Here is a 46035-nt window from a genome sequence, read left to right as displayed (position 1 = left end):
CTTTCCCAATGCCCAAGCGGCACTACGACGCACATCAGAATTATCATCTTTGAGACACCCCAGAAGCCCTTGCAGTACCGATTCTGAGGTGTTATCTAACTCTCCCAATGCCCAAGCGGCATTACTACGCACATCAGAATTATCATCTTTCAGACACCCCAGAAGCGCTTGCAGTAACGACTCTGAGGGATTACCTAACTTGCCCAACGCCTGAGCGTTACCAATCTTGACCACCGCCTGAGCGGCACTAAGACGCACATCAGAATTATCATATTTCATACACGCTACAAGCGCTTGCAGTAACGACTCTGAGGGATTACCTAACTTGCCCAACGCCTGAGCGTTACCAATCTTGACCACCGCCTGAGCGGCACTAAGACCCACATTAGAATTATCATATTTCATACACTCCACAAGCGCTTGCAGTACTGGCTCAGAGGTGTTACCTAAGTTGCCCAACGCCTGAGCGGCATAATAACGCACATCATAATCATCATCTTCCAGCAGACACTCCAGAAGCGCTTTCAGTACCGACTCTGAGGCATTATGTAACTTACCCAACGCCTGAACTGCACGACGACGCACATTAAAATTATCATCTTTCAGACACGTCACAAGCCCTTCCAGTACTGACTCTGAGGGATTACCTAACTTGCCCAACACTTCAGCCGCATAATAACGCACATCAGAATTATCATTTTTCAGACACGTCACAAGCCCTTCCAGTACTGACTCTGAAGGATTACCTAACTTGCCCAACACTTCAGCCGCATAATAACGCACATCAGAATTATCATTTTTTATACACGCCACAAGCTCTTGTAGTAACGACTCTGAGGGATTACGTAACTTGCTCAATGCCTCAGCGGCACTACGACGCACACGAGAATCATCATCTTTCAGGGCTATGAGAAGACCATCAACCGCAGATTTAGCTGTTGCTGCCATTTTACTTAATTCTTCAACGGCATGTAGCCTATCATCTTTATCTGGAAGCCAAAGGTTACTGATAAAGCGTCGAATCCGTCGCTTCTGTTGTTCTTGCTTTAACGCTTCCAAATCTAGCCCTGCGAGTTTGCCTAGTTCCTCTGCCACGAAACTGGGTACTTTGGCTTCTGTACCTTTTGCCAGACAGCAATCTCTCACTGCTAGCAGAAAACCTTTAATTTCTTCCCGTTTGTCTGAATTTGAGTCTACTTTCGCGAAAAACTCGCGCCAGCTTGCTTCTTTTTCATTGTAATTTTCTACCAAGTATAGTCCTGCTAAATATTCAGCCAAAGGATCTAGAGCAAACCTAATTGTGCCTGATTTTCCTGACTTAATTAAATGGAGTTTTTCCTCAAAATACTTAAGGGAGTTATCAGCTTCTTCCCTACTCAAGGCAGCAATCACAGATTTACGCTCTACATAACTTGGCTTATAGTCCCGCTCAAGACATTTCCAAGCAATGAGCTTGGCATCGAATTCAAGTGTATGATATTCCTCATTGGTGCGTCTTTTCTCGTCCTCATAGAGCTTTTTTAAGTGGTCAATTATCAAGTCAGGGATATTATCAAGGGAACGCTCCCTGTTTGATGGATTTTCCTTAGCATTAATCATTCGCTCTGCATACAGTTTCGCCAGCAAAACTATAATTGTTTTCTTCTCACCCACTATGCCTGCAAGTTGGGCACATTCTTCCAAAAACTCTTGTTGATCCTCCTGAAAAAGTTGCCACTTTTTGCGCTGTTTCAAATACTTATTGATAAAGCCTACTAACTTCTTCCCATCGTCGAACCGGAGAATCCTAATCTTGTTGTCAATTCCGTTAAATTTTTCTTCAATTCGTGAGGTAATTACCAAAGCATTCGCTGGAAACTCTGGAACTTCAGGATTAATCTTTTCACGAGTTTGTTGACTCATTTCCGAGAAATGATCGACAATCAAGAGAATGCGGCGTTGTCGTAAAAGTTGTTCTACTAGCAATTCATCAACAATCTTTTGTTCGCCGTCGCTCATCTCCTGGATTTGTCCTACAATGACTTCCATCAAAGGCTTCATGCCTTCCCCTGACTGCAATTTCAGTTCTTGCTCAATTAAAACTGGTAACATTAAGTGTTGAGTCAGGCGTTTGGACTTGTCCTTTATCATTGCCCATTTCGCAATCTGACAAGCAATCGTTGTTTTTCCTGAACCTCCCTCTCCCCAAATCAAAAGCCGCACGCGCTTTTCTTTTTCAAAAGTTTTCCTCAAGTCTTCCGTTGTCAGTTCTTCAATCTCCTGCTTATTTAACTCCACAGGCAGAGAAACGTAATCCTTGCGCTCATCAACGGTTTCATTTTCCTGGAATTTTTTATCGAAAGTATCAATGTGTTTCTCAACCCAAGCATCCAGCACTCTGGGACGGTATTTGAGCCAAATTACAAAACCAAGTGGTAGTTTGAATTCTGGAAACATTCCTAACTTAGGAACCTTCAATTCCGCAGGTAGCCGTAGTAGCCAAAGCGGAGAGAACCAAAGAACTCCCACGTACAAAACTCCAACACCTCCAAGAATTGCCAGCACTACAGTCAATGGCAGATCCGACTTTTTATCATCATCAGATTTTTCCCCTTTCTCCTGCTTTTCCTGCTGTGTCGGTGTAGTCTTTTTAACTTCAGCAGGTTGACTCGCTTGGGGTGTAGACTTGGCAGGTGTTTGAGCGTATATTACAGCGCTTTTCAAATGGATAGACCTCTCTCCAAACCTCTCTCCTATGAGGAGAGAGGCTTTGATTCCCCCTTCCCTGCCTGCGGCACGCTGCGCGAACATAGGGAAGGGGGTTAGGGGGTTAGGTCTGCGTGTGGTCTGTTTAGATGAAAACTGCTGTAAGATATTATCCTGCTTAGTGTTCGCCTGCGCCCAATTGTGACTTGTCAACAACAAGGGAAATGAAACTCCCAACAGGGCAACTTTCAAGAATGCTAAGAAAGGTTGATTAGCGTGCTTGGTCATAAACTAGACTCAGCGCAAGGCAAATAGCAACAATATTTTGTGCTAATTCTAACCTTTTTCCTGGGTGAGCAAGCGATCGCCTGAATCTTTGATTTTATCCCCAACAGGCGATCGCACCGAGGGCTTACTCCCAAAAAAAGTTAGAATAAACAAATTGCCCGACAAAGCTGATTATTTCTCATCAGGCATGTGACTGGATACTTTTATGACCTCAGCAGCGATGTCTGACGACAAGCCGCAAAGCGTCTACGCTATACCCACAAAGGAATCACCCCTTTTGTTTGAGGGAATGACCTGGAGAGAATTCAAAGCCATTGAGCAGTTATTAGACCGTCCAGGATATCGGCTGTCTTTCCTAGATGGTGTTTTGGAGATCCGAAAAATGCCTGGAGAACCCCACCAAACCGTTAAAGAAAGACTCAGCGCATTGTTGGAACTTTACCTGCTCATGGCAGGATTTGACTTTACTCCAACAGGCTCAATGACCTTGGAAAGTGAATCAGGTGCTGTCAAGCGAGAAGCAGATAAATCTTATAAACTGGCTCCTGGTCGAGTGCGTCCCGATTTGGCGATCGAGGTGGTGTTTACCAGTGGCGGAATTAACAAACTGGAGGCATACAAGCGGCTCTTGATTCCAGAAGTGTGGTTCTGGGAAGATGGTGTGCTAGAAGTGTATCATTTGCGTAACAAGAGCAATATACCCCACTATGAAAGGGTTTCCAGTAGTGAGGAGGTCAAAGGGATCGATCTTGATTTGTTGTTACGCTGCATTAATATGGTAAATCATGTTGATGCCATCAAGACTTTTCAGCAAGCGCTTCAAGAATAGCTTATCTAGTAGACATAGGAGTGAAAACTATCAAAGCTTTGCTGTGACTAGCTCATAAGATGCAAGCGGTTGTCATATGCCTGAGATAAACCAAAGTCAAAATTATTTGTTCTGGTATTGATAATTTAGGTTTACGACCACCTCCACCTGTAATAATTCTAATTTTCTTGGATTCTATCAAAGCTTGTTTTTCATCATGCGATCGCCCTGCATTTTGAATTAATTGTTGTAGATGTTCGTAATGTAGACCAATCAATCTCTGTGTTTCTTTCTTGTTCTCTTCAATGTGGTTCAGTATTTAACTCATATTTTCGTATCAAAAACTCATCATTCTATTCTTTTATCATATGATAATACTATTTTGGAGATGTATATTAATTGTTGAGTGCTTGTAGACTCTGTTTATACTTTTCTGGGTCTGTTCTAAGTTCCACATGCAGGAAATCAATTCCCTCTTTCTCCAGTAAGTCTAATATGGATAAATTTAAGTTCTTTTCCGCATCAAAATAGAGATTATCATCATTCACAAATGCGATAACTTCAATGACGCGCGAATTCTGTTCAATTTTTTTGAAGCGAACTGTACATAATGGAAAAAAGCCAGGAATCGACTTAGGCATTTCTTGAATAGCATCACAAATCATGGCAGTTTGCTTTGCGGAAATACCATCAATTTTGAGAATTATATTAATGCCCCACTTTAACTCTTCACCTGGATTTTGTGACCAATTCTCCACAATTCCAGAAATCATTTTAGAATTGGGCATTTTCATGATCGAACCCCACTTAGTTAGATGCAGGGTTGTGGTTCTGAACCCAATACTGAGTATTTGCACAAAACCGTCTACTCCTGATATTCCTACCCAGTCACCTTCTCTATAGAGATTATCAGAGTAGATAATCAATGTACAAAACCAGTCATAAACAATGTCCTTCAACAGCAAACCTAAAGTGATACCAGCACCACCTAATAGACCAACCAGTGCTGCTGCTGATTGTCCTAAAAAGATTTCACTTACCTTAATAGCGATTACGATAATTGCTGCCGATTGAAAAACTTTCGGCATCAACGGTCTCAGCAATTCATCAAGCTCAGTGTCAGTATGCAGCAACACGTTAGCAATTATCTGACCCAAGATGGAAGAGGCTCGATAAATAAAATATGCAACTATAAAAACAACTATTAAGTTGAGCGTCCTACCAATTGCTTCGCTCACTTGAGGTCCTATGTTCTGTGCCAGAATTTCCTTGGACAGCCACAGTCCAGCAATCAGAATCAACCAACTTAAAGAAGGTTTGAGAATCGAAATTAACTCATCGTCGAGGATACTCCTGGTTTTGCGAGTAAAGCGCTCAATAGTGTTAACAATAGCTGCAACAACAAATCGTCTCAACGTCTGTGTCAACGTCAGGACGATGATGACGGTAACTATTTTGCCAATGGGTATGCCGGAGTAATCGAGATTTTTCAGTGTGTTCCAAACTGCTTCCATAGGTTTAAGGGGTAATTGAAAGTTGATTTAACAAAGAATTTAATTCTTAGCTGAACAAACAATGACACTTTACTCTCTTTATTGAGTTTTAGCTCTTTTCAACTTTCTGTTTTTATTGTTTCTTCCGTTGGAAACTATCGCACATTTCAAGTCCCTGTATCAATACTTCTTAATTATTTTTTAATGACTGTTATAAGTAGATGTATAAATAAACGCTCCTCAATGTAGTAACGGCTACCCTACGGGAAAGCTCCGCTAACAGCCGTTAAAATCCTTGCTTTGATATCATGTGCGTTTAATTAACAGTAATAAAAACCTACCTACCGTCCCAAAGACGTTCTACTTCTTACGTCTCTAGATTTGCGCTCCCATGATATGAGCGGTAAACCGCTCAGTACGATCCAAGGGTAGGCACTACCTACCGTTCGCTCAAAGCATTATTTTTAGGTTTTTGGCAGTGCCCATCCTACACTTATTGAGAGTTGATTTAAACTTTAAGCTTGGCAAAGAATTAACCCAAACCATTGAGCAGAAATACTACCAACTGGTGTTGGGTTTCGTTGCCTTAATCCAACCTATAAAATACTCTGCTTCTGCAAAATCACTAGCTCGTGGTTGCAGCTTTTTAACACACTGATTCTTGCTTTTAAAACTTCTTGCCACATATTGATTGCACAATAGTTTTTGATCGGTTTGTAATACAAATCATCATCTTCGACTCTAAGAACAACAGCAAAAATACCACCTGGCTTAAGAACCCGAATCAGTTCCTCAAAAGTTTCTAAGGGAACCTGATTGCGAGTGAAAACCCCAGTTGACACTAAAGCATCAAATGTATTATCTGCAAAAGAAAGAGTATTGCCCAACTCTTCTAGATGCAAAGCGTTGTATATATCCAAGTCTTTTAATATGTCTAAAGACTGTTGGCTAATATCAAGTCCTTGGAGGTTTTTGAAACCGTAAGAACTGAGTTCTCGACCTAATAATCCTGTACCACAGCCAATATCTAAAATCAGATCGTCTTTCTTTAAATAAGATATTAGGGTGTAAGCAATATGGTTGAGTAAAATCGTCCAGCCGTTATCGTAATGTTCTTGATCATAAAATGATACCCAATTATCGTATTTACTCCTGACTTCTTGGATATTTTCAAAGTAATCTGTCAATCCATTTGCATAATCTTGATGATTTTCTTCTCTGAGAATTTTATACAGAACATCTTTCATAAGATAGCCTATTAAATTGAGATCGTCGAAATCAAAATTTGATGGCAACCTGATATCGCAAGCAGAAGAAATAATAGATTCTGTTTTTTCTAAAGTGGGTATTTCCGTAAATGAGTATTGCCAGTTTTTGTAATAACGAGAATTATCCGCTCTACCAAAAATTTGGATTGCAACCCCCCTCTCGCTAGTTTGTTGAACAAATTTATCAACTTGTTCTGAAGTTAATCCCAAAAGATTAAATTGCAAACTGTCAGGTGCATGTTTCACTTGTTCTAAAGGAGAGGGAATATAAATATTCCTGACAGAATTTAGAATTTCTACTAACCGATGATACTTTTGTCTACCTTGAGATATTTTGTTTTCTAAAAATTCTATCTGTGGTCTCAATACAGCAGCAGTTAAGTTACTCATTCGCAAACTGAAGTTGGGAACATGAGGCTTCATTTGTTCAAACAAATTGTCATCAACTGGACGAGCAAGATGTTTCTTGTACAATTTTTCGTAAGAACCTGCTGCCAGAATACAATAAGCTGCCAATTCTTCGTTATTGGTAGCAATTAAACCACCTTCACCAGAGTTGAGTAATTTATAGCTTTGGGTACTAAAGCAAGCAATTTGCCCATGATATCCTACTAGTTTTCCATCCCATTCAGCACCTAGACTATGAGCGCAATCTTCTATTAAATAAATTCCCGCTTGCTCGCAAATATTTCTTACAGTATCTAAATCTGATATATGTCCTCGCATATGGGACAGAACAAAAAACTTTGCGTCTAGATGATCTGCTATTTTACGTTTTAAATCTTCAATATCAATTACATATCCAGAGTTACATTCCACGTAAATGGGAATTCCACCAGTATGAACGATACTACTAGGAACTGCTGTGAAGGTAAAAGCATTAGTCAATACTTTATCTCCATACTTGACCCCACCTGCTTTCAGGGCTAAAAAGATAGCACTTCCACAGGAATTAACTCCAACAACATACTTGTGTTTCGTGTAGAGACTAAACTCATATTCCAGTTTAGCTACTTCAGTTGCCAGTTGCTCATCTTCATCATTTAACTCATCAGAGTTACTATAATTGCTCAAATCATCTGAAAAATTATAGCGATAAAGTCTTCCATGCTGCATTAATTTTATTGCTTGCCGAATACCTTTTTCAGGAATTTGGTCAGGGGTTTTAAAGCTTTTATGGAATTGAATCCCTGATTTTTGTTCGTCTTCTACTGGAATAGTATTAGGTTGCATTGTTGATGTTCTCTATTTTTAAAGTTCGTACTTATCCATTTGACGCAAAAAATATATTTATCGTGTCAAATAGATACTATTTTTGGGCACTAACTAGCAAGTTGCATTTAAGGCTTTGAGAGATGTGATAAGAAATCAGGGTTTGAGATAATCGGCAATAAATTCACCATACTTTTCCCTGATATCAACAGAAAGAAACTTGAATCCACTGGTTTTTAATCGACAGTTAGATGAGCCACAACCACATTCTGGAATGGCAATAGAAATATACTCTGTTGTCTCGTAGTCCCATGTAATCTCACATCCATAAGGAATATTAACCAATGCTATAAAATCATATGCTCCGAATTTATTATTTCTCACCCCTGTATTTGGATTACAAGAATGATTGATCAATCGTGCCGGCTCATCTAATTCTATATGGAGGTCAAAGTCTACCTGGAAAGAGTGACTAGTTCTGTCTGGTAGAAGCATGACTCTGCGTCCAGTCACGACTGTTTCACCCCTAAGAAGACTCCATCCCTTAGCAGTGGAAGATTAAGGAAACGCAAATACAGGGTGAAAGGTAATGCCGCTACTGTGAAGCGCGTTGCCAATATTGCCGAAGGAGAAAGACTACTGACGGCTCCCTTGAGCAGCGGATAGCTCGTACCCCAGATGAGGGTGACAACAAGCAACACTACTATACCCCAAGCATGGAGAATGTTTGGTGATTTTTGAGAGTCATTATTTAATTCTGCGGTCATTGAGCAACATAGCTTATTAGCGTCATTGATGGATTGTCAAAATATTCCAAAGTAATTCAATTAGGAGGGATAAAAGTCATACGATCGCCTGCTTCAAATTTATGTTTTCTATCACGGTATTTAGCAAAATTTTCATATGATTTTTGATGTGTTTGTTGTCAACGTAAAAATAGCGATCGCTAGATTTTTACATCACGATCGCAACTGAATATGTGCAATACAGAGTCTTACATAATTCAGTGCGTATGTATTTTGTAAGACTCGTGTTACCGTTAGCCTGTTTTTTCGGGAAAAAGTGTATTTCCTTTCTGCGTCACACAGTAAATATACAATTATTTAATAGAAAAGAATATTCCAAAATTCCAACTTTTGGATATCTAAATAAACGCCACTAGACGGTGTATGATTACCTTAATCCCTTGAATACTCGCTAAAGCTCACGATTACATGATTTTACTCATCTATAATCCCAATCTATGTCGCTCATCTCCAACCAAGACCCTCACATCCAGCCTCTGGTCATCACTCGCCAATTTGATGATATTGATACCTGTGCGAAAGCAATCAATCCATTAAATGTCACTGTCAACCAGTTAACCCCAGGCAGCTTTGTGGGGAATATTAATTTTGCAGACTTTAGGGGTCTGAAGTTTATCCACGTTACCTCTAATCAATGCGTGACATTTAAGGGACCAAAGCCTCCTCATGATGTGACATTTACAACTATCCTTCAAGCTAATGAGACACAGGTTCTGTCTCACGGTTGCCCGATAAAAAAACAGGATATATTTGGGTTTGATCCAACTAGGGAAGCCGATGTAGTGTCCGGGAAAGATTCTCACATAGTCCTTGCTAGGCTTAATTTGTCAGTTTTCCAGTCCTTAGCCGAACAAATGGGGTATGATCTAGGGCAGAAGTTTCTCAAGCAAAATTTAATCCGTTTGCATCCTTCTTCATTGCGCCATTTAAGAGCTTATTATCAGCAAATCACTGAAATATTTACCGGCAAAACATCATTATTAATACAGCCACAGATGCGATCGCTGATTGTGGAAGATTTTTTGCCATTGCTGATCAATACGCTGGGAAAGAGCGCACAAAAAAACCGACACACACCAAAAATCTTCCACCGTTACTCCTTTGTCAAAAAAGCCGAAGAGATTGCACAATCTTATAGCGATCGCCCTTTAACCCTAAAACAACTATGCGACAATTTAGGAACTAGCAGTAGTACTTTATCTTATGGCTTTCAAGATATTTTTGGTGTAAGTCCAATGTCTTATCTGAAAATTCAACGGCTCAATGGAGTGCGTCGCACTTTAAAAAATGCTGACCCTAACACCACAACGGTGATGCAGATAGCTGAACATTGGGGTTTTTGGAGCGGTGGGCATCTTTGCAGAGATTACAAAGAAATGTTCGGTGAGTTACCATCAGAAACGCTACGATGTCATAAGACATCTCCGAAAATGAGCTATGCGTAGTCCACAACCCTTGTAGAGACGTAGCATTGCTACGTCTTTTCTGGAGATGTCTATTTTGGTCAATTCGACACAAAAATCTCATCTGTTAATAATTTGCTCCACCGAAACAGAAACATCTGGGAATGCAAGCGGTTGAATTATTCCCGCAGTTAGTGTCAATTTTGTGGCGTAATCTCCCTCTAAGGGTTCTCTAAACACTACCAAATGTAACTTTTTGAGATTTACAACCCAATACTCAGGAATACCCGCTTCGGCGTAGATTTTGCTTTTTATCTCTAAATCTTTCTCCAAACTAGAGTTAGCATACTCAATCAGCCAAAAAATATTTTCTGGATAGGGGTGATGCTCTCGATAATCGCGCCCTAAACGTTGGACAATGGCAACATCTGGCTCTGGTTCGGAATCGTTGGGTAAGGTGATAGGCTTGGCTTGACGAATTTTAGCGCGTTCACCCAGTAATTTTGCCAGATACTCTCCAGCCTCATCACTACAATAAGCGTGTGGTTCTCCTTCTGGTGACATTTCGACAATTTCTCCCTTCAGCAGTTCAACTCGGCGATCGCGCAAAATCTCAGCAGCAATCATCCGGTGATATTCGTCAATCGTCCACTTAGCAGCGATAAAAGTCATGCGATCGCTAGCGACTCAATAATGATTATTTTCTCATATTAAAGCATTCAATAGCGCTTCCTAGTCTGCTGAGGTACAAATTTATCCTGACTTTTCACGGTATCTGGAAAACGTCTCTCTAAATCTCTCTCCTACAAGGAGAGAGACTTTGAATTTTCCCCCTTCCCGTTTCGGAAAGGGGGTTAGGTCAATCGTTAGCTTTTCCACATGACCTGAAAAGTCAGAAATTTATCTGCGTCCATCAGCGTTTATCTATCTTCATCTGCGGTTAATTCAATATTCTGTACCTCTCGAAGCCATCCTATTTCATCTTTCTCCGGACATGAGGATAAGTCGCATGGGATCTAAATGAACGTACCAAGGGAAAGGTTGGTCTTTGAGTGTCGTCCATTTCTCTTTGAATACTTCGGCTTGTAAATGATAATCTTGATTACCTGTACTAGACGAATGCAACTTCAAAAATAACGTCATTCGGTGGGGTGTTTCAATGGTTTTTACCAACCAACAAGGAAATATATTTTCACTTTTTAAATCGCTTTTAAAGGTGATATGATGGGCGCGAATGCCTATAAAAGATAATTCGTCTGGAATGGTTTCAACTACTCTTAGTGTACAACCCCAATCAATCGCTTCTACTTCGTGGGGTGTAAAAGTGCGAGCCATAGAAAAGTTCTTACAACCAGTTAATTGAGCAACCGTAACTGTAGCAGGATGTTCAAAAATTTCGTATTTTAAACCATAATGAACTTGTTGACCTTTATCCATCACCAACAAATTTGGACAAATTCGGTAAGCTTCTTCTAAATTGTGGGTGACAAATAAAGTGGTTCCCTGGTAATCTGCTAAGATAGCAATCATTTGCTGTTCTAGTTGACTCCGCAAGTGAGTATCCAGTGCTGAAAATGGTTCGTCTAAAAGTAAAGCTTCTGGTTGAGATGCTAAAGCTCTGGCTAATGCGACTCGTTGCTGTTGACCACCAGAAAGTTGTGAAGGATAGCGATCGCTATATCCTTGCAATTGTACCCCTATAAGTTGAGCCTCTACTTGCTGCTTCACAGATGTAGAAGATAACCCCTTCGGCAAACCAAAGGCGATGTTTTGTGCTACCGTCATGTGTGGGAAAAGCGCGTAGTTCTGCACTAAAAAACCAATATGGCGATCGCGTGCAGGTAAATTGATTTTACGTTCCGCATCAAATAACACCCGACCATTTAAAACAATTCGCCCCCAAGTCGGTGTTTCTACCCCTGCCAAACAGCGTAAAATCATACTCTTCCCAGCTCCAGAACCCCCCAACAATCCCAAAGGTTCCTTATCAGCACTGAATGATACTTTCAACTCAAAACCGGCAAGCTTTTTCTCAATATCTACAAAAAGTCCAGAATTCTTAATTAAAGCTTCTCCCCCTTGTCCCCCTTGTCCCCCTTGTCCCCCTTGTCTCCCTTGTCCCCTTGTCCCCCTGTCCCCTTGTCTCCTTGTCCCCTTTCCCCTCGCTTCTTGCCAAATATTCACTGCAACTATCCCAGATAGAGAAGTAGCCATAATTACCAGCGACCAAAGCCAAGCTTCATTATTATCACCGGCTTCCACAGCAAAATAAATTGCTAATGGCATAGTCTGCGTTTGTCCGGGAATATTGCCAGCTAACATCAAAGTAGCTCCAAATTCACCCAAAGCACGAGCAAAAGCCAGCGTTGTTCCCGCTAAAACTCCTGGAAGTGATAAAGGTAACATGATACGCCAAAACATCGTCCATTGGGAAGCACCAAGGGTTTTGGCTACTAAAAGGAGATTTTGGTCAATTTGTTCAAAAGCTCCTAGTGCAGTTCTATACATCAATGGGAAAGAGACAACTGTGGCTGCGATCGCTGCACCATACCAATTAAAAACGATGCTAAAGTTAAACTTATCCAGAAATTGCCCAGCAGGACCATATTTGCCAAAAAACATCAGCAAGAGAAAGCCAATGACTGTTGGGGGCAAAATCAGCGGAGAAACGAAAATTCCCTCAATCAGCGATTTGCCTTTACCTCGGTATCCCAACATCCAATAGGCAGCGGCAATACCAAGGAAAAAGGTAATAATTGTGGCAAGTAAAGAGGTTTTCAGCGATATCCACAAAGGGGTTAAATCGAGGGGCATAAATCAATTTAAAATTTACTCATTCAAAAACAGATAAAATTCGGAAATTTTGTCTGTTCTTAAAACTAACAACTATTTTACCTACTAATATGATGTCTTCCTAATTATGAATAAAAACATTTCAACCGTCGTAGAGACGTTCCGGCGGAACGTCTTTACAACATGTGTGATTTGTCGGATATAATATCATGTCTTCATAATTAACATTAATAAAAACATTTCAACCGTCGTAGAGACGTTCCGGTGGAACGTCTTTACTATAATTGGGTGAAGGAGCTTTAAGACAAAAGAAAGCCGTATTTAGTGAGTACACCCTTAGCTTGCTCACTCGTCAAAAACTGAACAAAATCCTTCGCAGCAGCAGCATTTTTACTACTTTTCAACACTGCCATCGGATAGATAATTGGCGAATGATATTTTTCATCAGCAGCAACAACAATTTTCACCTTGTCGGAGATTTTAGCATCAGTTCTATAAACCAAACCAGCATCAGCATTACCACTTTCTACTGCTGCTAGAACTTGACGTACATTGTTAGCATAGACGAACTTACTTTTTATCTTCTCAAAAATGCCCAATTTCTTCAAAACTTGCTCACCATATTGTCCTGCTGGAACACTTCTAGGTTCCCCGATCGCTATTTTTTTGATATTATCTCCAGTCAAGTTATAAAAACTGGTAACACCGGCAACATTATTTGGCACAACCAAAACCAAACGATTCTTTGCCAACACTGCACGAGTCCCCCCAAGCAACTGCCCTGCTTGTTCTAATGTATCCACCTGCTTTTTCCCCGCAGAGATAAAGATATCTGCCGGGGCACCTTGCTGAATTTGTTGTAATAAAGCACCAGAAGCCCCAAAATTATAGTTAATATTGACTCCTGGTTTACTTTGTTGATAGACAGTCTTAATTTCTTCCATTGTTTCTTTTAAGCTAGCAGCAGCAGAAACAAGTAAGTTGCTGTTAGACTGTGCTACCACAGTAGACTGACTCAGCACTGGTAAGCCAATTGTGAGCAGCAAGCTGATAACGGCTACACTAATTAAGGTAAAAAATTGTCTTCTGTTCATCGTCAACCCGATCATGAGATTTTTTCATAAAATTACCCCTTGGTAGTCATAATACCAACATAACTATGATTTACTGCAAAAATTGGTAAAATTTTGGAAAATATGTAACCCTTGATACGATTTAACCAACTTATTTGGTAGTAACTTATCAATTAAGTTGGTATAAAGGTGTGAGGGAAATGTTTAATTTACTTGCGTTATCTTTCGGGATAGCTCCAATACTGTTATTTGCGAGCGTTATCACTGCACAAACTGCATCCGCAAATCCAAAAGTAGAAAGCGATACTCAATCCATTCAGTTGCAGACAGAAAATAATCTGGTTTGGGAAACACCAATAGTACCCATTAAAGATATTTTATCCGAACAGAACCAGCAAATCAATCAAGATCCATCAACAATAGAGCAGGTGACTTCAGTCTCGCAACTATCAGACGTACAACCTACAGATTGGGCATTTGGTGCTTTGCAATCATTCGTTGAACGCTATGGTTGCATTGCCGGCTACCCAAACGGTACTTTTAGAGGCAATCGGGCAATGACTCGCTATGAGTTTGCTGCTGGTTTGAGTGCTTGTTTGGAGAGGGTTCAAGAACTGATTGCCACAAGTACAGCTGACATTGTGAAAAAGGAAGATTTAGAGACTCTGCAAAGACTGCAACAAGAGTATGCTGATGGGTTAACGGAACTGCGAGGACGAATAGATCCCTTGGAAGCACGTATAGCAGTTGTGGAAAGTCAGCAATTTTCTGCGACTACCAAGTTGACTGGAGATGCAATTTTTAGTGTTGCCGGTGTGTTTGGTGAAGACAGAGCGCTCAATTCTGACCAGTTGAATGAGATTAATAATCCTAGCATCACCGCAGCACAGAGGAATACAGCCAGAGCAAATGCTTATGGTTCATCAGGTTCCAGGTTGCGAGATAATGCAGTTTTTAGCGATCGCGTTCGTTTAATCTTTGATTCCAGTTTCTTCGGCAAAGATCGCTTGCGAATTATCCTCAAAGCAAATAACACCATTCCTTTTAACTCGGCAGTTACTGGGACAAACATGACTCGCTTGAGTTATGACACCACAGTCCGGCAGGAAAATACAATAGATATAGGGAAAATATTCTACAATTTTTCTGTGGGCGATCAGCTCAGTGTCACGGTTGATGCTATTGGTGGATCATTCTTCGATAACTTTAACACTGTTAACCCCCTGTTTACCGCAGCAACAACAGGCTCACTCTCACGCTTTGGTCGATTTTCACCCATCTACCGAGCAAGCAACACAGGTCTTGCTGTTGGTCTAGGTTCGGGGGTGAGTGGTATACTCAAATTGAACGACATATTTACCTTGTCTGCCGGTTATTTAGCACGCAATGGTAGTGACCCAGGTAATAATAGGGGTTTATTTGATGGTAGTTATGGAGCTTTAACCCAATTAGCTATTCAACCAAATAAAGATGCGACCATCGCTTTAACTTACGCACACTCTTACTTCAGCGGTGTTATCGATGGTGTTGTAAGTGGTGATGTAAACGTTTCTGGTTCTGAAGGTAGTGCTTTTGCCGCTGCTCCCTTTGGTAACAATATTGCCACCTCTGCCAATCATTACGGTTTACAAACTAGTTATCGCTTTAACCCTAAATTCGTCCTTTCTGGTTGGGTTGGATATACCCAAGCAACTGCGGAAATAGCTTCAGGTAATAACCGTGCAAGCAATAATGTTAACAGAGGTGACAAAGCCGATATTTGGAACTGGGCTGTAACTCTTGGTTTCCCTGATTTGGGTAAAAAAGGCAACTTGGCTGGGATTATTTTTGGTCAACCACCAAAAGTCACAAGTAATGACTATGGTCCGAATACGTTCGCACCTACAGCGACAAATCGAATAGTTGATCGTCGTAGAGATAGCGATACTTCCTATCATTTGGAAGCGCTGTATCGTTATCAAGTTAGTAGCAATCTCTCAATCACACCAGGGTTTCTGATCATATTCAATCCAGAACAAAACCGCAACAATGATACTATATATGAATGGGTTATCCGCTCTACATTCAGATTCTAGATAATTCTTTATGCTTGAAGATTTGCAAGATTCATTGTAGGTTAGGGCTATTTTCTCACTTATATCACAATACGCTTGGTGTTAAGGATTTTTATACCTCTAGAGACGCGAAATTTCGCGTCTCTACACTCGTATTTTTGGCTTAACTGAACTGTATTCACTTATATTATGTCCGGCAAATCACACATATAAGGTTTTCAGGTAACGCATCATAAGCATAGCGGTCGATGCAATTATGCGATCGCACAAACAATGTCATCACCTATCGACCATCCTATAAAATGTTGAGATTGCAGCAATTACCAAAGCGATATACTAGACAAGTCAATTAACAAAATTTAACAATGGTAGAACGTCCAATCAAAAAATCGGAACGTCAGCCTTCTCCAGATACTGACAATCAGCCAGAAAAGTCGGATTCTATGCCGACTGCCAAACCCACTCCCAAAAGCTCAAAACGGAGTGATGACCGCTCGGAGGGTAGAGGCAAAAAAGCAACCTTTGGGGATGAATCAAGGCAATCGGTTAATCCAGCCCTAGCGCGGGGTCCGAAACCTGTTAAACCTCAGCCCAAAGTCATTATAGAGCCAGAAAGCGAATCAGAACCAATTTCCGAAGAGTCTCAAGATTAATTTTTAGGATAGTTGACGTTATCAAGATTCTTGAGAGTCAGAATACTGCGATCGCTCAGTTCGAGTGCTTGAAATAGTGCGATCGCAGTCTGAATAATTGATGTAAGCGTTCTTGAACGAGTAAGAGTTTAACTTCAGCCAAATCATTCCGTAGATAGAAGTTCTCTCCTCATAAGTTTTCTGAGGAATTCGCTCTTTTATTAAATTAAATAAATTAATTAAACAATCCCTCCTTGGGAGGAGGTTTATATCACCTCTTTAGACAGAACCGTTTTCATCAATACCGAAGTTATTCTGACAATACATTGAAACACGGTTTCAAATAAGACCAAAAGTGTATACTCGGCGTTTTTCCACTGATAACACCTTAGATGCTCTTCGATTCTAGCTTTATCAAATCTTCACCTTCATAAAAATAACACATATGACTAACCCCAATGATAACAAAAGTTACCGCGAAGAACACCAAGAAAGTTACACCGATAATAGCGGAAACACCCATACCAACGTGACACGAACTTCCGAAACAGTTAATAACAAACTAGATCCTCAATCTTTCGAGAATGGTTATGTTAATGGTCAAACATCTGAGCGTATTTATCAGGAAGAGACATTGATCCCACGGGATAATGAAAACGCTAATCGTGGATTGTTAATCGGTATTTTGCTTACTGCCCTAGTTGGGTTGATCGGTGGTTCCTTGTGGTATTTCAATCAACGCGATCAAGCTGTGGATAACACTGTTGCACCAGTAGCGGTTCCTGTACCCGTTAGAGGTGCCGAACCCAGCCCAACTCCTACAGTCACTATTACCCCTCAAGTCCAAACTACAATTATTGAAAGAACTAAGGAAGTTCCAGTTCCAGTTGAAAAAATTAAGGAAGTTCCAGTTTTTATACCCGTACCTCAACAGAAAGCAGCACCTGCACCAACGGTGAAACCTAACATTAACATTATTGTTCCCCCTCAACAGCCTGAGGCTAAACAAACCACTACACCAACTATTCCTACCCCGTCATCAAGCTCAAATAGTAGCAGTAATAGTACCTCTATCTCTACTCCAACAACGACTTCTGAAGAGAAACAAAATAAAACAGATATAACACCGAGTAGCAGTTCTTCGCCTAGTGAGAGCAATAATCAAGATAGTTCCACTCGGTAATAGCTTACGTGACATACTCCCACACTGAATGAGTACATTACAGTGTGGGCTTCTCAGACAATCCGGCTATTGCGAGCGGAGGCTCTGAGCTTTAAGAACCGGATGACCCTCGGCTCTATTTTTTATATTTATCGCAGCGTTATGATCGCGGTCAAGACTACACCGACAATTAGGGCAGTCGTGCCATCTTTCATGCAGCTTTTTAGGAACTTTCACCCCACAACTAGAACAATCTTGACTTGTGCCAGATGCTTTAACTGGGATAACCAACAAACCAGCATTCACGGCTTTGTTTGTCAATATCGACAGAAAGCTTGACCATCCAGCGTCCGTTACAGACTTTGCCAATCGTGTTCGTGCAAGTCCTTTGACATTCAAATCCTCAACCGCAATAACATCATATTTATTCAACAGATTATTCGCGGTTTTGAAATGAAAGTCTTTTCGCTTGTCAGCAACTTTTTTATGTTGTTTACCCAACTGAACGGATTACCGTTTCAGTGTGGGGCTTCTGTCGGTTCAAGCTAAAAAGCGGTTTTAATATTAGTGAGGTACAAACGGGTGGGCATCTGCCCACCCCAGAAGAGTTTTAATACCAATGTGCTGTATAAACCTCACCCTTACAGCCTGAGTTTATTCCAACCCTACCCAAATACTACCTTCATCTACACGGGTAGGAAAAACAGCGAGTGCTTTTTCTTTGGATATCATCCCCAGCACGTTGCCAATACCGGGGGGAAAAGGACTCCATTCCTTAACATTACCGGTACGTAAGTCAAAGGCACTACGATGAAAAGGACAAATAATCGCCCCATCTTCTGTTAGTTTGCCCTTTCGCATCGGTAGCCGCAAGTGCGGACAGGAATTTTCTACGGCATATATTTGGTTGTCATGGTGAAGCAGTAGAATAGCGCGTTGTTCAACTTTGACAACTTTCCGCTCATTAGGGGGTAGTTCATCTTGAGTTAATACCTTAATCCAATTCATGGGCACCTCGCAGCTATAGCAGACTTGGGAATTTTATGCGTTTTTGGCGATCTGTAGGGCGATCGCGTACATAATTTCACACAAAAATGGGGAATGGGGCATTGGGCAATGGGCAATGGGGCATGGAAAGAATCCTATTAGAACGGGCATTACTTTCTTGAGTTTTTTTAATTCCCAATGCCCTATGCCCAATGCCCTATGCACCATGCCCTATGCCCAAATTGATGACGCTAGCTCGACAACAGATTAAACTGTGGATAATATGTAGCGATTGTTGCTATCAGCAACACTTACATACATTTCATAAACATTTCTAAATCTAATCTTATATCTAAAACCACTTATGTCAGTGTATCAACCTAGTTGCGGGGAAGCCGCTGATTTGATTATTGGGGTTTGCAATCAAGAAAACGGCGATTTGAACCCAAATTCTGATTCTGTGGGTGTCCTCGCTAAAAGAAAAGGCACTATATCTAATTTTCTGGCTCCCCTCACCCAGGATAATTTTAAACAGGTTGTTACCGAAGTAGAACAAAAACTGCTGATTGTAAATCAAACCCTTTCCATGTTGGATTCCCAAGGGTTTGAAAGGATTTTGCAAGAAATGTTACACACGATAACACTTAAAACCGGTGAATTACTAGGAGCAGACCGAACAACGATATTTTTATTAGATGAAGAAAAACAAGAACTTTGGTCAATTTTGGCAGAAGGAGAAGGCGATCGCTCTCTAGAAATTCGCATTCCAGCTAATAAAGGGATTGCAGGTGAAGTCGCTATGTATAAAAGAGTGATTAATATCCCCTATGATTTTTATCAAGATCCGCGATCGGTAATTGCTAAAGAACAAGAAAAAAAAATCGGCTACCGCACTTACACAATGTTAGCTTTGCCATTATTAAATGAACAAGGGCGTTTAGTTGCAGTAGTACAATTACTGAATAAATTACTATCTCCTAATAATCCAGATGCCTCTATTTCCGAGCGAATTGATCTTAGAGGCTTTACCAGCGCTGACGAACAATTATTTCAAGAATTTGCACCTTCAATTCGCCTAATATTAGAATCATCACGCTCTTTTTATATCGCAACCCAAAAACAAAGAGCAGCAGCAGCGTTGATGAAAGCGATTAAGTCTCTTTCTCAAAGCAATCTCGACTTAGAAGACACTCTAAAACGGGTAATGGACGAAGCGAAGGAACTAATGAACGCCGATCGCAGTACTCTATGGTTAATAGACCGCGATCGTCATCAATTGTGGACGAAAATTACTCAAGATGATAATTCTACCAAAGAGTTGCGAATCCCAATCGGTAAAGGCTTTGCTGGCAAGGTAGCAGAATCTGGGAAAACGATAAATATCATGTTTGATTTATATGACCATCCTGACTCTGATACGGCAAGAGACATGGACAAGCAAAATGGCTATCGCACATGTAGTTTACTGTGTATGCCAGTGTTTAACACCGATCAAGAATTAATTGGTGTTACTCAGCTAGTAAATAAAAAGAAATCAGGGGATTTTCCACCTTATAATCCAGCTTATTCGCCGAAAGCACCTGAATGCTTCCAAGCTAGTTTTGAACGCAACGATGAAGAGTTTATGGAAGCTTTTAATATTCAAGCAGGAGTCGCATTGCAAAATGCTCAGTTGTTTGCCACTGTTAAACAACAAGAACAAATGCAGCGCGACATTTTACGCAGTCTTTCTAATGGTGTAGTTTCTACTGATAAAACTGGATTAGTTATTGCTGTGAATGAAAGTGCAAAACGCTTGTTAGGGCTGGATGTAGATGACCGTTTAGAAGGTAAATTAATTACTGATGTCATCCGCATCAAAGAAGGCGATTTTAGTAAGTGGTGTAATGATGCTTTAAATGCAGCTAATCTCAAATGCAGTCAGCAATATTATCCCGATCGCATACTCATTACCGATCAAATAAAACCACACAGTATTAATTTATCAATAAATACAATCGCCGATGCTAACGATAATCAGCAAGTGCGTGGGGCATTAATTGTCATGGAAGATATCAGCGATGAAAAACGCCTCAAGAGTACAATGTACCGCTACATGACTCAGGAATTAGCAGAAGAATTGCTGAAGTTGGATGACGCTAAATTAGGAGGCGATCGCAAAGAAGTTTCGATTTTGTTTTCTGATATTCGCGGCTACACCACTTTAACTGAAAATCTGGAAGCCGAAGAGGTGGTAAGTATGCTCAATGAATATTTTGAATCGATGGTAGAGGCGATTTTCAAACATAAAGGCACTCTTGATAAATATATCGGTGATGCAATTATGGCAGTGTTTGGTTCCCCTTTACCCTTAGAAGAACATGCTTGGATGGCAGTGCAGACATCTTTAGAAATGCGCGATCGCTTAAAGGAATTTAATGCCCGTCGTTACGCAGCTAGTAAGCCGAGAATCAAGATTGGTATTGGCATCAATTCGGATATTGTAATTAGTGGTAATATTGGTTCTAGCAAGCGGATGGAATTTACAGCGATCGGTGACGGTGTTAACCTTGGTTCTCGATTAGAAAGTGTTAGCAAATATTATGGTTGCGATATTATTCTTAGTGATAACACTTATAAACCATGTCAAGATAAAGTCTGGGCTAGGGAACTAGATTACATTCGTGTTAAAGGTAGAAATGAGCCAGTTGCAATTTATGAATTAATCGGTTTGCGTTCTAATTCTCTCAAAAGCGAAAAATTACAAGTAATTGAGTATTATCATAAAGCACGAAAGTATTATTTAAATCGCGACTTTAAAAAGGCTGAAGCTGAGTTTTCTAAAGTTTTGCAAGTTGACAAACTTGACCAAGCTGCTATGCTGCATGTACGGCGTTGTCAGCACTGGTTACACCAACCTCCATCTGATGCAGATTGGGATGAAGGTGTCTGGACTTTTAAGGATAAGTAACTTGTACTCGCTTTTTTCGTAGCGAATCCTCTTAAAAAAACTCTGCGTTACTCTGCGCTTACCTCCGCGTTCCTTTGCGTTAAAAAACGCGCTCGTTCTTTGCGATCGCTGTACTAAGACAAGCACGAATGTCATCTTCGGTCAAATAGGGGAAATCCTCAAGAATTTCTTGGTGAGACATTCCTGCTGCGAGGTACTCCAACACGTCATAAACTGTGATTCTCATTCCTCGAATACAAGGTTTACCACCACGCTTACCTGGTTCGATGCTGATAATGTCTCGATAGCTCATAGCTGAAAATTCCACATAGGTTAAGCAGCAGTCATAATTATAGTTTACTGCTCAGGCATAAAAAGATAGCCAAACCATAGCTCACTACGAGTTAAAATCAAGGACGACGGAAAAATCCAGAGTCAAAACCGTGGCTGTAAAATTGTAACCTTCCATAGCCCAGAAATTGCCCGTGTGATTTCTCACCTGCCGGAAAAGCTGTGACTCCAAATAGATAAACACCGCTAACTATCGGATTTTGCACTGGTTTCAAACCAATTGTAATGGTTTTACCTGGAGAAACTGGGGGGTTAAATGTTAGCGAGATTGTCTTTTTATCTCTGCTAATATCTGTCAGTTGTAACTTCTGTCCCTCCTTAGAACGCGTACCTTCAAATGCGTAACTTTTTTTGAGTTCAAACTCGATGTCATCTATTCCTTCATGCTGGTTAATAGTTATTTTTTGTAAAGGTTCGCCAGCATTATCTGGCAAGTTGATTGTAAAATAATATGTCGCACCCGACACATAAACGTCATTATATGTAGTCCCTGTATATGTCAGGCTCGGCGGTTGAGCAAAATATACTGTACCATCTCGCAATTGGATTGCTTGAGTCAGGCGATCGCTATATCCGCCAATTCCCATTGTGCAAGCAATTGCGCTGCTAAATAAAACTACTATATGTATTACTTTATTCACGGTTCAAAATGGTTTATTAAGCTAATCGCGATCTAAGTTGTACTTAGCTCGTTGCATTTAACTTTCTTTTAAAGAAGTTAGTTTATATTAGACATCGACCGAATTTAAATATGCCTTATCTAGAACCCTTGTAGAGAGACGTGGCAGTGCTACGTCTCTACATTTTTTTACGCCTATCTCTATCGCTATATTACCATCAAATAGCAACAATTATTTTCATTTGTTAGATTTTGTAAACTTAGGTTAATTTTCTCAGAAAAGAAGCAAAAAAAGTCACAAATATATTGTTAAAGATAATTGAGATTGCTTGTCAAAGTAACTATTGAGGCGACAAACTAGAAATTAAATACAGGCAATTATTTTTATGAATTCTATTTCCAACGTTGAACTCAAGCGCCCGATTTGGCAAAATGCTGTCATCTTGACTTTAGGTTTCTGGCTCAGTGCTAGTCTAGTTTTGGATTGGGTAATTATGCCTAGTCTTTATTTTTCCGGCATGATGACTCAAGCAGGTTTTGCCACAGCAGGCTATGCTATTTTCTGGAATTTTAATCGCATTGAATTATTGTCTGCTGGCATCATATTGACTGGTATTTTGGCTATGACCAAAACTCATAGCTGGCGTCGTGGTACTCTAGTTTTAGCAGTATTGCTACTAGCTGTATCTTTGGTTGACACTTATTTCTTAACTCCACAAATGTCTGCAATTGGAGTTCAACTCAATTTGTTTGATACAGCTACTACAATTCCAGCAGGAATGGATTTGTTACACGGTGGTTACTGGGTGCTGGAAACCGTGAAGTTATTGGCTGCGGGGACGCTTTTAAGTCGCTGCTATAGAGAAGCTTAATTGGAAGTACGTGCATCTCTCAAATTTGCCTACCAGACTGATAATCACTGGTAGGCAATTGTTTTATTCAGAATCTGCGGATGCTTGATTATTAGGTAACAACAGACGTAGAGCCAGTATCCCAAATCCCACAGCAGCGATCGCTTTTAATATACGTGTTGGTAATAATTCTGCCACAGTTCCCCCCGCCAGCGCTCCTAACAAGCTAGTCAGCAGCAACGCACCGGCTGTTCCAAAGAACACTGCACGCTTCGATTGACAACGACCTGAAAGAGCGATCGCCGCTAACTGACTTTTATCACCTAATTCTGATAAAAAAACTGTAATAAAACTTAACCCTAAAAGATGCCAATCCATTAATTTTATCCTTTATTAATTGTTCGACTAACTACCTACAGACGCGATTAATCGCGTCTCTACTAACCAATAACCACATCCCAAAACAGCATTACCGAAATCAGCAACAACATCACCCCAGCAGCTTTTTCCACAGTTTTCGGAGAAAGTCGGCTACTTATCCAACTTCCCAAGAGTACACCTAATAAACTTGTGGTAATCAACGCAGCCGCAGATCCTATAAATACCACCCACGGTGAATGCGATTGAGCACTCATCAATAAAGTTGATAGCTGTGTTTTATCGCCAATTTCTGCCAGAAATATTGTGACAAACGTAGTGCCAAAAGTCACCAATGCTGACTCTGGCTTTTCAGCACAATCAGCATCCAGAGGCTTAACTGGCTCAGTAACAATATTTATAGAGTCGCATTCGATACTATTTATTATTTCTGTCTCGCTTTCAATTGGAGATATAGCAGAAAGGCTCAAAGGCTCATCAAGTTTCACAAGCAGTAGTCCTAAGTGATTTTCATATTCTTCTCATTTTCTCAGTTTATCATCATAAACCAACGGAAGAATCAAAACGCAGTATTTCCAGACTGCGATCGCCATAAACCCCCTCTATCTGTTGCCGACAGCAATCAATGGCAAAATCATTCAGTTCCTCTGGCTCAATACCATACATATCCTGAAACACCTCTGTTTCGACACGGCAGAAACGAGGACGATTTGCGTAAATGCGGCACTCTCTTGTGGTATGGTCAAAATTAACGCACCATCCACCCTCACCAACCATACTTAGATACAGTTCCAGTTCCTCTGGTAATAAATACTCTTCTAAGTCTGGACGCTCTGCTGGGTCTAGATGACAGCAGGCTCCACATTGCTTTATACATACCCAAGTTGCCATTTTTCCACCTTGATTAGAAAGAGCGGTAGAGACGTTCCGGTGGAACGTCTGTAGTTAGGTAGAGACGTTCCACCGGAACGTCTGTACGAAATGCGCGGACAATGCCCAATGCCCAGTTTATGTTTTTTCTTATAATTTTGTTAAGTAAATTAAATTTAGTGCGCGATCGCCGGATATGATCGTTTTCGGGTTTTGCATTTGATTTATTTAATTTTTTTAGATCAATAATTGAATTCAACCGGAGGCAATAATGTTTGACGCTTTATCGAATATCCATTGGGAAGTTATATTTCAGCTAGTTTCAGTTGGGCTAATTATGATAGCTGGACCAGTAGTTATATTTTTGCTAGCATTCCGCAACGGCAATCTTTAAAAGTTCTGAATGAGGTAGAGACGTTCCGATGGAACGTCTTTACAGTGGAACGTCTCTACCTAACTGATTTTAAAGCCTTTAGAGCAGCTTGGATAATACCGTCATACTGCGGTTGAGAAATATCAACTATTTTAGCATCTTGGCGATTGGTTCCTAAAAGAGCTTTAGATTCTCCTGGCTGAACAGCGAGAACTTTACCTTCAGAGTTTTTAATTCTTAGTTCTGGTAACTCACCATTTTGATAGATGCCACAGGTGTAGTGGCGTTGCTTATACTCAAAAGCGCTTTTTGATGGCGTAGATGTTGAGGTGAAAGACAGGTGAGACTGTTTTGCTAGTCTGACACCCATTAATTCTAACTCGATAGTGGTATTGCCATTAAAGTTATTTTCGCGCAACTTGTAAGCAATATCCACCTTTGAGGGTAAAGGGAAGTAGTCACCCCAACGCCAAGCGATCGCTTTAATTTTAAACTGTCGATTGTCGATAATTTGTGCCACTGTCAGTTTAATGTGACCTTTGCCAACAATTTTTTGCTCAATTACTTGAACATCAGGTGTCCAGAATACCGGATCGGGGTTGTCGATACCGCAGGGATGAAGGACATTAAGCTGTTGATAAAGCTGAGAATTGATTTCATCCAAGTTTGCTTTAGCATCAATTTTGATTAATGGTTTGATATGCTCAAGTTCTAAAGATTTATTAGCAAACTCACACAATAGCGATCGCAATGCTGGCAAATTCTCTGCTGGGAAAGAAAATCCTCCCGCTGCTTTGTGTCCCCCATATTTGCCAAGCAAGTCATGACAATATTCCAAAGCTGCAAACACATTAAACTCTGGAATTCCGCGTGCGGAACCACGAATATGTGTTTCATCCTCATAAGTGGCGATGAACACAGGCACACCGTAGCGTTCCACCAAGCGAGAGGCGACAATACCAATTACACCATGATGCCAATTTGATTTTACAACAACTAATACCCGGTCTTGCTGTAATGATGAGATAAATTCAGCTTCGACAATAGCGATCGCTTCCAATTCGATTTCTGAGCACATTTGCTGACGTTGCTTATTAATAGCTTCGCACTGCATCGCTCTTGCCAGCGCTATCCCCATATCATCAGTCGTCAGCAAATCTATCACAATTTGCGGATCGCCAATCCGACCAATCGCATTAATTCGCGGACCCAAGCGAAACCCGATATCCTCAGGTTTGAGAGATTTGGGATTTGAGGAATTACGAGTTGGGTAGAGACGTTCCGCCGGAACGTCTGTATTTGGGTAGAGACGTTCCGCCGGAACGTCTGTACGGGAGTTAGGATTTAGGAATGAGGAGTTATGAATTCTTTCGTCCCCCGCTCCCCCACTCCCCTTGTCCCCTTCTCCCACTCCTGCTACTTGAATTAACGCTTGCACTCCCGCTAACTTAGATTTAGGTAACTGTTGTAAACCGCGTTTCACCCAGCGTCGGTTGACTCCTACCAAAGGCGCTAAGTCTGCAATGGTTCCCAATGTAAAAAGTGCTAGCATCGGCTGAATTAAGCCTTTAGCTTGTCCTAGTTTTTGTGCTAGAGAAACCGCCAAAATATAGGCAACGCCAACACCAGCGACACTGCGATAAGGTGAGGATTCGGCTATGAGTTTCGGGTTGAGGATGGCATTAGCTGGCGGTAATTGTTGGGGGATGTCGTGGTGATCGGTGATAATTACTTTGAGATTGAGTTCTCTGGCAAAAGCGATCGCATCATACGCAGAGATACCATTATCTACTGTGAGAATTAGTTTAACACCTTCGTGGGAAAATTCTTCAACAATGCGTTTATTAATGCCGTAGCCTTCGTGCATTCGGCTGGGGATGGCGTAATCAACATCTGCGCCTAAAGTTCGCAGACTACGCAACAATAAAGCTGTGCTAGTCATGCCATCTGCATCGTAATCACCACAGATAGCGATTTTTTCTTTTGATGCGATCGCCGACTCTAACAACTCTAAACTTATCGCTAAATCTGGAAATTCTGACAGTGGTGATGGCAAATTTAAAGATTCTGGATCTAAAAAAGCTTGCACTTGTTCTTTTGTTTCCATACCGCGATTTATCAACAATTGGCTGATAATAGGCGATAGATTCATCAAATCAGCCAGTTGTTGGGCAAATTCTGGTTTTTCTAGGCAAATTTGCCACCGTTGAATCGGCAAACGAGTTAGTCGGCGATCGGGCAATTCAGATGTCAGTTGGTCTGCCATGCAAGCTATTAGCACTTCAGGTGTCATATCATGTCCGGAAAATTACTTATGATGTAAAGACGTTCCGGCGGAACGTCTCTACGACAGTTGCGACGTTTTTATTACTGTTAATTAAAGGGACATGATATCAGCTATTAGCCTAAAGTCTCAAGCTGAATGTGTAAAGTGGGGCAGGGAAGGGAGAATTTTTCCGATTTTCAATGCCCAATATCCTAAAATACGTTAAAGCGACCATCATCAAGGATGTCAGGTGATCGCTTTCTTCGTGAAAGTGCAATGTTTGCGATCGCGAAGCGACTCCAAAGGAGTATCGCACACGATAAACTTTAAGCCACCTTACAAACGGTCGGTTCTGGAAGTGCTTCTCCAGTCGCTTTATAAGCCATTATCAGTGACTCTAATGCCTCAGCACCATTTGCAACAGCTTCCTCATAAGTATCGCCATGCGTCCGAAAAGGCTGTCCGGGGAAATCGGGAAATCCGACTAAAAAGCAGTTGTCTTCATCAGACCATTGAATCAGCATTGGTAGAATACATATTTTATTGCTGATGTTGCAACCAAGCCACTAAATCAGCTTGCATTGAGAAATCTAGTAAGGCTTCGGCTAAATCCTCTAACAATGTTAAAATTATATATCCATAAAGGAGAAGATTATGAGCAATCAATCTGTTCCTAAAACAAATAGTCTCTATGCACAAGATTATCACTTGTGGTTAGAATACACTGTTGATTTATTAAAAAACAAAAATTTTTTAGAATTAGAGTTAGAAAATTTAATTGAAGAAATTGAAAGTATGGGAAGAAGTGATAAAAATGCTTTAAGGAGTAATCTTAGAGTGCTTTTAATGCACCTTCTCAAATACCAATTTCAACCCCAGAACCGATCTAATAGCTGGTTATATACAATCTATGAACATCGTCAAAGATTACAAGAAGCATTTGTAGATAGTCCTAGCTTAAAATACTATTACACGGAAGTTTTTGACAGTTGTTACCAACACGCTAGAAAAGAAGCATCTATTGAAACAGGTCTTCCTCTGTCTATTTTTCCCAAAGACTATCCTTTTTCTGTTGATGAAACCTTAGATTCTGATTTTTTTCCAAATTAATCATAATCGCACGGTGGAGTTTTTGCAGGCGATGCCTTCTCTTTCAGAGACGCTACTGCGAACGGCGGGCTTCTACTTGTGCTTTTTTGTCTCACGCACTCGTAGCAAAGACGCAAAGGAAGAAGAGAGCGATCGCGTTTTGGTGGGTGAGTGGCGATCGCATCTGAGAGGAAATTGATTAGGCGATGCCTTCCCTTCGGGACGCTTCTCTGCGAGAGGCTCCGCCAACGCGAACGGCGGGCTTCTACTTGTGCTTTTCAATAAAAAGCAAGCGATACTCCTACAGAGTCACTTCGCGATCGCATGGTGGAGATTTTCAGGCGATCGCATTCCCGATAAAGTCAGGTTAGCGCAATACCCAGCACATAAATAAAATTTATCGCTTGTATCAAGTATCTATGAAGATGAACTTAATCTTCTATATTCAATGTTAAAACCGAATTAATTGAAATTAATACAGAACTAAAAAAATAGGTAAATAATGGATTTTATTCAACAAGCGAAAAATTTAGGAGAAACAGTTAAAGAAAAGGTTCAAGAAACCACGGGGCAAATCAGAACTGCTATTGATGAAACTAATCAAGTAACTGCTCAATTTATAGTTTCAAGCAATGCTGCAATTGAAAGTAGCATTAAAGTCAGCCAGGAAGCGACTGAGTTGATAAACAAAACTGTACTTGGAATCAGCACGGTAGGAATTGCGATCGCAAACGACTTAAAAAATTTACCCACAACCGCAATAGAACTGGCACAAGAAATGCCAAAGATTGCAACGAGGTTGCGTTACCGAGCAGGTGTTCGACTAGGTGATGTACCGCGTACTGACTCTGATGTAATGAAGCTATTTGCAAAAATTCCGCTCACCTCAAAACTTGGTCGAGATCCACAAACTACAATCCGGCAATTTTTAGCAGATAAGCATGGGAGCCATATTATCCCACGGGCTGGTGGCGGTGTTAATGGGGCAGATAATATTGTATGGGAAATTGGAGTCGATAACATTCGGCGTGGCGCAAATACAATGACAGGTGGCGAACAAATTTATATTCGTATTTATAATGCTGTAGATTCAATTTTGGCTAACTCTGCGACAATTGCCCGTATGGGATTGACAACAACTGGGGTTGCGATATTGACGCAAGTCACCATTACTGCACTTTCATATTCCCTTGATCTCTATCGAGGAGACATTACTATCGAGGAGTACAAAAAATTGATTGTTGATACTGCAACTCAGGCTGGAATTACAACACCGATTGTCTTTTTAGTTTTAATTGCAGTTATGGGATTATTTCCGGAATTTATGGTAGTTTTATCCGCTCCGATTGTGGTTGCAGGATTTAATGCCCTATTTGGTATTAGCATTGCTGCACCAATTATTCAGTCAATTTTAAGGCATGTCAAAGCTGGTGGTTTTGGCTCTGAGGTCGCTGAAAGTTATAGCGAAATACAGCAGATTGCGCTCTAATAAGTAACTACGCAAGCCCTAATTACAGTCATTCCGGATAAGGCGATTACCGATATAAGTTAAGTTGATTGATTGTTAGTATAGCTTAACGTAGCCATAACCTACGGAGTCACTTGGTGAACTCACAATCGAGATTTTGCAGGCGATCGCTTTTTTAACGAACCGCACCAGAGGCAGAGGACACAGAGGAAGAAGAGAGCGATGCCTACGACGGCGGGCTTTCCTGCGGAACGCTACGCGAACGCCTACGCACGGTGGATATTTAGAGGTGCGATCGCTTAATTGATAGATAATACTGACCTCGAACAGGAGCCGATTCTTAAACCATTGGATACCATGTAAGCGTCGGGACTTTATCAAGAAACTAAAATAGCCATTCACGCTAAAATATAATATAAGTACCAATATTAAAACCAATTAATATCTACTTGTGTTATTAAATTATCTACTTGGAAGGTATTTATGAACAATAATCAACCTAGCACAGCACAATCAGCAACTACACCCCGCGCTGATTTATTATTAGAAATTGAACAAACCCCAGAAGAATATATCCCAGAATTACTGCAATTTGTACGTCTATTTCGTCAAACTATGACGATGATACAGACATCATTAAATCAGTGGCAAAATGCTATCAATGAAATTAATCATAGTGATACCGTTAAACAACAACAAAGGAAAACAAACATTAAAAAATTATTCGATTCATGGAATGAGTTAGATGAACAACAAGAAGAACAACAAACCTTAAAAATTATTGAATCGATGAAAGGCATTTCTATTTAAAATAGGATGAGTAAGGTTATTATCTTAGATTCTGCACCTGTGGGATTAATTACTAATCCAAAAGCAACGCTTCTAGCTAAAAGATAATCAAGTATTCAGTTTTCATGGCTACTTTAGGAGACAACAAATGACCATACAGCTACAATTGAAACCAGAAATAGAGGCTCGTCTCATTGCTGAAGCTACTGCACAAGGTTTATCGGTAGAAGCTTATCTTGCATCTTTGATTGAAAACAGTTTAACCAGCCGTGAAGAAATTTTTTGTAATCAAGTATCAACTCAGGAAGAATGGGAAGGTATATTAACAGATTTAATAAATAGTCCTGCTTTTTCTTTAGCACCAGCACTTTCAGACGCAGCGATTAGTCGAGAGAGTATTTACACCAGAGAAGATGAAATATTATGAACTATTTGGTAGATACTAATATTTTGCTGCGTTTGGTGCAGAAGAATAGCCCAATGCACTCTGATACTCAAAGAGCGATCTTGATGCTCAAGAGGCAAGGTGAATTATTATATATAATTCCACAGAATATCATCGAGTTTTGGGCTGTTGCGACAAGACCAATTAATAGTAATGGTTTAGGTTTATCCACGGTTCAAGCAGTACAAGAAACTGAGAAACTCAAGAAGATATTTATACTACAATCTGATACACCTACAATTTTTGCTGAGTGGGAATCTCTAATTGTTAAATACCAAGTCATGGGAAAACAGGTACATGATGCACGTTTAGTTGCGGCGATGATAACGCACCAGATTACACATCTACTTACATTTAACATTGATGACTTTAAACGTTTTTCTGCGATTATAGTTGTTGATCCGCGCAGTGTTACACCACAGTCTTAATTATATCGCCAGAGCGATCGCTTTTATTGTCTCACGCACTCGTAGCAGAGACGCAAAGGAAGAAAAGAAGAGAGCGATCGCACCGTACTTGTGATTGTGCTTATCGACTACGTACTGATGTGGTAATGTAGGTATGTTTGGTAAGCAAAAGGAAAAAGCATTGTTAAGCGAATATCATAGAAAAAAGTTACTGCATCACTTTTACTGTCTGGATGCCGATAATTCGGGCTTCATTGGGAAAGAAGATGCTGAGATTTTTGCTGAGAGGTTCGCCAACATCCGTAGCGCAGAGCTTGGTTCAGAGATTCACAAAGATTTGTTGTTTAAGTGGCTTAATGTTTGGGAGAATTTTTGGTCTAAAGCGGATTTGGATGGAGATGGTAAAGTAAGTCCGGAAGAATTTTGTCAGGGTATAGAAAAAGCGGTTTCAAATCCAGATTACAACGACCCTTTAATAGAGACTTTGTTTGACATTATTGATTTAGACAGTGATGGTCATATATCACAAGAAGAGCATCGTCTCTTCTTTAGTGTGTTTGACCTAGATGCTGAAAAATCAGCTTTTGTCTTCTCCAAGCTTGATATCGATAACGACGGCATCCTCTCTAAAAAAGAGTTTGTTTCTGCTAAGAGAGAATTTCTAACTGAAAAGGAAGCCGGTGCTGTAGGCAACTGCTTTTGGGGTTTTGTCGAGTAATGCACGCCATGATTTAGGGGGATTCCCTTTATTTTTGCGTGCATTGGGGTGGAATTGCGATCGCCCAATCTAGCAGCGATCGCATTTCAATAAAAAGCAAGCGATCGCTTTGAGGAGATTTTCAGGCGATCGCTTTTTTAACGAACCGCACCAGAGGATATTCGTCAATCTTTACTTTACGCAGCTTGGTTAACTCAAGAACGGGTTTATCCCTTCAAAACGGCTTAATTAAGTAAAATGAAATTTTTAGCTGATATGGGAATTTCTCTGGTGATCGCTTTTTTCGTGAAAGTGCAATGTTTGCGATCGCGAAGCGACTCCAAAGGAGTATCGCACACAATAAACACAATATTTGATTAGCATTAATAGTATAAGCGGGTCTATGAATAAACATGGAAACCAAAGAAATTCTCCAAGCACTCCCAAGTTTGAGTATAAGCGATCGCCTGAAAATAGCTGAATCAGCCCTGCAACTAGTTCTTAAAGAACAACACTCACTCACCAAAGATGAGCAAAAACGCCTATTAGCACTAGCCGCAATCACAGCCATTTCAGACTATAGACCTGGTGGTGAATTAAACATATTTTCTGATTTAGAGGGAGAAGACTTTTACGACTATCCAGATGAAGACCTCCACAACTCAGAAATTTATGTACAGAGGTGAAGTCTGGTTAGTTAACTTAGATCCAACAGTAGGGACAGAAATTAGCAAAAAACGTCCTTGCATCATAGTTAATGATGATGCTATTGGGATTTTGCCTTTGAAGGTTATTGTCCCACTCACAGATTGGAAAGAAAGATATGCAGTCAGACCTTGGATGGTGCGATTGGAACCAAGTACAGAAAACGGTTTAGCCAAAATTTCTGGTGTAGATACTTTTCAAATTCGCTCAGTGTCAGAAATAAGATTAATAAAAAAGCTAGGTCAACTTTCTGACTCAGAAATGCAACTTGTTTCTCAAGCATTAGCTGTAGTCTTAAATCTTTGTTAACAAATACCAAGAGCGATCGCATTTCAATAAAAAGCTAGCGATCGCTTTGAGGAGATTTTTCAGGCGATCGCCCTTCTGCTTGCCTTATCTAGAAGCCTTATATCTGTTAGTTTTGAGATTGCTTAAGTGTTCTGTCAGAGGCTATGTGGGCGATAATAGCACTAAGCTGGTAGTAGTTTAACTGAAAATGTGCGATCGCGCGGCTAGAGAAAATTATTATTGGTCTAACTATATGCTGCTAGTATTGCCTACGCCGGACATCATCCTCAATTTTGCGTAGTTTCATTTCCTCTTCTTTTGCCAACTCTTTACTACTTTGTATATCTAGTTTTAATTGTTCTTGAGGATTTGTTTTTAGGGTTCCAAACAGTGAAGGACAAATAGCGCTTTGTGACTGCTGCGAATTCATTTTTGTGGTTCCAAACAGTGAAGGACGAATAGCGTTTCGTGATTGTTGCTGTGGATTCAGTTGTAGGGTTCCAAACAGTGAAGGACGAATAGCGTTTCTAGTCATTTAAAAACCTCAAGTTTTCTATTTATCTTATATCAGAAATTTACTATTGGTGAAATCTCATATTAGAGGCTATAAAAAAACTATCCAGACAAAGTTAACCAAGATGGGTATATCCGATGAAAGACCCGTTATCAACTACTCATCCCGAACTAGTCGCACAGTGGCATCCAACTAAGAACGATGAACTCATGCCAGATGATGTGGTAGCAGGCTCTAATAAGAAAGTGTGGTGGAAATGTCTTAATGGTTACGATCACGAATGGCAAGCAGCAATTGTTAGCAGAGCTAGTTTAAGGACAGGATGCCCTTATTGTGCTAATCAAAAGGTATCAGTTACTAATTCTTTAGCGAGTCTTTACCCTAAAATTGCTAAGGAATGGCATCCTACCAAGAATGGAAACCTCATCCCAGAACAGGTAGTAACAGGCTCAAATAAAAAAGCTTGGTGGAAATGTCTTAATGGTTCTGACCACGAATGGCAAGCAGTAATTGCCACTAGGGTTAGATTGGGCGTTGGATGTCCCTTTTGTGCCGGACAGAAAACATCAGCCACAAACTCTCTAGCAAATCTTTACCCTGAAATTGCTGCACAGTGGCATCCAATAAAAAACGGGGCACTCTCTCCCGATCAAGTGGTAGCAGGTTCAGGAAAAAAAGCTTGGTGGAAATGTCCCAAAGGTTCAGATCATGAATGGGAAGGAAGAATTGCTCACAGAATTCATGGGGTTGGATGTCCTTTTTGTCGAGGTCTTAAATCGTCCATTACCAATTCTCTTGCCATTTGTTACCCGGAAATTGCTGCACAGTGGCATCCAACAAAAAATGGGTCGCTTACTCCCCATCAAGTAGTAGCAGGTTCTAACAAAAAAGCATGGTGGAAATGCCCCAATAGTTCCGATCACGAATGGAAAGCAGTGATTTTCAGCAGAGTTAGAGGAAATGGATGTCCCTCTTGTGCGGGTAAAAAATTATCCACTACCAATTCTCTTGCTATTTGTTACCCAGAAATTGCGGCACAGTGGCATCCAACAAAAAATGGGTCGTTTACTCCCCACCAAGTAGTAGCAGGCTCGAATAAAAAAGTTTGGTGGAAATGTCTCAAGAGTTCCGATCACGAATGGCAAACTTCTATTGCACATAGAACCGACGGAACAAAATGCCCTTTTTGTGATGGGCAGAAGCTCTCGAATACTAACTCTCTAGCTAGTCGCTACCCGGAAATAGCTAAGGAATGGCATCTAGAAAAGAACGGTTCACTTTTGCCAGATCAAGTGATAGCAGGCAGTGCAAAAAGAGTGTGGTGGCGTTGTAGCATTAACTCATCCCATGAGTGGTATGCTTTGATTTCAAATAGAACTCAGCATGGGAGAGGATGTCCTTTCTGCAACTCAGGATGGACAGTGCAAGCCATCCGTGGGTTCGTTTCCTCATTAATTAATCATTTTGAAACTTTTACACCAGCAGAATTATACCTACTCTTTCAGCAAAGTGGGCTACTTCAGACTCAAGGTAAGAGTAAGGGCTTTGTTAAAGCACTTACCACAGGACGCTTCCCAAAAGAAGAACTGGAAAAATTCGTAGATGGTGAACCATCAGTAGTTGATAACTTCCTACAAGATAAACAATTAACTCTCGAAACACTCGAAAGTAACAGTAATAACAATATTCCTGATAGAGACACAACCTCCAGCGACGAGATAGACGCTACTGTTGAAGCATCAGAAGAACAAGAAGACCTCAAGCTTCCCCTTGTCCAAACACGGGAAGTCCTAGCATCCTTAAATCATCACGTCATATCTTCCGCCGATGGGGAAGCTGTCGAATTTCTGATTGCTTCTGCAAAAGCCAAAATTTGGAAGCACACCTTTATCGATGAAATCGCAGCCATCGCGCAGGCAAAAGCATACACGGGTGACAGCTACGCCGAAAAAGTAAAATCAGAATTCCTTGACGAATATCATCGCGCTAAAAATCTCCCGATTCCTTCAGGCTACAACTTTCATGCACCACCCAACTTGATGCAGCGACTTGCAGCAGTTCAGTTACAAGATAAAAAACGAGTTGGTAATTGGTCAGGTACGGGTGCTGGTAAAACACTTTCCGCAATCCTCGCCAGTCGCGTAATTAACGCTTATCTGACCGTTATCTGTTGTCCTAACAGCGTTGTCGATGGTTGGGAAAAAGCGATTATCAATATTTTCCCTGATAGCAAAGTAGCCAAAAAGACTTTTACACCAGATTGGATAAAACCTAACTCCCCTGTTCTTTCCGCCAATAGAGACTTTGAAGGAAAGGTTAATCGCTACCTGATCCTAAATTACGAAATGTTCCAGCAGCCCGACTCGGCAAATAGAGTGCGATCGCTTTTACAAAATGAACAAATTGATTTTATTGTCATTGATGAAATCCACTACACCAAGCAGCGTCAAGTGGATGATATGTCACAGCGCAAGCAGCTAATACAGGCACTCATTACAACTGCAAACGAAGATAACCCAGATTTACACATTATCGGGATGTCCGCCACACCAGTTATTAACAACCTACAGGAAGGCAAGAGTCTTGTAGAACTGGTTACAGGAGTTGCCCATGATGAACTCGATATCCGCCCAACTCTTCCCAACTGCATGAGACTTCATCAGCGACTCGTCACGCTGGGAATACGCTGGAAGCCTCAGTATAAAATGGGTTATGAGCAAATAGAAATACCTGTAGACTGTGGAGAATTCTTAGATAATATTCGCGCCCTTGGTGGTAATGGTAGCCCATTAGCACTGGAGAAAATTCTTACCCTTGCTCGATTACCTGTTATTTGTCAGCACATCCAACCAAAAACCCTGATTTACACACATTATGTAGAGGGAATAGACCGATTACTTAGAGATACCTTAGAAGCTGAGGGTTGGAAGGTTGGTTTTTACACAGGTGAAGACAAATCAGGTTTAGAGGGTTTTTTGCATGGTAAAATTGATGTGCTGATTGGTTCTAGCGCCATTGGTACTGGTGTAGATGGTCTACAGCAAGTTTGTAACCGACTCATTATTAATGTTCTTCCTTGGACTCATGCCGAATTTGAACAACTCCAAGGTCGCATTTACCGCCAAGGACAACGCCAAGATGAGGTTACAATTATTATCCCACTTACCTATGCAATGGTGAATAATGAGCGTTGGTCTTGGTGCGACTCAAAAATGCAGCGGTTGAAATTCAAGAAATCCATTGCTGATGCTGCGGTTGATGGTGTAGTTCCAGAAGGACATTTGCGATCGCCTGCTCAAACCTATCAAGATGTTATGGCATGGCTCGAACGCATGGAAACTGGTCAAGTAGAAGTTATCACCCGTCCGAGAATTATCATACCTTTACCAGATAACCCAGTCGCGGTACAGCAACGACAAAAGCGTTATGGTGACTTTTCCACCATGAATCACCACTGGAACCAAAGCCGTAGCGAAACTACTCACCAACGCCTCAAAGAAAATCCAGAGGAATGGATGCAGTATCATACTCTTTATCGTGAAGCACGTAAAGACTGGGCAGTTATTCCCTATGAAGAAATGATTCGTTGGTGTCAGAAGCGCAGTGGTTACACCATTGGCGACTTTGGTTGTGGTGAAGCAAAACTAGCTGAAGCTATTTGCGATAGACACACAGTTTACAGCTTTGACCATATTGCTATCAATCAAAACGTTATCATCTGCGACATAGCTCATGTTCCCCTTGATGATAAAACGCTAGATGTGGCTATTTTCTCACTGTCGCTAATGGGTTCTAATTTTACCGACTACCTTCAAGAAGCACATCGCACCCTCAAACTTGATGGTACATTGCATATTATCGAGGCGACTTCACGCTTTACCGATATAGACAAATTCCGAAATGATTTGCAAGCTTCGGGATTTGAAGTAATGGAACCCAAGCAAATTTGGAAGTTCACGCACATCCGCGCCATCAAATCTGACTTGAAACCACAGATGCAAGTTGAACTACGGTTATAAAATATTCACTCACTTAAAAAAGCTTGCCTCAGGAGCATAACACCCCCAAGGCAAACTCTCTTTATCTCTTTACTTCGCGCCCTTCGCGCCTTGGCGGTTCGTTTAAAGTTGCTTCACTTCAGAAACCAACTTTGCCACCATATCCTTCGCGCTACCAAAGAGCATCGTCGTCTTATCCTTGTAGAACAACTCATTATCTACACCGGCAAAACCCGTACTCATCCCGCGCTTAATTACAATCGTCTGCTTTGCCCGATCCACTTCCAAAATCGGCATACCATAAATCGGGCTATTTACATCACTCCGCGCTGCCGGATTTACTACATCATTTGCCCCAATTACCAAAGCCACATCAGCTTGCTCAAACTGGGGATTAATATCTTCCATATCGTAAAGCTGAGTATAAGGCACATTCGCCTCAGCTAACAACACATTCATATGTCCCGGCATTCTTCCTGCAACCGGGTGAATGGCATACTTAACATCAACACCCATCCGTTCTAGCTGATCTGACAATTCCCGGACGCTATGCTGTGCTTGCGCTACCGCCATCCCGTAACCAGGTACAATTACCACAGAACGAGCATAACCCAACATCATCGCTCCTTCTTCGGGATCGATACTGCGAACAGTTTGGTCGATCGCACTACCACCACCAGCAGCACCACCAGATGCAGACGCTGAACCAAAAGCACTAAATAGCACACTAAATAAAGAGCGGTTCATTGCCTTACACATAATCTCCGTAAGGATTAAACCAGATGCTCCCACCAAAGCACCAGCGATGATTAACATATTGTTCATCACCACAAAACCAGCAGCAGCCGCAGCAATCCCCGATAACGAGTTTAACAGCGAAATTACCACAGGCATATCACCGCCACCGATGGGGATGACAAACATCACACCCAACACTAGAGAAACGGCAACCACCCCTAGAAATACAGGTAGGCTGTGGGGGGATACAATTAAATAGGCACTGCCTGCTATATAAGCACCGAGAAGCAACAGGTTAAACGGTTGCTGCAACGGAAATGTAATGGGAGAACCGCTAATTAAACCTTGCAATTTGGCAAATGCGAGAAAACTACCGGTGAAAGTCACACCACCAATCAACACATCCAACAACATCGAGATGTTGACATCCAGGGGTATTGCTTCACCATGATCGAGCAAACGCCAAAATTCCGCAACAGCAACCAGGGCAGAAGCTGCACCACCCAAACCGTTGAGTAAACCCACCATTTGGGGCATTTCCGTCATTTGGACTTTGTAAGCAACGATCGCCCCAATTACCGATCCGATCGCCAAACCTAACAAAATCATCTCATAATTCAACACCTTCTGATCCAGCATTGTCGCCACAATTGCCAGCAACATACCCACCGCTGCAACCAGATTACCATTCCGCGCTGTGGCAGGTGAACCCAGCTTTTTCAAACCGAGAATAAATAAAGATGCAGCGACTAAATACGTTAGCTGAATCCCGGTTGGTATAAAATCGCTCACGCCTTAATCTCCTTTTTCTTGAACATTTGCAACATGCGATCGGTGACGAGGAAACCACCCACCACGTTAACCATCGCTAATACCACAGCAATCAAACCGAGAATTACCGAAAGATTTGTCTCTCTCGCACCACTAGCAACAATTGCCCCAAGTACCGCAATTCCCGAAATGGCATTTGAGCCTGACATTAAGGGTGTGTGTAGCGTTGGTGGTATTTTGTTGATAATTTCAAACCCAGTAAATGATGCGAGAACAAATACAAATAAAGCTGCAATTAATGCTTCTGTCATGTGTTGAAAACTCCTGTTTGAAGCGAACCGCAGATGCACGCACCCTCGACGCAGATAATAACCAAATACCTGCATATTATCCGCGTTTATCCGCGTTTATCTGCGGTTAATAATTTCCTAATTAACTGCTGGTTGAGTACTGAAACTTTGTAGCGCATCTCGCACTCGTGAGTTACGAATTTCCCCAGCGTGGGTAATACAAGCAGCATCAACAATATCGTCAGCAAAGTTCACCTGTAATGCTTTGTCCTTAATCAGCAATTGCATCAAAGATGTGACATTCTTGGCGTACAATTGGCTGGCGTGGATTGGCATTGATGATGGTAAATTAATCGGACCGATGATAGTAACGCCATTCCAAACAATATCTTTACCAGGTTCGGTACAAGCGCAGTTTCCACCTTGTTCGGCAGCGATATCGACAATTACTGAACCTGGTTTCATTTGCGCTACCATTTCTTCAGTTACCAGTAGCGGTGCTTTTCTCCCTGGAACTTGAGCGGTAGTAATGACAATATCGGCATTTTTAACGTGTTCCGCGACAACTTCTTGGGTACGCTGTTTGCTAGCTTCAGAAATTTCTTTAGCGTAACCACCAGCGGCAACGGTTTCTTCTTCGAGTTTGACTTCGACGAATTTCGCTCCCAAGCTTTGCACTTCTTCTTTCACAGCGGGACGAATATCAAACGCTTCCACAACAGATCCCAAACGTCGGGCAGTGGCGATCGCTTGCAATCCGGCTACACCTGCCCCCATAATAAATACTTTCGCGGGTGCGATCGTGCCTGCGGCTGTTGTCAGCATCGGGAAGTATTTTGGTAAAGCCGCTGCACCAATCAATACCGCTTTATAACCCGCGATTGATGCCTGGGAGGACAAAGCATCCATGCTTTGCGCTCTGGTGGTACGGGGGATCATCTCCATACTCAGAGCCGTTACTTGGCGATTTGCCAGTTGCTGCGCTACTACAGGATTTCCCAAGGGATTAAGGAAACTAATTAATACAGCTCCCTCATGAAGTAAATCAACTTCTGAACGTCCATCTTCTCGTTCTTGGGGGGGACTGACTTTGAGCAAAATATCTGCTTCGCTCCATAATGTGTCAGTATCCGCGATTATTTTTGCTCCTGCTGCTTCATAAGCACTATCAGCGAAAAATGCTCGCTCACCGGCACCCGCTTCTACCCAAACTTCCAAACCTTGTTTTACCAATCGGGCTACAGTGTCAGGAATTAATGCTACACGACGTTCACAAACTTCTATTTCTTTAGCAACCGCTATTTTCATGAAATCTCCTTGAAAGAAATACCTATTGTCTGCAAGATGTGCAAACTTTTTCCACTTTCGGGATTTAGCGCAGGAGATAACAAGTCTGCCCAGGCTATTATTGTCAAGCATAGGAAGGAGCCTTTGCAGTTGCTGCTTGCAGATGTCATCATTTCAGGCAATTGCATTCATCGCTACATACTGCACATCCTATGTTGAACCCCAAATTTTGCATCTTTGTCTTCAACTTCTTTTAGGCATTGAAAATTTTTTGTATTTTTTCTTTACATTACGAAAGATTCATTATATTCTCTTAACTTGCTTATTCCCCTGACAAATCTGAACCCTTCCAGTAAAGTTTAACAATCATGAATTTAGCGCAATTCAACGGGCGATCGCTCTCTCTTACAATCAACTTTTATCACAAATCTCTTGATTTTAGACACACTTCTACATATTTAGAAACATAATCAACTTTCCAGAGCGTATTTTCCATACAATTCCAACTAAACTCGTAATAACTCTGTTTGAGCAAGCAATCAGAGCGAAAATCAGGCAATGACAATCACCGAGATAACCTGTAAAAGCCTTTATATATTAAGTAAAGCAGCCGACTGTGATATTTTTATTTTCGGGCAGTTGAAGTTTCCTGTTCCGGCACTTTTCCTTGCTAATTAACGTCCATTGTCACAAAGTCAGTAGTAAAGTTTAATTAAGAACAATAACGCCCAGTTATTTAGAGAAAAGACTTATATCTGTCAGAGGAGCCTAACAATGCGACGTTTACTTTCGGCTTTAGCCGTGACTGGCTGTTTGGTGACTGGGCTGCCAGCCGTCACCTTAGCACAGAGCTTACCTGGATTTACACTCTTTAGCGGGGTTGAAGGCAAAAACCAGCTGCCTTTCCGGTTAGATTTTGGTGGTCAAACAAATGGATGGGATCGCTATAATTTGAGAATTCCCGCCAAAAAAATGAAATTGGCAGTGGCTCAATTCGTCGTTAACTATCCAAACTATTACAAAGGGACTTTTGACGCCAAAAAGATTAACATACTCGTCAATAACAAAAAAGTTGCCGTATCTGAGGTGAAGTGGGATAAAGAAGGACGGGTAATTGAAATCTTCCCAGAAGAACCAGTTCCCGCAGGTACTAACGTTGTCTTGGAATTCTCTAATGTCCAAAACCCAGCCTTCGGCGGCACATTTTACTTTAATTGTCAAGTACTTTCCCCAGGCGATGTACCATTACTACGTTACGTAGGAACCTGGATTATCAGCGTTAATTAGGGGACTGGATAATGGATGGTGGATAGTGGTTAGTGGATGGTGGATAACTAACTCTTAACCGTCAATCAACCAACGACTATCAACCAACAACCAACAATCCCCTTTAATGTGATAAAATACCAGATTGTGACTTTTTATAGAAATCGCCTAACAGGAGAACAGTATGCAGAGAACTTTGGGTGGCACTTGCCGTAAGAGAAAAAGAACTTCTGGATTTCGTGCCAGGATGCGGACACCGGATGGAAGAAACGTGATTACCGCAAGAAGAAGAAAGGGGCGTCATCGTCTCAGCGTTTAGGAAATTTATTGGCGATCGCATTTTACTGTGGCTTTACCTAAAGCAAATCGGCTAAAATCACGCAAAGATTTCCAGGCAGTCTTCCGAGAAGGAACTCGTCGTCATGGTTCTTATTTAACATTGAGAGCCTTACGACCGTCATCTTCAAGAGTGCCTTCTTTGGATGCTGCCGTGACAACTACACAACCGACTGCAAAAAGTGCAAATCCTGTCAGCACGCGCATTGGCATTTCGATTAGCACCAAAGTCAGCAAACGGGCAGTAGTTCGCAATCGGCTCAAAAGGCAGATAGCAGCAGCTTTGCAGAAATTATTGCCCAAATTATTACCAGGATTCAGGCTAGTGATAATTGTGAAACCAACAGCCGCACAAGAGTGCGTAAAAGAACAATTTCTGCAAGAATTAGAGCAGTTGTTGGCACAAGCTGAGGTATTAAATGGGTATTAAAGAAGATGTTTATTATGAAGGTGGTCCCCATATCGGGGATTTAATTATAAGCTTGTTAATTGGGCTAACAGTTGTGGGTTTACCATTGACAGTTGGGGCAATTGTCAGAGCGTTGTGGGTACGCTACCGCATCACCGATCGCCGAGTGACTGTAACTGGAGGTTGGAGAGGACGCGATCGCACCGACGTAATTTACTCAGAAATTGTCAAAGTAGTCAAGGTTCCCCGTGGCATTGGCATCTGGGGAGACATGGTGCTAACTCTCAGAAACGGTAGTCGTCTAGAAATGCGAGCAGTTCCCAAATTTCGAGAAACCTACGACTACATTTTAGAAAGAATTGCTGCCAAAAATCCTAATTTTACTGGCAGTGTTAACAATTAACGGGGATTGGGGACAAGGGGACAAGGGGACAAGGGGACAAGGGGACAAGGGGACAAGGGGACAAGGAGACAAGGAGAATAATCCTTCTTTCCCCCCGTCTCCCCCTCTCCCCATCTCCCCATCCCCCCTCCCCCCTTGTGCGGCTATCCGTAGTGGAATATCGTCGCTCACAAATGATGATGAGCGATAAAAGCGATAAATTAGATTCAGTCAATTTACAGTAACTCAGGTTGAATTCACAATAATGGATTTTGGTATCGGCTTTCTCTCGAACAACGTGATGCTGCCAATCATAGACTTGTTCTATGGAATTGTGCCTAGTTATGGATTGGCGATCGTTGCTTTGACATTGATAGTCCGCTTTGCGCTCTATCCCCTGAGTGCTGGTTCAATTCGCAACATGCGGAAAATGCGGATTGTACAACCACTGATGCAAAAGCGGATGGCGGAAGTTAAAGAGCGTTTTAAGGACGATCCGCAAAAGCAGCAAGAAGAAATGATGAGCGTCCAAAAAGAATTTGGCAATCCACTAGCAGGATGTTTTCCATTGCTAGTGCAAATGCCAGTTTTATTGGCGTTATTTGCGACTTTGAGGGGTTCACCTTTTGCAGGTACGAACTATAACGTTAACTTGCAAATCCTTCCTGCCGATCAAGTAGAAATAATTCAACCTCAAGCCTTTGCCACTCCTCCCCAAAATATCTACGTAGCCGATGGCGAACACGTCAAAGTAACCGCAATACTGCCAGCTGGTAACAAATTAGCGGTGGGAGAACACACCAAGATACAATATCAAACTCTTGAGGGCAAGCCATTTGAGGCACTTACAGCAGAACACCCGGAAATTAAGTTAGTTCCGGAATGGAAAATAACTAAAGGTGAAGATAGGATAAAAATTGATGCTGAAGGCAACGTAGAAGCTTTACAGCCGGGAGATGTTACTATTCAAGCAACGATTCCTGGACTAGCGGCAAATAAAGGATTTCTATTTATTGATGCCTTAGGCAGAGTTGGCGCAACCGATCCAGATGGCACAGTCCACTGGGATATCGTCGCCATGATTGTATTCTTTGGAATCAGCCTTTATGTTAGCCAAATGCTTTCTGGGCAAAATTCCAGTGGTGGCAACCCGCAGCAAGACACGGTAAATAAAATCACTCCAGTTATATTTTCTGGGATGTTTTTATTCTTTCCTCTACCAGCTGGGGTGCTGATGTATATGGTGATTGGTAATATTTTCCAGACATTGCAAACCTATATACTTTCCCGCGAACCGCTACCAGAAGAACTACAAAAAATTGTAGAATCTGAGAAAAAACAGGAAGAAATCGCCGGACAAAAGGCGCTGCCCTTTGAGCCAAAAAGTTCTAAGAAAAAGGCTACACAGGAAGAAGTCACTGGACAAAAGGCTGATCCAAAAAGTTCTAAGAAAAAGGCTACAGGTTGATGATTGCAGAACCGATGCAACGTGGTCAGCAGTGGTTAAAAACACTGCTGCACATAACTGGTGTAAATGCTGGGATTACGAGTGGAATAGAAACTACTCAAGGTCAGGATGGGGAGTTTCAAGAACTTGATAACTATTGGTTGACGATTGATGAAAGCAATTTAACAGCAGAACAAATTCGGATCTTAATTGGCACTGATGGCTCAGTACTAGATGCGATTCAGTATTTGGCTAACTCCGTCCTCAACTTGAACCAATCAGAGGATCAGCAAGCCTCGTACACAATCGAGTTAAACGGCTACCGCGTCAAAAGACAAGCGGAAATTCGCGCATTGGCTTCTTCAGCCGCAGAAGAAGCGCGTGCTACTGGTAGAGAAGTGGAAATTAAATCCCTAAGTTCTGCTGAACGGCGTCAAATTCACACCTTTTTTCAGGATTTTACTGATTTGGAAACCTACAGCCGAGGCAAAGAGCCACATCGTTTACTTGTGGTCCGTCCTGCTCGTTTGGAATAATTTTATTTCCAAATCTAGGCTGTGGCTGAAACTGATGATTGATTTTTGATTGGACGCGATGTTTTTCGCGTCTTTAATAATAAATTTCGGAAAACTGTATTTAGTAGCGATCGCTCATATAGTAAAAGCTAAACTATATAATGTAAAATCAGCACAAATGCTGATGATGATAACTTTTCGTTCTTGATGTCTTAGAATCCTATGGACGCAATTTACATTCCGCAGCTAACTAAAGCCCCGGAGCGGACAGAGGAGATTCAGGTTGAAGAATTTCTGCCCGGTTTAGAAACGTTGACACCAGTTCGCGGTAACATCCGCGTACAGCATCACGGAAATTACCTGCAAGTGTCCGGTGAAGCAGAAGCAATTATTACCTGTACCTGTAGCCGCTGCTTGCAAAATTATAATCAACGTCTGCTGCTTGATACAAAAGAAATTATTTGGTTAGATGAAGCCGCTAACGAAACAGAAAACTTGCCTCTAGAGCGGGAAGTTGTTATGGAAGATTTGTTAGAAAGTTTATCACCAGAGGGATATTTTCATCCTAGTGAATGGCTGTACGAGCAAATGTGTTTAGCAATCCCTCAGCGTCAGTTGTGCGATCGCAAATGTCCGGGTATTACTCCAACTACTGTTAATGACTCCGAAAAACTAGTAGATCGGCGCTGGGCTGGGTTGGAAGCTTTGAAGAAAGAACTTCCGGGATAGCCCGCAGGCTGGAAGCCTGGGGCTAAACGAACGAAGCCCTCCTACGCGGGCTAGTTTATCAGCTTGTAGGGTGCGTTAACGCAGTGTAATATCATGTCCGCTTGATTACTTACTAAACCTTAAGAACCCCACCCCGCCAAAGCTACGCTTTGTCTCCCCTCCCC

The 46035-nt window shown here is 41.4% G+C and carries 54 protein-coding genes and 1 pseudogene; 29 read left to right on the top strand and 26 right to left on the bottom strand.

Annotated features, from left to right (window positions below; translation table 11 throughout):
* The coding region (locus TOL9009_RS42110) for a HEAT repeat domain-containing protein (RefSeq protein ID WP_221928641.1) at nucleotides 1-2703 on the bottom strand (2703 nt) is incomplete at its 3' end.
* A gap of 475 nt (nucleotides 2704-3178) precedes the next feature.
* Here TOL9009_RS42110 and TOL9009_RS0108340 point away from each other — a divergent pair.
* Nucleotides 3179-3802 (top strand): Uma2 family endonuclease, encoded by a 624-nt coding sequence (locus tag TOL9009_RS0108340; protein ID WP_051502843.1) that lies wholly within the window; start codon nucleotides 3179-3181, stop codon nucleotides 3800-3802.
* 52 nt (nucleotides 3803-3854) lie between these two features.
* On the opposite strand, the gene TOL9009_RS38580 is transcribed toward TOL9009_RS0108340, so the two are convergent.
* The 5 genes from TOL9009_RS38580 to TOL9009_RS0108315 form a co-directional block, all read right to left on the bottom strand.
* Nucleotides 3855-4058: a transposase family protein gene (locus TOL9009_RS38580; protein ID WP_242055084.1), complete on the bottom strand. Its 204-nt coding sequence runs from the start codon at nucleotides 4056-4058 to the stop codon at nucleotides 3855-3857.
* A gap of 118 nt (nucleotides 4059-4176) precedes the next feature.
* Nucleotides 4177-5295 (bottom strand): mechanosensitive ion channel family protein, encoded by a 1119-nt coding sequence (locus TOL9009_RS0108330; RefSeq protein ID WP_029632398.1) that lies wholly within the window; start codon nucleotides 5293-5295, stop codon nucleotides 4177-4179.
* 575 nt (nucleotides 5296-5870) lie between these two features.
* Nucleotides 5871-7775 (bottom strand): aminotransferase class I/II-fold pyridoxal phosphate-dependent enzyme, encoded by a 1905-nt coding sequence (locus tag TOL9009_RS38575; protein ID WP_051502842.1) that lies wholly within the window; start codon nucleotides 7773-7775, stop codon nucleotides 5871-5873.
* A 135-nt stretch (nucleotides 7776-7910) separates the two neighbouring features.
* Entirely contained in the window at nucleotides 7911-8267 is a 357-nt protein-coding gene (locus TOL9009_RS0108320) for an SET domain-containing protein-lysine N-methyltransferase (protein WP_051502841.1), read from the bottom strand.
* Complete coding sequence (locus TOL9009_RS0108315) at nucleotides 8264-8521, bottom strand: EamA family transporter (RefSeq protein WP_029632396.1); 258 nt, start codon at nucleotides 8519-8521, stop codon at nucleotides 8264-8266. Before TOL9009_RS0108315 ends, TOL9009_RS0108320 begins: the two co-directional genes overlap by 4 nt.
* 476 nt (nucleotides 8522-8997) lie before the next feature.
* On the opposite strand from TOL9009_RS0108315, the gene TOL9009_RS42105 reads away from it, so the two are divergent.
* A complete protein-coding gene (locus TOL9009_RS42105) occupies nucleotides 8998-10005 on the top strand; it encodes a helix-turn-helix domain-containing protein (protein WP_051502840.1) in 1008 nt (335 codons plus the stop codon).
* A 78-nt stretch (nucleotides 10006-10083) separates the two neighbouring features.
* On the opposite strand, the gene TOL9009_RS0108305 is transcribed toward TOL9009_RS42105, so the two are convergent.
* The 3 genes from TOL9009_RS0108305 to modA form a co-directional block, all read right to left on the bottom strand.
* A complete protein-coding gene (locus tag TOL9009_RS0108305) occupies nucleotides 10084-10635 on the bottom strand; it encodes a Uma2 family endonuclease (RefSeq protein WP_029632395.1) in 552 nt (183 codons plus the stop codon).
* A gap of 306 nt (nucleotides 10636-10941) precedes the next feature.
* Nucleotides 10942-12777, bottom strand: a complete 1836-nt coding sequence (modB, locus tag TOL9009_RS0108300) for a molybdate ABC transporter permease subunit (protein WP_029632394.1) — start codon at nucleotides 12775-12777, stop codon at nucleotides 10942-10944.
* Between the two features lie 278 nt (nucleotides 12778-13055).
* Entirely contained in the window at nucleotides 13056-13850 is a 795-nt protein-coding gene (gene modA, locus TOL9009_RS0108295) for a molybdate ABC transporter substrate-binding protein (protein WP_029632393.1), read from the bottom strand.
* Nucleotides 13851-14029: 179 nt separating this feature from the next.
* Here modA and TOL9009_RS0108290 point away from each other — a divergent pair, with 179 nt between their 5' ends.
* From TOL9009_RS0108290 to TOL9009_RS0108280, 3 genes are all read left to right on the top strand, one after another.
* A complete protein-coding gene (locus tag TOL9009_RS0108290; RefSeq protein ID WP_029632392.1) occupies nucleotides 14030-15904 on the top strand; it encodes an iron uptake porin in 1875 nt (624 codons plus the stop codon).
* Nucleotides 15905-16248: 344 nt separating this feature from the next.
* Nucleotides 16249-16536, top strand: a complete 288-nt coding sequence (locus TOL9009_RS0108285) for a hypothetical protein (protein ID WP_029632391.1) — start codon at nucleotides 16249-16251, stop codon at nucleotides 16534-16536.
* A 424-nt stretch (nucleotides 16537-16960) separates the two neighbouring features.
* Nucleotides 16961-17698 carry a hypothetical protein gene (locus TOL9009_RS0108280; protein WP_029632390.1) on the top strand — a complete coding sequence of 246 codons (738 nt, stop codon included), beginning with the start codon at nucleotides 16961-16963 and terminating at the stop codon, nucleotides 17696-17698.
* Between the two features lie 53 nt (nucleotides 17699-17751).
* Here TOL9009_RS0108280 and TOL9009_RS0108275 read toward each other — a convergent pair.
* From TOL9009_RS0108275 to TOL9009_RS48405, 3 genes and pseudogenes are all read right to left on the bottom strand, one after another.
* Nucleotides 17752-18181: pseudogene (locus tag TOL9009_RS0108275) on the bottom strand (RNA-guided endonuclease InsQ/TnpB family protein); the annotation flags it as partial.
* A 150-nt stretch (nucleotides 18182-18331) separates the two neighbouring features.
* Nucleotides 18332-18685 carry a Rieske (2Fe-2S) protein gene (locus TOL9009_RS0108270; protein WP_029632388.1) on the bottom strand — a complete coding sequence of 118 codons (354 nt, stop codon included), beginning with the start codon at nucleotides 18683-18685 and terminating at the stop codon, nucleotides 18332-18334.
* A gap of 33 nt (nucleotides 18686-18718) precedes the next feature.
* Nucleotides 18719-18877 (bottom strand): hypothetical protein, encoded by a 159-nt coding sequence (locus TOL9009_RS48405; protein WP_221928640.1) that lies wholly within the window; start codon nucleotides 18875-18877, stop codon nucleotides 18719-18721.
* Between TOL9009_RS48405 and TOL9009_RS49125 the strand changes: the two genes are divergently transcribed.
* Together TOL9009_RS49125 and TOL9009_RS0108265 are read left to right on the top strand one after the other, a co-directional pair.
* Nucleotides 18877-19002, top strand: a complete 126-nt coding sequence (locus TOL9009_RS49125) for a hypothetical protein (RefSeq protein WP_260675866.1) — start codon at nucleotides 18877-18879, stop codon at nucleotides 19000-19002. The genes TOL9009_RS48405 and TOL9009_RS49125 overlap by 1 nt on opposite strands.
* A 26-nt stretch (nucleotides 19003-19028) precedes the next feature.
* Nucleotides 19029-21614: a GAF domain-containing protein gene (locus tag TOL9009_RS0108265; RefSeq protein ID WP_029632387.1), complete on the top strand. Its 2586-nt coding sequence runs from the start codon at nucleotides 19029-19031 to the stop codon at nucleotides 21612-21614.
* Nucleotides 21615-21693: 79 nt separating this feature from the next.
* Here TOL9009_RS0108265 and TOL9009_RS0108260 read toward each other — a convergent pair whose 3' ends face one another.
* Both TOL9009_RS0108260 and TOL9009_RS0108255 read right to left on the bottom strand, forming a co-directional pair.
* Entirely contained in the window at nucleotides 21694-21906 is a 213-nt protein-coding gene (locus tag TOL9009_RS0108260; RefSeq protein ID WP_029632386.1) for a DUF433 domain-containing protein, read from the bottom strand.
* Between the two features lie 97 nt (nucleotides 21907-22003).
* Nucleotides 22004-22531: a DUF2808 domain-containing protein gene (locus TOL9009_RS0108255; protein ID WP_051502839.1), complete on the bottom strand. Its 528-nt coding sequence runs from the start codon at nucleotides 22529-22531 to the stop codon at nucleotides 22004-22006.
* Nucleotides 22532-22949: 418 nt separating this feature from the next.
* Between TOL9009_RS0108255 and TOL9009_RS0108250 the strand changes: the two genes are divergently transcribed.
* On the top strand, nucleotides 22950-23435 hold the full coding sequence (locus TOL9009_RS0108250) for a DUF4149 domain-containing protein (protein ID WP_029632384.1): 486 nt from the start codon (nucleotides 22950-22952) through the stop codon (nucleotides 23433-23435).
* Nucleotides 23436-23498: 63 nt separating this feature from the next.
* Here TOL9009_RS0108250 and TOL9009_RS0108245 read toward each other — a convergent pair whose 3' ends face one another.
* From TOL9009_RS0108245 to TOL9009_RS45340, 4 genes are all read right to left on the bottom strand, one after another.
* Nucleotides 23499-23792 (bottom strand): TMEM165/GDT1 family protein, encoded by a 294-nt coding sequence (locus tag TOL9009_RS0108245; RefSeq protein ID WP_029632383.1) that lies wholly within the window; start codon nucleotides 23790-23792, stop codon nucleotides 23499-23501.
* 62 nt (nucleotides 23793-23854) lie between these two features.
* Entirely contained in the window at nucleotides 23855-24280 is a 426-nt protein-coding gene (locus TOL9009_RS0108240) for a TMEM165/GDT1 family protein (RefSeq protein WP_029632382.1), read from the bottom strand.
* A 52-nt stretch (nucleotides 24281-24332) separates the two neighbouring features.
* Nucleotides 24333-24683, bottom strand: coding sequence for a YkgJ family cysteine cluster protein (locus TOL9009_RS0108235; RefSeq protein ID WP_029632381.1), 351 nt, complete (start codon nucleotides 24681-24683; stop codon nucleotides 24333-24335).
* A gap of 13 nt (nucleotides 24684-24696) precedes the next feature.
* Nucleotides 24697-24921 (bottom strand): hypothetical protein, encoded by a 225-nt coding sequence (locus TOL9009_RS45340; RefSeq protein WP_144238180.1) that lies wholly within the window; start codon nucleotides 24919-24921, stop codon nucleotides 24697-24699.
* Nucleotides 24922-24933: 12 nt separating this feature from the next.
* On the opposite strand from TOL9009_RS45340, the gene psb30 reads away from it, so the two are divergent.
* Nucleotides 24934-25056, top strand: a complete 123-nt coding sequence (gene psb30 / locus TOL9009_RS43220) for a photosystem II reaction center protein Ycf12/Psb30 (RefSeq protein ID WP_072022116.1) — start codon at nucleotides 24934-24936, stop codon at nucleotides 25054-25056.
* Nucleotides 25057-25111: 55 nt separating this feature from the next.
* Here the strand turns inward: psb30 and TOL9009_RS0108230 are convergent, their stop codons facing one another.
* From TOL9009_RS0108230 to TOL9009_RS49120, 3 genes are all read right to left on the bottom strand, one after another.
* On the bottom strand, nucleotides 25112-27301 hold the full coding sequence (locus TOL9009_RS0108230) for a single-stranded-DNA-specific exonuclease RecJ (protein ID WP_029632380.1): 2190 nt from the start codon (nucleotides 27299-27301) through the stop codon (nucleotides 25112-25114).
* 326 nt (nucleotides 27302-27627) lie between these two features.
* Entirely contained in the window at nucleotides 27628-27825 is a 198-nt protein-coding gene (locus TOL9009_RS0108225) for a type II toxin-antitoxin system HicB family antitoxin (protein WP_038296246.1), read from the bottom strand.
* 16 nt (nucleotides 27826-27841) lie between these two features.
* The gene (locus tag TOL9009_RS49120; protein WP_260675865.1) at nucleotides 27842-28009 is read right to left on the bottom strand and encodes a DUF4351 domain-containing protein; all 168 of its coding nucleotides are present in this window, start codon (nucleotides 28007-28009) and stop codon (nucleotides 27842-27844) included.
* Here TOL9009_RS49120 and TOL9009_RS0108215 point away from each other — a divergent pair.
* From TOL9009_RS0108215 to TOL9009_RS45330, 4 genes are all read left to right on the top strand, one after another.
* Nucleotides 27956-28411, top strand: a complete 456-nt coding sequence (locus tag TOL9009_RS0108215; protein ID WP_029632378.1) for a DUF29 domain-containing protein — start codon at nucleotides 27956-27958, stop codon at nucleotides 28409-28411. The genes TOL9009_RS49120 and TOL9009_RS0108215 overlap by 54 nt on opposite strands.
* Nucleotides 28412-28442: 31 nt before the next feature.
* The gene (locus TOL9009_RS47020; RefSeq protein WP_186227505.1) at nucleotides 28443-28589 is read left to right on the top strand and encodes a hypothetical protein; all 147 of its coding nucleotides are present in this window, start codon (nucleotides 28443-28445) and stop codon (nucleotides 28587-28589) included.
* A 72-nt stretch (nucleotides 28590-28661) separates the two neighbouring features.
* On the top strand, nucleotides 28662-28784 hold the full coding sequence (locus tag TOL9009_RS49115; RefSeq protein WP_260675864.1) for a hypothetical protein: 123 nt from the start codon (nucleotides 28662-28664) through the stop codon (nucleotides 28782-28784).
* 108 nt (nucleotides 28785-28892) lie between these two features.
* Complete coding sequence (locus TOL9009_RS45330; protein WP_038296244.1) at nucleotides 28893-29879, top strand: hypothetical protein; 987 nt, start codon at nucleotides 28893-28895, stop codon at nucleotides 29877-29879.
* A 75-nt stretch (nucleotides 29880-29954) separates the two neighbouring features.
* Here TOL9009_RS45330 and TOL9009_RS45325 read toward each other — a convergent pair whose 3' ends face one another.
* A complete protein-coding gene (locus TOL9009_RS45325) occupies nucleotides 29955-30239 on the bottom strand; it encodes a hypothetical protein (protein ID WP_144238178.1) in 285 nt (94 codons plus the stop codon).
* Between the two features lie 102 nt (nucleotides 30240-30341).
* Here TOL9009_RS45325 and TOL9009_RS0108205 point away from each other — a divergent pair, with 102 nt between their 5' ends.
* From TOL9009_RS0108205 to TOL9009_RS0108180, 7 genes are all read left to right on the top strand, one after another.
* Nucleotides 30342-30668: a hypothetical protein gene (locus TOL9009_RS0108205; RefSeq protein WP_029632377.1), complete on the top strand. Its 327-nt coding sequence runs from the start codon at nucleotides 30342-30344 to the stop codon at nucleotides 30666-30668.
* Nucleotides 30669-30795: 127 nt separating this feature from the next.
* Nucleotides 30796-31074, top strand: a complete 279-nt coding sequence (locus tag TOL9009_RS0108200) for a hypothetical protein (RefSeq protein ID WP_029632376.1) — start codon at nucleotides 30796-30798, stop codon at nucleotides 31072-31074.
* A complete protein-coding gene (locus TOL9009_RS0108195; protein WP_029632375.1) occupies nucleotides 31071-31520 on the top strand; it encodes a type II toxin-antitoxin system VapC family toxin in 450 nt (149 codons plus the stop codon). Before TOL9009_RS0108200 ends, TOL9009_RS0108195 begins: the two co-directional genes overlap by 4 nt.
* A gap of 133 nt (nucleotides 31521-31653) precedes the next feature.
* Entirely contained in the window at nucleotides 31654-32217 is a 564-nt protein-coding gene (locus tag TOL9009_RS0108190) for an EF-hand domain-containing protein (protein ID WP_029632374.1), read from the top strand.
* Between the two features lie 237 nt (nucleotides 32218-32454).
* Nucleotides 32455-32577 carry a hypothetical protein gene (locus TOL9009_RS49110; RefSeq protein WP_260675863.1) on the top strand — a complete coding sequence of 41 codons (123 nt, stop codon included), beginning with the start codon at nucleotides 32455-32457 and terminating at the stop codon, nucleotides 32575-32577.
* A 32-nt stretch (nucleotides 32578-32609) separates the two neighbouring features.
* The gene (locus TOL9009_RS0108185) at nucleotides 32610-32882 is read left to right on the top strand and encodes a hypothetical protein (RefSeq protein WP_029632373.1); all 273 of its coding nucleotides are present in this window, start codon (nucleotides 32610-32612) and stop codon (nucleotides 32880-32882) included.
* The gene (locus TOL9009_RS0108180; protein WP_029632372.1) at nucleotides 32869-33210 is read left to right on the top strand and encodes a type II toxin-antitoxin system PemK/MazF family toxin; all 342 of its coding nucleotides are present in this window, start codon (nucleotides 32869-32871) and stop codon (nucleotides 33208-33210) included. Before TOL9009_RS0108185 ends, TOL9009_RS0108180 begins: the two co-directional genes overlap by 14 nt.
* A gap of 238 nt (nucleotides 33211-33448) precedes the next feature.
* Here the strand turns inward: TOL9009_RS0108180 and TOL9009_RS0108175 are convergent, their stop codons facing one another.
* Nucleotides 33449-33724, bottom strand: a complete 276-nt coding sequence (locus TOL9009_RS0108175; RefSeq protein ID WP_029632371.1) for a nucleoporin — start codon at nucleotides 33722-33724, stop codon at nucleotides 33449-33451.
* Between the two features lie 116 nt (nucleotides 33725-33840).
* Between TOL9009_RS0108175 and TOL9009_RS42100 the strand changes: the two genes are divergently transcribed.
* Complete coding sequence (locus TOL9009_RS42100) at nucleotides 33841-37722, top strand: zinc-ribbon domain-containing protein (protein ID WP_051502838.1); 3882 nt, start codon at nucleotides 33841-33843, stop codon at nucleotides 37720-37722.
* Nucleotides 37723-37824: 102 nt separating this feature from the next.
* Here TOL9009_RS42100 and TOL9009_RS0108165 read toward each other — a convergent pair whose 3' ends face one another.
* The 3 genes from TOL9009_RS0108165 to TOL9009_RS0108155 all read right to left on the bottom strand — a co-directional run bounded on the left by TOL9009_RS0108165 (nucleotide 37825) and on the right by TOL9009_RS0108155 (nucleotide 40808).
* Nucleotides 37825-39231: an NAD(P)(+) transhydrogenase (Re/Si-specific) subunit beta gene (locus TOL9009_RS0108165; protein ID WP_029632370.1), complete on the bottom strand. Its 1407-nt coding sequence runs from the start codon at nucleotides 39229-39231 to the stop codon at nucleotides 37825-37827.
* Nucleotides 39228-39521 (bottom strand): NAD(P) transhydrogenase subunit alpha, encoded by a 294-nt coding sequence (locus TOL9009_RS0108160; RefSeq protein WP_029632369.1) that lies wholly within the window; start codon nucleotides 39519-39521, stop codon nucleotides 39228-39230. Before TOL9009_RS0108160 ends, TOL9009_RS0108165 begins: the two co-directional genes overlap by 4 nt.
* Before the next feature lie 117 nt (nucleotides 39522-39638).
* On the bottom strand, nucleotides 39639-40808 hold the full coding sequence (locus tag TOL9009_RS0108155; RefSeq protein WP_029632368.1) for a Re/Si-specific NAD(P)(+) transhydrogenase subunit alpha: 1170 nt from the start codon (nucleotides 40806-40808) through the stop codon (nucleotides 39639-39641).
* Between the two features lie 753 nt (nucleotides 40809-41561).
* Here TOL9009_RS0108155 and TOL9009_RS0108150 point away from each other — a divergent pair.
* The 8 genes from TOL9009_RS0108150 (at nucleotide 41562) to TOL9009_RS0108125 (ending at nucleotide 45871) form a co-directional block, all read left to right on the top strand.
* Entirely contained in the window at nucleotides 41562-42074 is a 513-nt protein-coding gene (locus tag TOL9009_RS0108150; RefSeq protein WP_029632367.1) for a DUF2808 domain-containing protein, read from the top strand.
* A gap of 163 nt (nucleotides 42075-42237) precedes the next feature.
* Nucleotides 42238-42372 carry a 50S ribosomal protein L34 gene (rpmH, locus tag TOL9009_RS43210; protein WP_072022115.1) on the top strand — a complete coding sequence of 45 codons (135 nt, stop codon included), beginning with the start codon at nucleotides 42238-42240 and terminating at the stop codon, nucleotides 42370-42372.
* 27 nt (nucleotides 42373-42399) lie between these two features.
* Entirely contained in the window at nucleotides 42400-42819 is a 420-nt protein-coding gene (gene rnpA / locus TOL9009_RS0108145) for a ribonuclease P protein component (protein WP_029632366.1), read from the top strand.
* Nucleotides 42809-43201, top strand: a complete 393-nt coding sequence (locus TOL9009_RS0108140) for a PH domain-containing protein (protein WP_029632365.1) — start codon at nucleotides 42809-42811, stop codon at nucleotides 43199-43201. Before rnpA ends, TOL9009_RS0108140 begins: the two co-directional genes overlap by 11 nt.
* Nucleotides 43188-43391, top strand: coding sequence for a hypothetical protein (locus tag TOL9009_RS45315; RefSeq protein WP_144238177.1), 204 nt, complete (start codon nucleotides 43188-43190; stop codon nucleotides 43389-43391). Before TOL9009_RS0108140 ends, TOL9009_RS45315 begins: the two co-directional genes overlap by 14 nt.
* Nucleotides 43392-43445: 54 nt before the next feature.
* Entirely contained in the window at nucleotides 43446-44648 is a 1203-nt protein-coding gene (gene yidC, locus TOL9009_RS0108135; protein ID WP_029632364.1) for a membrane protein insertase YidC, read from the top strand.
* A complete protein-coding gene (locus TOL9009_RS0108130) occupies nucleotides 44648-45163 on the top strand; it encodes a Jag family protein (RefSeq protein WP_029632363.1) in 516 nt (171 codons plus the stop codon). The genes yidC and TOL9009_RS0108130 overlap by 1 nt, the downstream gene beginning before the upstream one ends.
* A 201-nt stretch (nucleotides 45164-45364) precedes the next feature.
* Entirely contained in the window at nucleotides 45365-45871 is a 507-nt protein-coding gene (locus TOL9009_RS0108125; RefSeq protein ID WP_029632362.1) for a YceD family protein, read from the top strand.
* The last annotated feature ends 164 nt before the right edge of the window (nucleotides 45872-46035 follow it).

The sequence above is a fragment of the [Scytonema hofmanni] UTEX 2349 genome (assembly GCF_000582685.1).
Lineage (GTDB): Bacteria > Cyanobacteriota > Cyanobacteriia > Cyanobacteriales > Nostocaceae > Hassallia > Hassallia hofmanni.
The sequence above is the reverse complement of the archived record's forward strand: the minus strand, read 5'-3'. Positions and strand labels throughout refer to the sequence as shown.

Coding starts and splice junctions, on each gene's coding strand:
- TOL9009_RS0108340 (WP_051502843.1), top strand. CDS start 3,179: ATGACCTCAGCAGCGATGTCTGACGACAAGCCGCAAAGCGTCTACGCT.
- TOL9009_RS0108330 (WP_029632398.1), bottom strand. CDS start 5,295: ATGGAAGCAGTTTGGAACACACTGAAAAATCTCGATTACTCCGGCATA.
- TOL9009_RS38575 (WP_051502842.1), bottom strand. CDS start 7,775: ATGCAACCTAATACTATTCCAGTAGAAGACGAACAAAAATCAGGGATT.
- TOL9009_RS0108315 (WP_029632396.1), bottom strand. CDS start 8,521: ATGACCGCAGAATTAAATAATGACTCTCAAAAATCACCAAACATTCTC.
- TOL9009_RS42105 (WP_051502840.1), top strand. CDS start 8,998: ATGTCGCTCATCTCCAACCAAGACCCTCACATCCAGCCTCTGGTCATC.
- TOL9009_RS0108305 (WP_029632395.1), bottom strand. CDS start 10,635: ATGACTTTTATCGCTGCTAAGTGGACGATTGACGAATATCACCGGATG.
- modB (WP_029632394.1), bottom strand. CDS start 12,777: ATGCCCCTCGATTTAACCCCTTTGTGGATATCGCTGAAAACCTCTTTA.
- modA (WP_029632393.1), bottom strand. CDS start 13,850: ATGAACAGAAGACAATTTTTTACCTTAATTAGTGTAGCCGTTATCAGC.
- TOL9009_RS0108290 (WP_029632392.1), top strand. CDS start 14,030: ATGTTTAATTTACTTGCGTTATCTTTCGGGATAGCTCCAATACTGTTA.
- TOL9009_RS0108285 (WP_029632391.1), top strand. CDS start 16,249: ATGGTAGAACGTCCAATCAAAAAATCGGAACGTCAGCCTTCTCCAGAT.
- TOL9009_RS0108280 (WP_029632390.1), top strand. CDS start 16,961: ATGACTAACCCCAATGATAACAAAAGTTACCGCGAAGAACACCAAGAA.
- TOL9009_RS0108270 (WP_029632388.1), bottom strand. CDS start 18,685: ATGAATTGGATTAAGGTATTAACTCAAGATGAACTACCCCCTAATGAG.
- TOL9009_RS49125 (WP_260675866.1), top strand. CDS start 18,877: ATGCCCTATGCACCATGCCCTATGCCCAAATTGATGACGCTAGCTCGA.
- TOL9009_RS0108265 (WP_029632387.1), top strand. CDS start 19,029: ATGTCAGTGTATCAACCTAGTTGCGGGGAAGCCGCTGATTTGATTATT.
- TOL9009_RS0108260 (WP_029632386.1), bottom strand. CDS start 21,906: ATGAGCTATCGAGACATTATCAGCATCGAACCAGGTAAGCGTGGTGGT.
- TOL9009_RS0108255 (WP_051502839.1), bottom strand. CDS start 22,531: ATGGGAATTGGCGGATATAGCGATCGCCTGACTCAAGCAATCCAATTG.
- TOL9009_RS0108250 (WP_029632384.1), top strand. CDS start 22,950: ATGAATTCTATTTCCAACGTTGAACTCAAGCGCCCGATTTGGCAAAAT.
- TOL9009_RS0108245 (WP_029632383.1), bottom strand. CDS start 23,792: ATGGATTGGCATCTTTTAGGGTTAAGTTTTATTACAGTTTTTTTATCA.
- TOL9009_RS0108235 (WP_029632381.1), bottom strand. CDS start 24,683: ATGGCAACTTGGGTATGTATAAAGCAATGTGGAGCCTGCTGTCATCTA.
- psb30 (WP_072022116.1), top strand. CDS start 24,934: ATGTTTGACGCTTTATCGAATATCCATTGGGAAGTTATATTTCAGCTA.
- TOL9009_RS0108230 (WP_029632380.1), bottom strand. CDS start 27,301: ATGGCAGACCAACTGACATCTGAATTGCCCGATCGCCGACTAACTCGT.
- TOL9009_RS0108225 (WP_038296246.1), bottom strand. CDS start 27,825: ATGCTGATTCAATGGTCTGATGAAGACAACTGCTTTTTAGTCGGATTT.
- TOL9009_RS0108215 (WP_029632378.1), top strand. CDS start 27,956: ATGAGCAATCAATCTGTTCCTAAAACAAATAGTCTCTATGCACAAGAT.
- TOL9009_RS47020 (WP_186227505.1), top strand. CDS start 28,443: ATGCCTTCTCTTTCAGAGACGCTACTGCGAACGGCGGGCTTCTACTTG.
- TOL9009_RS45330 (WP_038296244.1), top strand. CDS start 28,893: ATGGATTTTATTCAACAAGCGAAAAATTTAGGAGAAACAGTTAAAGAA.
- TOL9009_RS0108205 (WP_029632377.1), top strand. CDS start 30,342: ATGAACAATAATCAACCTAGCACAGCACAATCAGCAACTACACCCCGC.
- TOL9009_RS0108200 (WP_029632376.1), top strand. CDS start 30,796: ATGACCATACAGCTACAATTGAAACCAGAAATAGAGGCTCGTCTCATT.
- TOL9009_RS0108195 (WP_029632375.1), top strand. CDS start 31,071: ATGAACTATTTGGTAGATACTAATATTTTGCTGCGTTTGGTGCAGAAG.
- TOL9009_RS0108190 (WP_029632374.1), top strand. CDS start 31,654: ATGTTTGGTAAGCAAAAGGAAAAAGCATTGTTAAGCGAATATCATAGA.
- TOL9009_RS49110 (WP_260675863.1), top strand. CDS start 32,455: ATGAAATTTTTAGCTGATATGGGAATTTCTCTGGTGATCGCTTTTTTC.
- TOL9009_RS0108185 (WP_029632373.1), top strand. CDS start 32,610: ATGGAAACCAAAGAAATTCTCCAAGCACTCCCAAGTTTGAGTATAAGC.
- TOL9009_RS0108180 (WP_029632372.1), top strand. CDS start 32,869: ATGTACAGAGGTGAAGTCTGGTTAGTTAACTTAGATCCAACAGTAGGG.
- TOL9009_RS0108175 (WP_029632371.1), bottom strand. CDS start 33,724: ATGACTAGAAACGCTATTCGTCCTTCACTGTTTGGAACCCTACAACTG.
- TOL9009_RS42100 (WP_051502838.1), top strand. CDS start 33,841: ATGAAAGACCCGTTATCAACTACTCATCCCGAACTAGTCGCACAGTGG.
- TOL9009_RS0108160 (WP_029632369.1), bottom strand. CDS start 39,521: ATGACAGAAGCATTAATTGCAGCTTTATTTGTATTTGTTCTCGCATCA.
- TOL9009_RS0108155 (WP_029632368.1), bottom strand. CDS start 40,808: ATGAAAATAGCGGTTGCTAAAGAAATAGAAGTTTGTGAACGTCGTGTA.
- TOL9009_RS0108150 (WP_029632367.1), top strand. CDS start 41,562: ATGCGACGTTTACTTTCGGCTTTAGCCGTGACTGGCTGTTTGGTGACT.
- rpmH (WP_072022115.1), top strand. CDS start 42,238: ATGCAGAGAACTTTGGGTGGCACTTGCCGTAAGAGAAAAAGAACTTCT.
- TOL9009_RS0108140 (WP_029632365.1), top strand. CDS start 42,809: ATGGGTATTAAAGAAGATGTTTATTATGAAGGTGGTCCCCATATCGGG.
- yidC (WP_029632364.1), top strand. CDS start 43,446: ATGGATTTTGGTATCGGCTTTCTCTCGAACAACGTGATGCTGCCAATC.
- TOL9009_RS0108130 (WP_029632363.1), top strand. CDS start 44,648: ATGATTGCAGAACCGATGCAACGTGGTCAGCAGTGGTTAAAAACACTG.
- TOL9009_RS0108125 (WP_029632362.1), top strand. CDS start 45,365: ATGGACGCAATTTACATTCCGCAGCTAACTAAAGCCCCGGAGCGGACA.